Source organism: Saccharopolyspora sp. NPDC002578 (genome assembly GCF_053592695.1).
This window is the reverse complement of the sequence record NZ_JBSFWJ010000044.1, coordinates 1-54,965: the sequence shown is the minus strand read 5'-3', so window position 1 is coordinate 54,965 and position 54,965 is coordinate 1. Positions and strand designations below refer to the sequence as shown.

Sequence of the window (54,965 nt, the reverse complement as noted above, 5' to 3'; positions counted from 1 at the left end):
TGTCGGTGGGCGGAACCTCCGTCCCCCTCTGGGTGCGGTATCTTTTTCCCGAGTGGCTCCGCCACGAGGGAAAAAGCTGTCCTCGCGAGAGACCGACTGAGAACCCGCAGGTGGTCGGCTTCTTGACGTGGGCTATGTGCTTCGCACATACAGGCACGGCTTCGCCGCAAGGCAGGTTGGCTTCGCAGCCCAAGGCACGGCTTCGCCGCTAGGCACGGCCTTTCGGCCGCAGGGCAGGCTTGCTTGCTTCGCTGCCCGAAGGACGGCTTTGCCGTCTGTGGCAGGCCTTTGGTGGGTGTTGGTCTGGTTAGAGCGGGGTGACTAGGAGGGCTTGGGCTGAGCGGGCTGTTGAGCCCTGTTCGTCGTAGACGGTGCTCGCTGCTGTGCCTGCGCCGTCGGGGCCGAGGGTCGTCTCGGCGTCTACGCCGATCCATTCGCCGGTCGGTTCGCGGTGCAGGTGGACCGTGAGGTCCGTGTTCGCGAACGACCACTCCGACATGCTCGCCCGGCGGGACAGGCCGCTGGAGGAGTCGACGACCGCGAACAGCCGTTGCAGCGGGCTCGGCCGCTCCGACGCCAGCAGCGGGATCCGCTGCCGCGCCCACATCTGGGCGTGACCGGTCGTGCTCGGGCCCGCGCGCCACTCCATGGCCGCGGAATAGCCGCGGTCCCAGTCCTCGATGCCGGGCACCGCCGGCCACGACTCCGGATCGCCCAACGGCTCCCGCTGCCCACCCGCGACCGGGGAGCTGTCCCCGCGGACCATGCGCCACGCGCGAGCCGTGGCGCACACCCGCCCACCCGCCGCGAGCTCCGCCGAGATCAGCTGCACCGAGCGGCCCGGCCGCAGCACCTCGGCGCGCACGGTGAGCTCGTCCACCGGGACCGGGCCCAGCACGTCGACGCTCACCCGCCGGATCGCGGTGCCCTCGACGGGTTCGCAAAGCTCCACTTCGCGCACCAGCAGCGCGGAGACCGGACCGAGGTGCTGAGCCTTCTCCGACCACGGGCCCGCGGTGTGCGCGGTGGCGCGAAACCGGCCGTCGCCCAAGTCCTCGTAGAACGCGGCCTGCTCGTCCACGGTCTCCTCCTCTGCTCGGTGCCGAGGCACCGTCGAAACGTGCGCACCGCCGACCGCGTTCACCACGAGCGAACGCGGCGGGACGGCTCAGTCCGTGCGGTCCAGCACCGACTCCGGCCCGGGATCGGGTTCCGGCCAGCCGGGATACGGCGGAGGAGTGCCGCCGAACTCCGGGCAGTGCGCCTTGTGATCGCAGTAGTCGCACAACTTGCTCGGGTTCGGGCGGAAATCACCGGTCTTCCCGGCGCGCAGGATCGCCTGCCAGATCGCCTCCAGCGTCCGCTCGAAGCGCAGCAGCTCCGCCTCGTCCGGTGCGTACGCCAACGACTGCTTGTCCGACAAGTACATCAGCAGCAGCTGGCGGGGGATCTCGCCGCGGGTGCGCCACAGCACCAGGGCGTAGAACTTCATCTGGAACAGCGCCTTGGCCTCGCCGATCGCCCGCGGCGCCGCGCCCGTCTTGTAGTCGACCAACCGGATCTCACCGGTCGGCGCCACGTCCACCCGGTCGATGAAGCCGCGCAGCAGCAGCCCCGACTCCAGCTCGGTCTCCACCCGCAGCTCGCACGCCTCCGGCTCCAAGCGGCGCGGGTCCTCCAGCTCGAAGTACGAATCCAGCAACCGCCGCGCCGACTTCAGCCAGGTGCCCAGCTCCGGGTCCTCCGGCCCGTCGAACAACGCGCTCAGCTCGGGCTGCTCGGCCAGCAACTCCTGCCACGCCGGTTCCAACAGGTCGCGGGCGTGCTCGGCGTCGCGCTCCGCCGTCGGCAGCGCGAACATCCGCTCCAGAACCGAATGCACCACGGTCCCGCGCACCTGCGCGCGCGTCGGCGTCTCCGGGAGCCGGTCCACAGCGCGGAAGCGGTACAGCAGCGGGCACTGCTTGAAATCACCCGCGCGCGACGGTGACAACGCCGGTCGGCGCCTGCCCCCGGCGGGCAGGCTCGCTCCGTCCGAGCCGCTCGCGCCGTCGGCCACGGCGAGCTCGGAACTCGATCTGTCGCTGGTCCGGGCCGGTTCCACCATGCCCCGCACCCTAGAACAGGCCGCCGACAAGATCCGCACGCGTGGCGTATCACCGGTGGTTCACGCGGCCCGCTCTACCCTGTGGGCCATGCCCGCCAACACAGCTCGCGGCCGACCTGCTCCACCGGACAACGGCCTGCTGCTGTGCCGGGTGGCCGGCGTGCCCGTGCTGCTGTCCCCGTCGTGGTGGGTCGGGGCCGCGTTCATCGTGCTGCTCTACACCCCGTTGGTCACCCGTATCCTGCCCGACGTCAGCATCTGGACCGGCGCGTTCATCGCCGCGCTGTGCACGGTGCTGCTGGCCGCCTCGGTGCTGCTGCACGAGCTCGGGCACTGCGTCGTGGCGCTGCGGCTGGGGCTGCCGGTGCGCCGGGTGCGGTTGTTCCTGCTGGGCGGCATCTCCGAGATCAGCCGCACGCCCGCGACTCCCGCGCACGAAGGGATGATCGCCGCCGCCGGGCCCGCGGTCTCGGTGCTGCTGGCCGCGGTCACCGGGGCCGGCTGGTTCGCGCTCGAACCGGGCGGCGCGCTCTGGCTGCTCATCGCGCAGACCTGCGTGGCGAACCTCGCGGTGGCCGCGTTCAACCTGCTGCCGGGGCTGCCGCTGGACGGGGGCCGGATGCTGCGGTCGCTGCTGTGGGCCGCCACCGGGCGCAGGCACGCGGGCACCACCGCCGGCGTCGTCGGAGCGGGCCTCGTCGCCGCCGGGCTGCTCGTGTGGGCGCTGCTCGGGCTGCTGCACGACGTCGACGACCAGTGGCTGCGGCTGCTGGCCTGCGTGTTCATGGTGTGGTTCGTCATCGCGGGCGCCAGCGCCGAGCACACCGCCGAGCAGCGCCGGAGCCGTCCCGTGCGGGTCTCGCTCGCCGAGATCATGCGCCCCGTGCTGCAACTGCCCGCCGAGAGCCCCGTCGGGGACGCCCTGGTCGCCGCCGCGGGGAGGGGAGTGGTGCTGGTCCGCGCCGACGGCATCGCCGTGGGCCTGCTCGACCAGTCAGCCGCCGAACGCCTCGCCACCAGCTCGCCCCAGGACCCCGCCGAACACGCGGCCGAACCGGTCGGTCCGGACACCATCCTGCTCGAGGGCGAGCCGGGCGAGGCCGTGCTGGAACGGGTGCGTACCGTACTGGCCTGGCAGTTCCTCGTCATCGACACCGACGGCAGGCCCTGCGGGGTGCTGCGCCGGGAGGACCTGCGCAGCGCGCTCAGATCCCGCGACCGCGAACGGTGAGCACGGGCGAGGGGCCGCCGGGCCTTCTGCGACGATGGTCCGCCGTACCCGCCGAGCCGCGGTCCTGCCACGCACTCCTGTGACGTTCGGCGTGGGCGCGTCGGCGGTCCCCCTTCCGAACGCGCACATGGAGGCCTGAAGCACGTGAGCACCGTCAGCGGTGAGTTCCAGCCCGGCGACCGGGTTCAGCTGACCGATCCGAAGGGGCGGCACTACACGGTCGTCCTGGAGACCGGCGGCGAGTACCACACCCACCGGGGCGCGCTGGCGCACGACGAGCTCATCGGCCGTCCCGAGGGTTCGGTGGTGACCTCGGCGGGCGGCACCTCGTTCCTGGCGGTGCGACCGCTGCTGTCGGACTACGTGCTGTCCATGCCGCGCGGCGCGCAGGTGATCTATCCGAAGGACGCCGCGCAGATCCTCATGTGGGGCGACATCCGCCCCGGCGCGCGGGTGCTGGAGGCCGGCGCTGGCTCCGGTGCGCTGACCTGCTCGCTGCTGCGCGCGGTGGGCGACCAGGGCAGCGTCGTGTCCTACGAGGTCCGCGCCGACCACGCCGAGCACGCCGAGCGCAACGTGCGCAAGTTCTTCGGCGAGGTCCCGGAGAACTGGACGCTGCGGGTCAACGACCTCGCGGACTACGACGAGGGCCAGGTCGACCGCGTCGTGCTGGACATGCTCTCGCCGTGGGACGTGCTCGACACCGTGTTCGCGAACCTGATCCCCGGTGGCGTCCTGGTCGTCTACGTGGCGACCACGACCCAGCTCTCCAAGGTCACCGAGGCGCTGCGGGAGCAGCAGTGCTGGACCGAACCGCAGGCGTGGGAGACGTTGATCCGCCCGTGGCACGTGGTGGGCCTGGCGGTCCGCCCGGAGCACCGGATGGTCGCGCACACGGCGTTCCTGCTGGTCACCCGGCGGCTCGCCGATGGCGTGACGCCGCCGCGCCCGCAGCGCAGGCCGAGCAAGGGCTGATCGGCGCGGTGGCACCGCGATCCCCGCGGTGCCACCGGCCTCAGCGCGGCTCGCTCACTGGTCGAGCTTGCAGATCTTCCACTCGTCGTCCTCGACGGTGAGCAGGATGGTCTGGTCGACGGGCATGGTGGCGCCGCCGAGGGTGTAGGTGCCGTCGAGCTTCGCGCGGGCCTGCTCGCCCTGGGCGGTGACCTGCCCGAGCCGCACCTGGAACTCGCCGCTGGCCAGCTGCTGGAACTGCGAGTCGAGTTCACCGCGGTTGGCCGCGCACAGCTGCGGGCCGAGCGAGCCGAAGTCCCCGGCGTTGACCTTGTCGACGAGGTCCTGGGCGACCGGCCGGGGTTCGCCCGGGTCGCCGCCGCCGAACAGGAAGAGACCGCCGACCACGGCTCCGGCCAGGACCAGCACGCCGACCCCGCTGAGGATCCAGACCAGCGGAGACCGTCCCCGCGGCTCGTCCTCGAACTCGTCGGGTTCCTGGATCCACGATCCGGCGCCGAAGTCGCCGCCCCAGTTCGGCGCCGGCGGGACCTGCTGCCCGAACTGGCCGAACGGTGCCTGGCCCGGTGCGGTGGAGAAGGGCTGCTGGCCGGGCTGAGCCGGGACTCCGGTGATGGGGCCTTGCGGCCATCCCGCGTGCTGGTTGCCGTAGAACGCCGGTTGCTGCTGCGGCGGTTGGTCGCCGGGGTTCGGAGCGCCGTCCGCCGGGTTCCCGGCGGGCTGCCGGTCCCACCCGCCCGGTCCGGGCTGCTGCGGCGGATAGGTCATGGGATGTTCCTCCCCCAAGTTCTGTGCTCTGGCCGCACGAGGTGCGGTCGCCATGGTGCGGCGGCGTAAGTACACCAGAGCGTTATCTGGCGCATGTCAGGAGTAGACCTTTCCGGTCGCCCTGTGCCGACCTGCTCCGCTCGGGTGAGATGTCCGACATGAGGATCTCGTCGACGCGGGTTTCGACCGCGGAGAACCCTCGTTGTTCCAAATGATGGGAGAAGTCGGACACGCCCAGGGGTGCGGCACCGCAATGACACCCGGTTGTCAGCTCACCGACACCCGGATGCCGACATCCGGTACCGAACGCGGTGGCGCTCCGGGAAACGCGTGGTCGTACCGCCGGGTTCGGCGACGACCGCGACGGGCGGGGAACACCGAATGGACCATGATCGTGAACACACCGTGTTCACCGTCCACTCCCACCACGCCCGGGGCGGGCCATCGAGGACGTTCGAATCATGGGTATTCGCCGAATTTTGTGGCACGCTAGCGGATCCGGTGCGCAATCACGACGCCGCCATCGTCGGTGATCGCCGGTACCGTGGTGGTACGAGCACGGGAGGAGGGTGCCGATATGCAGCACGACCGTCCCGGCAGCCGGCCTGAGGAGGGCGGCGAGCAGCAGCCCGGCGGGCAAGCCGAGCTCAACGGCCAGATTCGTCTGCTCCAAGACGAAGTGGCGTTGCTGCGCCGAAAGCTCAACGAGTCCCCCCAACAGGCCCGGTTGCTGGAAAAGCGGCTGGCCGAGGCATCCGAGCGCGTGAGCCAGCTCACCGAACGGAACGCCAAACTCACCGAGACCCTGAAGGAAGCGCGCGGCCAGCTGACGGCCCTGCGCGAGGAGGTCGACCGCCTCGCCCAACCCCCGAGCGGATATGGAACCTTCCTGTGCCGCTACGAGGACGGCACGGTCGACGTGTTCACCTCCGGCCGCAAGATGCGGGTCGCCGTATCGCCCAACGTCGAGATCGAAGAGCTCAAGCTGGGCCAGTCCGTCCGGCTCAACGAGGCGCTGACCGTCGTGGAAGCGGGCGCCTTCGAGCAGATCGGCGAGGTGTGCACCTTCCGGGAGATCCTGCCCCCGAGCCTCACCGACGGCGCGGGCGCCAACCGCGCCCTGGTGCTCGGCCACACCGATGAGGAACGCGTCGTGTGGCTGACCGATCCGCTGGTGGAAGCCGGGCTGAAGTCCGGTGACTCCGTGCTGGTCGACAGCAAGGCGGGCTACGCCTACGACACGGTGCCCAAGGCCGAGGTCGAGGACCTCGTGCTCGAAGAGGTTCCGGACGTCGGGTACCTCGACATCGGTGGCCTCAGCGGGCAGATCGAGCAGATCCGCGACGCCGTGGAACTCCCGTTCCTGCACTCGGACCTCTACGTGCAGTACCAGCTGCAACCGCCGAAGGGCGTGCTGCTCTACGGGCCGCCCGGCTGCGGCAAGACGCTCATCGCGAAGGCGGTGGCGAACTCGCTGGCCAAGAAGGTCGCCGCGGCGCGCGGTGACGACGACGGGCAGGCGAAGTCCTACTTCCTCAACATCAAGGGCCCCGAGCTGCTGAACAAGTTCGTGGGCGAGACCGAGCGGCACATCCGGCTCATCTTCCAGCGCGCCAGGGAGAAGGCCTCCGAAGGCACCCCGGTGATCGTGTTCTTCGACGAGATGGACTCGATCTTCCGGACCCGCGGCAGCGGCGTGTCCTCGGACGTGGAGACCACGATCGTGCCGCAGCTGCTCTCGGAGATCGACGGTGTCGAGGGCCTGGAGAACGTCATCGTCATCGGTGCCTCCAACCGCGAGGACATGATCGACCCGGCGATCCTGCGACCAGGCAGGCTCGACGTGAAGATCAAGATCGAGCGGCCGGACGCCGAGTCGGCCAAGGACATCTTCTCCAAGTACCTCACCGACCAGCTGCCCATCCACGAGGAGGACCTCCTCGAGTTCGGCGGCGACCAGGCGGCCTGCATCGACGCGATGATCCAGACCACCGTGGAGCGGATGTACGCCGAGACCGACGAGAACCGGTTCCTGGAGGTCACCTACGCCAACGGGGACAAGGAAGTCCTGTACTTCAAGGACTTCAACTCCGGCGCGATGATCCAGAACATCGTGGACCGCTCGAAGAAGGCGGCGATCAAGTCGGTGCTCGACACCGGCCAGCCGGGCCTGCGGGTGCAGCACCTGCAGGACGCCATCATCGACGAGTTCGCCGAGAACGAAGACCTGCCCAACACGACCAACCCCGACGACTGGGCGCGGATCTCGGGCAAGAAGGGCGAACGGATCGTCTACATCCGGACCCTGGTCAGCGGCAAGAACCAGGAATCCGGCCGGGCGATCGACACGGCCACCAACACCGGCCAGTACTTGTAACGACGTGCGCGATCCGTGGCGGGTGCCGGGCTCCGGTGCCCGCCACGAATCGTGTCCGGGGTGCCCGCGAGGTCGAGTGTCGGACGTCGCGGGCAGCGATTAGGTTTTCAGGCATGATCTCCACGTCTCGTCCGGACCGGTTCGGGCTCGGGTTGGCCGCGCTCGGCCGCCCCGCCTACATCAACGTCGGCCGCACCGACGCGTTGCCCGCGCACCGCACGGCCGAGGCGATGCGCGAGCACACCGGTCGCGTCCTCGACGCCGCCTACGAGCGCGGGATCCGCTGGGTCGACGCCGCCCGCTCCTACGGCAGCGCCGAGGAATTCCTCGCCGGTTGGCTCGGCGAACGCGGCCACCAGGGCATCACCGTGTCCAGCAAGTGGGGCTACGCCTACGTCGCCGAGTGGCGCATCGAGACCGAAGTGCACGAGGTCAAGGAGCACTCGGTGGAACGCCTGCGGGAGCAGTGGAAGCAGAGCCGCGACCTGCTCGGCGACCGGGTCGACCTGTACCAGGTGCACTCGTTGACGCCGGAGAGCCCGCTGTTCGACGACCTGGCGCTGCAGCACGAACTGGCGCGGCTGCGGGACTCCGGGGTCCGGCTCGGGTTCTCCACCAGCGGGGCGGCGCAGGCCCAGGCGATCGAGCAGGCCTGGGAGCTGGAAATCGGCGGCAAGCAGCTGTTCAGCGCGGTGCAGTCGACCTGGAACTCGCTGGAGCCCTCAGCGGGCAGGGCGCTCACCGAGGTGCACCACGGCGGTTGGCAGGTGCTGGTGAAGGAATCCCTCGCCAACGGCAGGCTCGCGGTGAACCCGCCGGAACTGCTCGCCCGCGTGGCCGCGCGCCACGGCGCCACGCCCGACGCGGTGGCACTGGCGCACGTGCTCGCCCAACCGTGGGCGGACGTGGTGCTGGTGGGGCCCGCGGACGTGGCGCAGCTGGACTCGAACCTCGCCGCGGCCTCGGTCGGCCTCGACGCTACGGACCTCGGTGAACTGGCCGCCCTGACCCGCGATCCGGCCACCTACTGGGGTGAGCGCTCCGCGCTGCCCTGGCACTGAGCCGTCAGGAGCTCGCCGCGGCGTCCTGGCGGGCGAACCACTCGCGGATGAACTGCCTGCTGTCCGCGGCGAACGGCCAGTCGAGGTCCGCCACCCGCTCGCGGAGCTCCGCCGACGGCATCCACCAGCCGTCGGCGACCTCTTCCGGCTGGTGCACGACCGGGCCGTCCCAGCGCACCTCGTAGACGAACCCGTGGTGGCGGACCGAGCCCTCCTCGAACACCGAGCGGAACAGGAAGTCCAGCGGCACGCCCCGGATGCCGAGCTCTTCCGCCAGTTCCCGCTCCGCGCCGACGTCGGGGGTCTCGCCCGCGGCCACGACGCCACCCGCGAAGCAGTCGTGCGCCCCCGGGTTGACGTCCTTGTGGTCGGTGCGCCGGTGCACGTAGATCGACCGGCCGTCACCGGAGCGAACCAGGATCGACGTCGCCGCGTGCCACAGGCCGTCCCGCCGCATCCGCCAGCGCGGCGCGGACCCCGCCACGTCGCCCGCCGCGTCGTACACCGCCACCAGTTCGTCCTGAGCGCCCACGGCGGCATCCTCGCAGAACACCCCGACGGGCCCCGCCGGAGACCCGGTTCCCGCGTCGGGCGGGGCCGGTATCCGCCGCCCGGGGGCGGAACGCACCCCGCTGGAAACTCTGCTTAACGCTCCGGAACCCGTAGGCTTCCAGGTATGCGGCGGATCATGGGAACCGAAGTGGAGTACGGCATCGTCGTGCCCGGAGATTCGACGGCCAACCCGGTGCTGACCTCCACTCATATCGTGCTCGCCTACGCGGCCGCGGCGGACATCCCGCGCGCTCGCCGTGCCCGGTGGGACTACGAAGTGGAGTCGCCGTTGCGCGACGCCCGCGGCTTCGACCTGGGCGCGTCGACGCCGCAGAGCAACGGCTCCGACAGCGACGACCTCGGCGCCGCCAACGTCATCCTCACCAACGGCGCGCGGCTCTACGTCGACCACGCGCACCCCGAGTACTCCGCCCCCGAGGTCACCAACCCGCGTGACGCCGTGGTGTGGGACAAGGCGGGCGAGCGGGTCATGGAGGAAGCCGCGATCAAGGCGGCGAGCGTGCCCGGCACGCCGCAGATGCAGCTGTACAAGAACAACGTCGACGGCAAGGGCGCCAGCTACGGCACCCACGAGAACTACCTGATGGCTCGGGACACCCCGTTCACCGCGGTCATCTCCGGGCTCACCCCGTTCTTCGCGTCCCGCCAGGTGATGTGCGGCTCCGGGCGGGTCGGACTCGGGCAGGCGGGGGAGAAGCCGGGGTTCCAGCTCTCGCAGCGCTCCGACTACATCGAGGTCGAGGTCGGGCTGGAGACCACGCTCAAGCGCGGCATCATCAACACCCGCGACGAGCCGCACGCCGACGCCGACAAGTACCGCAGGCTGCACGTCATCATCGGCGACGCGAATCTGGCCGAGACCTCCACGTACCTGAAGGTCGGCACCTCCGCGCTGGTGCTGGACATGATCGAGGCCGGGGAGCACTTCGACGACCTCAAGCTGGCCGACTCGGTGCAGGCGGTGCACCTGATCAGCCACGACCCGACGTTGCGCCAGACCGTGGAGCTCGCCGACGGCCGCAAGTTCACCGGCCTCGACCTGCAGCGGGAGTACCACGAGCGGGCCGCGCGGCACGTGGCCGCCCACGGCGGCGATCAGGCGGCCAAGGACGTGCTGGCGACCTGGGGCGAGGTGCTCGACCTGCTCGGCGGCGACCCGATGGACTGCGCCGACCGGTTGGACTGGCCCGCGAAGCTGCGGCTGCTGGAGAACTACCGCACCCGCGGCAACCTCGGCTGGGCGTCGCCGAAGCTCCACATGATCGACCTGCAGTACTCCGACGTGCGGCTGGACAAGGGCCTCTACAACCGGCTCGTCGCGCGCGGCTCGATGCGCAGGCTCGTCACCGAGGACGAGGTCCGCGCGGCCGTGACCACCCCACCGGAGGACACCAGGGCCTACTTCCGGGGCCGCTGCCTGGAGCGCTACCCGGCGGCGGTCGCCGCGGCCTCCTGGGACTCGGTCATCTTCGACCTGGGCAGGGAGTCGCTGGTGCGCATCCCGACCTTGGAGCCGCTGCGGGGCACCCGCGCCCACGTGGGCGACCTGCTCGACGCCGCGGCCAGCGCCGAGGAACTGGTGGACTCGCTGACCCGGGGCTGACCGAGCGGCCTCGCTGACCAGCGGTTCAGCCGGCGCAGGCGGGACTTCGCCGATCGTGAAAGATCGCAACAATGCCCGCTTGGATGTGGGCGAACAGGGGTTCAGCTAGGTACTGTTCACCTCAGGATGCCCCGTGTTCGGCGACCGTTCGACATCCCCGGCATCCGAACGGACAACCACCGGGAGGGCGAGATGTCCCAGGAAAAGGTCCAGCGGCCCGATGGCGGCGACGGAGACGAGGAGTCGGGTCCCGAAGCAGCCGGTCAGGAACGTCGCGAGAAGCTCGGCGAAGACGTCGACGCCATCCTGGACGAGATCGACGACGTCCTGGAAGAGAACGCCGAGGACTTCGTCCGCGCCTACGTGCAGAAGGGCGGGCAGTAGGCACCGACACCGCGCGGCCGCCGGGGCGGGCTCCGGCCCGGCGGCCCCCGCCACGCGGGGCGGTGCTGACCGTCGCTCCCGCGGGCGATCTTGATTAGAGTTGCGGTACGGCCCCGATCTTGGGGCCTGCCCCGATCCCGGCCCCGCCGTCGCGGCGGTGGGGCAGTCCTTCGAAGCAGGAGACGATGTCGCCGATGGAATCCAGCGCGGCTCGGAACTTTCCGGGTCAGGCCCTGCCCGCTGCCTACCTCACCTCCGGATCCTCATCGTTCACCGACTTCCTCCAGGCCACGGCCCCGGAACTGCTGCCGGCCAACCGGGACGTCCCGGACGGCATCGTCGAGGCCCCGCACGGCACCACGATCGTCGCGCTGACCTTCCGCGGTGGTGTCCTGCTGGCCGGTGACCGCCGCGCGACCATGGGCAACCTCATCGCCCAGCGGGACATGGACAAGCTCTACGTCACCGACGCCTACTCCGCCGTCGGCGTCGCGGGCACCGCGGGCATCGCGCTGGAAATGGTGCGGTTGTACGCCATCGAGCTGGAGCACTACGAGAAGCTCGAAGGCGTCCCGCTCTCGTTGGACGGCAAGGCGAACAAGCTCGCCACGATGCTGCGCGGCAATCTGCAGGGCGCGATGGCCGGATTGGCCGTGGTGCCGCTGTTCGTCGGTTTCGACACCGCCGCCGACGACCCCGAACGGGCCGGGCGGATCATCTCCTACGACATCACCGGCGGGCGCTACGGCGAATCCGGCGGTTTCCACGCGGTGGGTTCCGGCTCGCCGTTCGCGAAGGCGGCGCTGAAGAAGCGCCACGACCCGGACGCCGACGTGGACTCCGCGGTGCGCAACGCGATCGAAGCCCTCTACGACGCGGCCGACGACGACACCGCCACCGGTGGCCCCGACGTGTCCCGGCGGATCTACCCGACCGTCGTGACGATCACGGGTGCGGAAGGCGCGGTCCGGCTCTCCGAGCAGCAGGCCGCCGAGATCGCCGAGCAGGTCGTGCAGGGACGGTCCGAGAACCCGGGCGGCTGACGCCGCGTTCCCCGCCGCCGTTCCCCCGCCTGAGCACGGTCGCCCCGCCTCCGGGCGGGGGCGCCGAACGATTCGATCCAGGAGTGCACAGCCGTGACGATGCCGTTCTACACCTCGCCCGAACAGCTGATGCGGGAGCGTTCCGAGCTGGCCCGCAAGGGCATCGCCCGCGGGCGCAGCGTGGTGGTGCTCAAGTACGCGGGGGGTGTGCTGTTCGTGGCGGAGAACCCGTCCACCACGCTGCACAAGGTCTCCGAGATCTACGACCGGCTCGGGTTCGCGGCCGTCGGCCGCTACAGCGAATTCGAGAGCCTGCGGGTGGCGGGCGTGCGCATCGCCGACTTCCGCGGCTATTCCTACGACCGGCGCGACGTGACCGGGCGGTCGCTGGCCAACACCTACGCCCAGCACCTGGGCGCGATCTTCACCGAGCAGATCAAGCCGTTCGAGGTGGAGATCTGCGTGGCGGAGGTCGGTGCGAGCGCGGAGACCGACCAGCTCTACCGCCTCACCTACGACGGGTCGATCGTGGACGAGCCGCAGTACGTGGTGATGGGCGGCCAGGCCGACGCGATCAACACGACGTTGAAGGACTCGTTCGCCGACGGGATGGAACTCGGCCCTGCCGTGGAGCTGTCGGTGAAGGCGCTGGCCTCCAGCGGGGAGAGCTCCCGCGAGCTGGGCAACAAGCAGCTCGAGGTCGCCGTCCTGGACCGGGCGCGCCCGCACCGGACGTTCCGCCGGATCGCAGGCGCGGCGCTGGAGGCGTTGCTGCCGAAGCCGGAGCCCGCCTCCGACGGGGCGGCCGACGAGTCCGCGACCGACGAGGGGTCCGAGGGCGACGGGAAGAGCACGGGCAACGGGAAGAGCTCCGGCAACGGGAAGTAGCGGTCCGGGCTTGACCTCCAGCGCGGTCGAACTCCCATCGTGGAGTCGTCCGACTGAAGGGAAAGCCCATGATCCAGCTCAACCACACCATCGTGATGGCGCACGACCAGGACCGGACCGCCCGCTTCTTCACCGAGGTCCTCGGCCTTCCCGAAGCGGGGCGGTTCGGGCCGTTCCGCACCGTTCGCCCCGACAACGACGTCACCTTGGACGTGCTCGAATCCGGCGGTGACATCGCCCCGCAGCACTACGCGTTCCTCGTCGGCGAGCAGGAGTTCGACGCGATCTTCGACCGGATCGTCGAGCGGGACATCGCCTACTGGGCGGATCCGCACCACGGCGAGCCGGGCGTGGTGAACACCAGGGACGGCGGTCGGGGCATCTACTTCGACGACCCGAACGGGCACAACCTCGAAATCCTCACCCGCGAGTACGGCAGCGGCCCGGACCGGCGCGGGTGAGTCCCGCGCTGCTCGGCGGAATGCGCGGTCGGCGGAGGGTCTACGCCCGTTCGGGGCGGTAGACGCTGAGCATGTCGGCGTGCGCGGTGAACGCGAAGCGGTTGCCGCGCGGCCCCACCTCGCCGTCGGTGGCCACCGCGACGGCGGGACCGTGCACGACGACGTCGAGGAACCGGTGGTCGCGCTCGACGTAGGTGTGGCTGCGGTGCAGCGCGCCGGTCATCGCCGCGACCACGAACCGCATCCGGGACCAGCGCGTATCGGCGCGCACGTAGCGGACGTCGAGCAGGCCGTTGTCCAGCCGCGGCCGCCACGACGGGGCGAACCCGCGCGGCGCGTAGGAACCGTTGCCCACGAACAGGATCCACACCCGTCGCCGGACGCCGTTGAGGTCCACGTCCAGCGGGCTCGACTCGTAGAGCACCCGCGCCAGCGCCGCCGCCCCCGCCGGCCACTTGCCCCAGTGCCCGGTCCACTTCTCCCGGAACCGGACCATGTCGGGGTAGCCGCCGAGGCTCGCGGTGTTGAGGAACCAGCGCGTCGGCCGGTCGTCGACGGCCACGCCGCCGAGGTCGACGCGCACCGCGCTGCCCTGGTCGACGGCCTCGGCGACCGAATCGGAGTCGTCCACGCCCGCGTCGCGCGCGAAGTGGTTGAGCGTGCCCGCGGAGAGCACCGCTAGCGGGATCTTCCGGCGGGTGGCCAGCGCCGCCACGGTGGCCACGGTGCCGTCGCCGCCTGCGACGCCCAGCGCGCGCACCGAGTCGCCCTCCCGGTCGAGCGTCGCTTCGAGCTCGGTCAGCACGTCGGCGTCCGGGTCGGTGTAGACGACCTTCGCGGCGGGCCAGCGGGTGTGCACCCAGTGCTCCGGGTCGAAGGTGCCGTCGCCGGACCCCGGGTTGATCAGCACCAGGACGCCTTCGCCGTCGTGCAGCGCTGGGACCTCCGCGGGGTGGCGGACCGCGGCGGGCGCATCCGGCCGCAGCGGCCACCAGCGGCGCGTCGCCCACGCCAGACCGGCGCCGATGGCGGTACCGCACAGCACGTCGGTGGGCCAGTGGACGCCGGTGTGCACCCGGGAGTAGCCGACGGCGGCGGCCACCGGGGCGACTGCCAGGCCCAGCGCGGGCGACTCCATCGCGACCGCGGTGGCGAACGCGGCGGCGGAGGCGGCGTGCCCGGACGGGAACGACGAGGACCGCGGCGGGTCGCTGAGCCGGCGGTGCCGGGGGACCAGGTGCGCGGCCGGTCGTCGTCGCGGGAACAACGGCTTGCCCAGCAGGTTCGTCGTCGCGCTCGCCGCGGCGATGGCCGCGAGTCCACGCAGCGCGGCCCGGCGCGGCGCACCCTTCCGGGTGCTCAATCCGCCCGCGACCGACAGCCACAACAAGCTGTGGTTCGCGGCCGTGCTCAGGGCTTTCAGCCCCGGATCGGCGACCGTCGCGGGCAGCGCCGCGCTGCGCCGCGCGAGCTCGCGGTCCGCCCCGTCGACCTTGCCGGTGATCTTCCGTAGCCACTGCTGCACATCTCGAACGCTACCGATGCCCGAACGGCGGACCGCCGATGGTCGCCGATGCGCCTACTGTGGAGGGCATGCAGCGGCGGATCTTCGGCATCGAAACCGAGTTCGGGGTCACCTGCACCTTCCACGGGCAGCGTCGGCTCTCCCCGGACGAGGTGGCCAGGTACCTGTTCCGGCGGGTCGTGTCGTGGGGACGTTCCTCGAACGTGTTCCTGCGCAACGGCGCCCGCCTCTACCTCGACGTCGGCTCGCACCCGGAGTACGCCACGGCGGAGTGCGACGACCTGACACAGCTGGTCACCCACGACAAGGCGGGGGAGCGGATCCTGGAGGACCTGCTCGTCGACGCCGAGCGCCGTTTGGCCGATGAGGGCATCGGCGGCGACATCTTCCTGTTCAAGAACAACACCGACTCGGCGGGCAACTCCTACGGCTGCCACGAGAACTACCTGGTCGGGCGGTCCGGCGAGTTCTCCCGCATCGCGGACGTGCTGCTGCCGTTCCTGGTCACCCGGCAGCTGATCTGCGGCGCCGGCAAGGTGCTGCAGACCCCGCGCGGCGCCGTGTACTGCCTGTCCCAGCGCGCCGAGCACATCTGGGAGGGCGTCTCCAGCGCCACCACCCGCTCCCGGCCGATCATCAACACCAGGGACGAGCCGCACGCGGACGCCGAGCGCTACCGCAGGCTGCACGTGATCGTGGGCGACTCGAACATGTCCGAGGTGACGACGCTGCTCAAGGTGGGCACCGCGCACCTGGTGCTGGAGATGATCGAGAGCGGCGTGCAGTTCCGCGACTTCAGCCTGGACAACCCGATCCGGGCGATCCGCGAGATCAGCCACGACCTCACCGGCAGGCGGACGGTCCGGTTGGCCGGTGGCCGGGAGGCCTCGGCGCTGGACATCCAGCGGGAGTACCACACCCGGGCGGTGGACCACGTCGCTCGCCGCGGGTCGGACCCGATGTCGGAGCGGATCCTGGACCTGTGGGGCCGGGCGTTGGACGCCGTGGAGACGCAGAACTACTCGCTGATCGACCGCGAGGTGGACTGGGCGATCAAGCTGCGGCTGCTGGAGCGCTACCGCACCAAGCACGGCCTGGAGCTGTCCAGCCCGCGGATCGCGCAGCTCGACCTCGCCTACCACGACATCCGGCGCGGCCGGGGCCTGTTCGACATGTTGCAGCGCAAGGATCTGGTCGATCGGGCCACCGAGGACGGGGAGATCGAAGCGGCCAAGGACACGCCGCCGCAGAGCACCAGGGCGAAGCTGCGCGGGGACTTCATCGCCGCCGCGCAGGCCGCCGGGCGCGACTTCACCGTGGACTGGGTGCACCTGAAGCTGAACGACCAGGCGCAGCGCACGGTGTTGTGCAAGGACCCGTTCCGCGCGGTGGACGAACGGGTGGAGCGGCTCATCGGGTCGTTGTAGCGGGCGCCGGCGCGGGCCCACTCGATGCGGTGAAGCACGACCCGAGATCCCCTTATCGAACGCAAGTTCGGATAGGGTTGGCGTCAACGCGCCGACGAAAGGATCTCCGCCATGATCACTCAGCCGAAGTTCGCAGTGCTCCACGTCGCCGACCAGGCTCGGGCTCTGGAGTTCTTCTCCGGGACGCTCGGGTTCGAAGTGTTGACCGACGCCCCGTACGGGGAGGGCGCCAGATGGATCGAGGTGCGTCCACCGGGTGCGCGAACGTACCTGGTGCTCGCGGCTCAGGACCCCGAGCTCACCGAGCAGATCCGGCTCCGCCGCGGGCCGATGAGCACGGTGTGGTTCGACTCCGACGACCTCGACGCGACCTTCGCCGAGCTCAGTGCCAAGGGCGTGTCGTTTCCGGTCGAGCCGCAGGCGGCGCCGTGGGACCCCGGTGGGTCGACGAGATGGGCGCAGTTCGCGGACCCGGAGGGCAACCTCTACGGGATCAGCGCCCAGGGCGGCTGAACCGCTCGGTCGCCGAGGGCGCGGGGTTGGTTCAGCGCAGCGGGTGCTGGCCGGTGGGGCGGATGAGCAGTTCGTTGACGTCGACGGTGTCGGGCTGGGCGAGGGCGTAGAGCACGGCACGTGCGATGTCCTCCCCGTGCAGCTTGGGGCGGTCGGCCTGCTCCGGGGTGTTCATCTCGGTCTCCACCAGGCCCGGTTGCAGCAGCGTGACCCGGACGCCGGTGCCGACGCATTCGGCTCGGATGTTCTGCGCCATGCCGGTCACGGCCCATTTGGTGGCGGAGTAGAGGTTCCCGGGGCGGATGCCGCGACCCGCCGCCGAACCCGTCAGCAGCAGGTGACCGCGGCTGCGGGCGAGCGCGGGCAGCGCCGCGCGTGCGGTGAGCGCCGTGCCGTGCACGTTGGTCAGCACCATCTCGCGCCACTGGTCCGGATCGGCGCCGCCGGTGCCCAGGAACGAGGTGGACACGCTGTGCCCGGCGTTGGCGAACACGGCGTCGAGCCTGCCGAAGTGCTCTTCGGCTCGTTCCACGGCGGAGCTGATCTCGGCCCATTCGGTGATGTCGCACGGCAGGGCCAAGGCGGTCTCGTGGCCTAGCTCTCGGGTCAGCGGATCCAGTGCTTCGGGGGTTCTGGAGACGAGGGCGAGGCGGTAGCCGGCGTCCGCTGCGGCTCGGGCGGTCGCCGCGCCGATCCCGCGGGACGCGCCGGTGATGAGCAGGACCGGGGCTGACATGTCCGCAGTCTACGAGCGGCGGGCACGCCCATGAACAACTTTGTGATTGCGAGGTTTTCAGTGTCGAATGAAAATGATCCGAGGTGCCGACGCAACGCGACCGCACCGAGGGGTCGGCGGCATCGTCAAGACGGGCCGGGGCGGGGACCGCCGGGCTCGGGACGTGCCCGAAAGACCTGATCAACTGTGATGGAGCTAGAGTTCAAAAGTGGCCACTGCGCGTGCTGAACGCTTGGTGAACCTGGTGCTGTGCCTGCTCTCGACGCGCCAGTACCTGACGGCGGAGCGAATCAGGGGAATTGTTCCGGGTTACACCGATGCGCCCAATGACGAGGCGTTCTTCCGGACCTTCGAGCGCGACAAGTCCGAACTGCGGGACTTGGGCGTGCCGTTGGAGACCGGCCGGAACTCGGCGTTCGACGCCGCCGACGGCTACCGGATAGCCAGGCGGGACTACGAACTCGGCGACATCGGGCTGGAGCCGGACGAGGCGGCGGCCGTGGCGCTGGCACTGCGGCTGTGGGACTCCCCGGAGCTCACCGGCGCGGCTCGTGGCGCGCTGCTGAAGCTCCGGGCGGCCGGGGTCGACGTCGATGATCGGGCGGCCGGCACGATCGAACCGAAGGTGCGCACCAGCGAACCCGCCTTCCCAGCGTTGCTGGCGGCGGTGCAGGCGGGACGGGTCGTGGCCTTCGACTACCGGCGGCCGAACGAGGCGCAGGCGCAGCCGCGCACCGTGGAGCCGTGGGGCGTGGTGGCGTGGCGGGGCCGCTGGTACCTGGTCGGGCACGACCGGGATCGGCGGGCGTCGCGTTGCTTCCGGCTGTCCCGCGTCGTCGGGGAGCCGCGGGCGCAGGGACGGCCCGGCGCGGTGAGCAGGCCGCCGGACGTGGACCTGCTGACGCTCGTGGCCGGTGAGCAGCGGGGTGCGCCGCCGCGCACGCCGGCGCGGGTCTGGGTCGCGCAGGGGCGCGCGCAGGGCCTGCGGCGTCGGGCGACGGTCGTGGAGCCGATGCGGCTCGGGGGCGTCGACGGCGAAGTGCTCGAGCTCGACCTGTTCTACCCGGATTCGGCGGCCTCGTGGATCGCGGGCTACGGCCCGGACGTGGCGGTGCTCGAACCGGACGTGCTGCGCAAATCGGTGCACGAAGCGCACCTGGGGGCGGCCGCGGCCGTCGGTGCGTTCGACGTGGCGGAACCGGGGGAGGTGATCGGATGACGACGGGGGCGACGGAGCGGCTGCCGCGGCTGCTGGCGCTGGTGCCGTACCTGCTCAGCAGGCCGGGGATTCCGGTGGCCGATGCGGCGGAGGACTTCGGTGTCACCGAGCAGCAGCTGCGGCGGGACCTGGAGCTGCTGTGGATGTGCGGCCTGCCCGGTTACGGGCCGGGTGACCTGATCGACCTGTCCTTCGAGGGCGAGACGATCACCGTCACCTACGACGCGGGGATGCGCCGTCCGCTGCGGATGACCGCGTCGGAGGCGACGTCGCTGCTGGTGGCGCTGCGGGCGTTGGCCGATACGCCGGGCATAGCCGACACCGAGGCGGTGCAGCGGGCGCTGTCGAAGGTCGAGGAGGCCGTCGGGCAGGCCGAGCCGACCGGGGTCGTGGTGGGCCTGGCCGGCCGGGAAGGCCCGATGGTGCCGGGTGTGCAGGAGGCGGTGCAGCGGGCCGTGACCGAGCACCGGGCGCTGGCCATGCGGTACTACACGGCCTCGCGGGACGAGATCAGCGAACGCACCGTGGATCCGATGCGGCTGGTGATCGTCGACGGGCGCAGCTACCTGGAGGCGTGGTGCCGCTCGGCGACGGCGGTCCGCCGCTTCCGGCTGGACCGCATCGACGCGGCCGAGGTGCTCGACGAGGCGGCGCAGCCACCGCGGGAGGCGGAACCGACGGACTTCTCGGCGGGCTTGTTCCGGCCGATGCCCGATCAGCCGAGCGCGGTGCTGGAGCTCGATCCGGATGCCAGGTGGGTCAGCGAGTACTACCCGGTGGACGAGCTCGCGGAGCTGGAACACGGGCGGATCCGGGTGCGGATGCGGTATTCGGATCGCTCGTGGATGGTGCGCCTGGTGCTCGGGCTGGGCGGGCAGGGGCGCGTCGTGGAACCTCGCGACCTCGCCGATGACGTGCGACGACGCGCCGAGGAGGCGCTGGCGCGGGCGCATCACGTTCCGTCCTCGTGAGCGCGCTACGGTGATCCGGTGCCCTACGTGTGGAGTCTTGTGCTGCTCGTGGCGGGAGTGCTGCTCCTGCTCGTCCTCCTGATCCGGTTCTTCACCTTGCTGCGCAGGGTGAAGGCGGTGCAACGCGAGGTCACCAACGACGTTTCGAACCGGTCCGGTCTGCTGAAAGCACGAATCGCTGGACTCCAGGTGGCGCTGGCCGAGCGTCGTAATGGAGCCGCGTGACGGCCTATCAGACCGACACCTGCCCGCGTACCATTGCGCTCGCAGGAAGCCCCAAGAAAGGTGTGCACTGATGGGTTTGCCAGGTGGGTGGGAGCTCGTACTCATCGTGGGTGTGCTGGTGTTGCTGTTCGGTGCCACCAAGCTGCCGCAGATGGCGCGTTCGCTCGGCCAGTCCGCACGGGTGTTCAAGGCTGAGGCTCGCGGGATGAAGGAAGACGAGGCCGCCGCGAAGCGCGACAAGGATTCGGCGTCCGAGCCGCAGCAGCTCACCACCGGTGAGGCCAGTGCGCCGGTGACCGCGTCCAACGCGGAAGAAGCGCAGCGCAAAGAAACCAAGAACTGATCGGGGACGGAACGCACGGTGAGTTCAAACCCGTTCCGCCGTTTGAACCCGTGGCGCGGTGACCGTCGCCGTTGGGGTCGTCGGCACAATCCCGACGGCACCATGACCTTGGTCGATCACCTCTACGAGTTGAGGTATCGGCTGGGTTGGGCGGCGTTCGGCATTCTGGTCGGCGCGATCTTCGGTTTCATCTGGTTCTCGAACCACGTGTTCGGGCTGCCGACGCTCAGCGACATCCTGATCCGGCCGTACTGCCAGTTGCCGCCGCAGGTGCGGTTCAGCCCCAACGGCGAATGCCAGCTGTTGCAGACGAAGGCCTTCGAGGTCTTCATGCTGCAGTTGAAGGTCGGCATCGCCGTCGGTGCGCTGCTGTTCAGCCCGCTGTGGCTGTACCAGCTGTGGGCGTTCATCACGCCGGGACTGCACGCGAACGAGCGCAAGTTCGCCCGTACCTTCGTGACGATCGCGAGCCTGCTGTTCGTGTTCGGCGCGGTGCTGGCGTACTTCGTCGTTCCCGAGGGCCTGGGCTTCATGACCAGCTTCGGTGGCGGCGCGTTCTTCACCGCGCTGACCGGTGGCGAGTACATCAACTTCGTGCTCCTGATGCTGCTCATGTTCGGCATCAGCTTCGAAATGCCGCTGGTGCTGGTGATGCTGAACCGGGCCGGTGTGGTCAGCTACGTGAAGCTGAAGAGCTGGTGGCGAGGCATCGTGTTCGGCCTGTTCGTGCTGGCGGCCGTCGCCACGCCGGGGCAGGACCCGTTCTCGATGTTGGCGCTGGCCGGGTGCCTGGTGATCCTGTTCTTGATCGCCATGGTCATCTGCCGGGCGCACGATCGTTCCAAGGCGAAGAAGCTCGCCGCGCAGGGCATGAACATGGACGATGTGGACCTCGACGAAGCGTCGAAGGTCGACTACCGGCCATCGTCGCTGGACACCTCCGCTTCGGAGTCACGGGTCGGCAGCGCTGACGACGCGACCTGATCCCGTTCAAGCCCCCGATGAGTTCGTCGCTCGTCCCCCGTCGCCGCGGTGACGGGGGACGAGTGCGTGAGCGGCCCGTGCCCCGTGTCGTCAGCTTCCTCGTTTCTGGAACTCGACCTCGCCCAGTTCGATGTGCTTGCCGCTGGTGACTTCGGTCGTCTCCTGGATCACGAGCCGGATCCGGCGCACATCGCTGACGCGGATCTCGAACGGTTTCGCTTCGTGGGCTTTGCCGAGTTGCAGCGGATAGGTGTGGGGGACTCCGCTCGTGTCGGTGACGATGGCCTCCATCCGGAGGGGGCGTGCCTGCGCCTCGAACGCCTTGCCCGGCGGGCCGGTGGTGACGAGCACGTGCAGCAGCCGGAACGGCGGATCGAATTCGAACTCGATCCACTCGCCGACGTCGTTGGTCCCCCACCCCTGATTGGTGTACTCGTCGACCGCGGCAACAGCGGGATGTCCGGAGATCTCGCTGCTCGCCGTGATCTTCGTGGGGCGGATGTTCGAGGATTCCATGGTCTTGTCCAGGACGTCCTGCAGCAGCCACTGGCCGAACGGGAACAGCAGGATGGAGCCGATCACGAGCGCGAGGACCAGACTGAGGATCGTCAGCCGCCGCCACAGCCAGCCGAGTCCGTTGCCGTTGGACCGCTTCTTGCGCAGCCAGCGGGTCGGTTCGGGTTCCGGTTCGACCAGCTGCGTCGCGCAGCGCACGCAGAAGCGCCGGTCCGGCGGATTGGGCGTGCCGCAGGAGCGGCACGGCGGCCCGTCCTGAGGCGTGGTGGGCACGACGGTGTGCGACTCGGGGCGGGGCGCGACGGGTTTCGCGGGCTGGACGGCGACCGGTTCGTCGGCTTCCGCGGCGGGGCCGGCATCGGGCCGAGCGTGGCGCCCTGGTGCCGCTCCGGAAGGACGGGACGGTCCCGGAGCCGCGGGCGGACCGGGTGGTGGTCCTGTAGCAGGGCCCGGACCGGGAGGTGGTGGCGGCGCGGGGGCCTGACCCGGCGGTCGCTGCGCGGCGGTGGGGCGGGACGGCGGTGGCGGCACCGGTTTCTTCACGGTGGCATCCCAGCCGAGGTAGGAACCGCAGTTGCCGCAGAAGTCGTCGGTTTCAGCTGTTTGCGCGCCGCAGACCGGGCAGGGTCGCATCATGATCGCCTCCGTTCTTGCTGAGGTGGCCCGGACATGACCTCGACGGTGCAGGTCAGGTGCACGGGGCAGGCCGAGTTGACCAGCGCGACGACCTGGTCGCGGTTCACCGCCGAGCGACCGGCCCACACCTGCACGCGTGCTTCGGTGGTGGGGGCACCGGGGAGCGGGGTCGCGGGCCGGGTGGACCAGGCCGCGCCGGGGCCGTCGAGCACGCGGGCGTGCACTCCGAGGCAGAGCCAGAGCCGGTCGACGAGGCCGCGCGCGGTGCCGCGCCAGCGGTGCAGTTCGACGGCGCGGATCACGACGGCGCGCCGCAGTTCCGGGGGCCAGCCCGGATCCAGTTCCATCGCCACCCAGCCCGCGATCCAGGCGACGAAGTCCTCCGGCGCCACCCGCGGGTCGAAGTAGTACGCCAGGTTGTCCAATGTGGACAAGATGGGTGCGAGCACGGTGTCCAGCCCAGCGGTGAACCGCTGGGCGAAGTCGTCGCCCGCGTACAGCCCGGGCAACTGCTCCCCGAGCGGGTAGCGGCTGGGCAGACCGGGCACTGCCTGTCGGGTCATCTCGGCTCCGCACCGTCCGGCGGGTTGACCACGACCTGGTGCTGGTGCGAGAAGACCAGCGCGTGCCGCGCGAGGTCGATGCGGTCGGCGGGGCTCCCGCGCCTGCCGGTGATCGGGTCGGCCGGGAACAGCCGCACCTCCTCGACCAAGCCGACGCCCGCGACGCGCTGGAGCACGGCGAAGATCTCCCCGGTCTGCACGGGATGCCCGAACGGCCAGCCGGTTCCGTCGACGCCACCGCGCAGCGGGTTGATGTAGCGGTAGAGCGCGTCGAGCGCGTCGCCGTTGATCCGGTTCACGTCGTCGCCGGTGGCGCTCATCCGGGCCACGACGGTGATCCCTTGGTAGAACGGCGGTTCCACGATGAGCCGGGCGCCGAGCAGCCGTCGTTCGTTGAGCCGGGCGGCGACGGTGGACAGCAGCTGTTCGGAGGGGATGAGCTGCTCGAAGCGGATGCGATCGCCGGTGTCGGCGACGGCGTCGGGTACGACGAGCACCCGGGCGGCACCGGGTTCGTGGTCGGCGCCCGCGGGCAGGCACCGGATGCGGGCCGCCGCGGGGGCCGCTTGGCGGGCGATCTGCTCGTGGTCGGCGGCGGTCACGGCGCGTTCCTGGAGCTGGAGTTGTTGCGGCGCGCGCACTTTCGCCTCGGACACCGTTTCGCCGTCGATGCCGCCGATGGCGGCTTCGCGGTTCTCCACGTCGGAGATGTAGGGCACGGAGCTGCGCAGCACGGAGATCGTGCCGCGCGCCACGTTGCCGGCGCGTCCGCCGCCGGTGCGGTAGCGCGCGACGCGGATCTGCGCGCCCTTGGCGGGCACCGCGCCCCAGTTGCGCAGGCTGCCGTCGGGCACCCGCACGGCGGGCGGGAAGCTGAACTGGCCGGTCGTCGCGTCGAGCGTGACGTGCCGGTCGGTGTGACCGGAGCGGCCGAAGTGGTCCACGACGGTCCAGTCCTCCCAGCCTTCACCGTCGGACACCTGCACCACGACGGGTTCGCCGTCGGTGAGCACCGGGGCCTCTTCGAGGGTGAACCGCTGTCCCGGCACGCCTGCCGATTCGCCGAGCAGCACCTCGGTGTGGGTTTCGGCGTGTTCGACGGTGGTGGTGCCGCCGACGGTGGAGACCTCGGCGACGCGGACGGTGGGGGATTCGGAGTAGAACGGCTGGCCGGCTTCGGGTTCGACGACGCGGCAGCGCAGCCAGCCGGCGCGCACTCCGGCGACGGCGGAGGGCGCGTGGCCGGGGCCGATCTGCAGGACGACTTCGCCGGGCCGGTTGAGCCCGCCGGTCGTGTCGTCGAACGCCTCGCACTCGGCCCAGCCGGTGCCGTCCCAGGCTTCCCAGACCAGCGGCGGCTGGCGCGGATCGACGCCGATGCCTTCGACCCGGCTGTCGAGTTCCACGGAGATCACGCAGCGCGGCACGGCGTTGCTGAGCCCGAACAGCATGGCGTCGCCGGGGGTGGGTTCGGCTTGGAAGCAGGGCACGTCCCGTTCGGCGCCGAGGTCGGCGGTGCGGTCCTCGATGGTGCCCGCCGCGGAGATCGTCACGAGGGTCCGCAGTTCGCACGGCACGATCGGGAGGTCGTCGACGGTGGCGAACACGACGTCCTGCTCGAGTTCGGAGTGCGCGGTGGCGACTTCGGTTCCGCGGTCGAGCAGCACGGTTTCCTGCTGCGCGGCGGAAAGCCAGAACGTGACGTCGCCGCGCGCGGCGGCCGGTGGGAACAGTCGCACGCCCATCAGGTCGAGGAACGCGAGGTAGTTCTTCTCCGGGACGCGGTTGAGCCGGTAGATCAGCTGGTCCACCATGTGCGCGAAGGTCTCGATGAGCGTGACGCCGGGGTCGGAGACGTTGTGGTCGGTCCATTCCGGGGCGCGTTGCTGCACGTAGCGCTTGGCTTCGTCGACGAGTTCCTGGAACCGGCGGTCGTCGAGGTTGGGGGAGGGGATCGCCATCAGGCCGCGCCTCCCGTCCCTGGTTCACCGGCGTCGGGGATGGTGTAGAAGGGGAACACGAGGTTGCGGCGGTCGTTGGTGGAGCGCAGCGTGTAGTGCACGTCGATGTAGAGCACGCCTTCCTCGTCGTCGGCGGCGATCACCACGTCGGTGACTTCGATCCGCGGTTCCCAGCGGTGCAGCGCGCTGCGCACCTCGTAGGCGATGCGCCCGGCGGTGGCGCCGTCGGCGGGGGCGAACACGTAGTCGTGCACGCCGCAGCCGAATTCGGGGCGCATGGGGCGTTCGCCGGGGGCGGTGCCGAGCACGAGCCGGATGGCCTCTTCGATCTCCTGCTCCCGCTCGACGAGCCCGATGCCGCCGGTGGCGCTGACGCGCAGCGGGAATCCCCAGCCGCGGCCGATGAACCGTTCGCTCACATCGGGCCTCCGATCAGCACGTTCATGGCACCGACGATGACTTGGGCCCCGCAGCTGCTCTTGTCCATCATCTTGGCCGCGGGCAGGTTGCCGATGAGCACGACGCCGCCGCGCGGCGGGCTGGGGGTCAGCACGTTGGCCGGTCCCAGCAGGGCGTGCGGCGGGATTCCGCAGACGACCGTGCTGCCGGTGACGGCGGCGGGTTTGCCGCCGATGAGCACGGTCGCGACGCGGACCGCGACGGGCGGCGGCGGTGGGCCGACGGTGCCCCCGTGACTGATGGGGTCGCCGAGCCGGGCGGCTGGAGGCATCGCGGAACTCCTTGTGCTGCGTGAAGAACGGGTCGTGCTGCGGGAAGAACGGGTCAGTTGATCCGGACGATCGGGGCGCGGAGGGCGGCGGTGGCGCCGCCGTCGACGTTGGCGGCGACCTTGCCGGACAGCGAGGCGTCGGCGTTGGCGTTGATCTTGGCGTTGAGAGTGGCGTCCACCGAGATGTTCTTGCCCTTGAGCGTGATGTCGCCGGTGGTGGCGTCGAGGGTGATGCCGCGCGAGTCCAGCGTCATCGAGCTGAGCGCGCGGCGGCCGCCGGGGGCTTTGACGGCGACCTCGATGGAGTTCTTCTGCTGGTCCAGCCGGATTTCGAGCCGTTCGTTGCCGCTGGCGATGGACACGCCGGGCGGTCCCGTCTTGGCGTCGAGCAGTTCGAGCCGATGTCCCGTGCGGGAGACCAGCGAGCGCCGGCCGACTTTCTTGCCGTCGAGCAGTTTCGTCTTGTGCTCGGAGGGTTTGTCCTTGCCGTTGTAGAGCCCGCCGAGCACGTACGGCCGGTCCAGCAGGCCTTGTTCGAAACCGACGAGCACTTCGTCGCCGACGTCGGGGCTGATCACCCCGCCGCCGCCCTTCCCGCCGAGTTGCACGGTCCGCGCCCAATCGGAGACGTATTTGGCGTCGAGCCAGGGGAACGTGAGTTTCACCCAGCCCCGCTGGCCGTTGGCGGGTTCCTTGATGTCGGTGACGATCGCGTTGGCCACGCCGGGGATGCGCGGTCCGCGGCTCGGGGCGTTGGCGCCGGTGGCAAGTCCGGCCAGCGAGCGGTCCGGGGTGGTGCTCACCAGCACGGTGGTGCGGTAGCCCTGGCCCGGTTCGATCACGTGGTGCACGGCGGTGGCGGTGTACTTCCCGGTGAACTTGCTGCCCGCGTTGCCCAGGGCCACCGGCGTGCCGGCGCGCAGCTTGGGATCGCCTTCGGCGACGGCTTCGACTTCGCCGAGTCCGGCGCTCAGCGACGTCGCCAGCGAATCCGCGACCGCGTTCGCTTCGGCCTGCGTGCCGTAGGGCGTGTCGGTGACGACCATGCTGGTCTTCTTCCCGAACTTGGCGGTCGCCTGCGCGGGGGTGAGGCCGGGAACGATCGTCTTGCTGGTGGTGACGGGTTTGGTGGCGACCACGGGTTTCTTGGTCTTCACGTCCCAGCCGCGCACTTCGACGTTGCTGACCTGGTCGGTGGAGGTGAGCACCGCTCGCAGCGCCATCAGGTTGCGGCCGTACTCCAGCACGAACGGGCTCTTCGCCGCCGACGTCGTCGGGGCGGGTGCGGAGGCGGCGGGCGCGAGCGGGGCGAAGTCGAGCGTGCCGAGCTCGTCGACCCGCACGGTGACGCCGTGCTCCTCGGCCAGGATTTGCAGGAATTCCCAGTCGGAGACGTTGGGCTGGGCCAGCTGCGTGTAGGTGATCTTCTTGGCTTCGATCTTGCCGGCTTTGAGCCCCGCGTCCTTGATGACCTTGCGCACGATGGTGTCGGCGCTCATGTTCTTGTACGCCACCACTTTCCGGCCGCGCAGCAACCGGTGCGCCTTGTTCGTGGCGCGCACCACGGTGAACGAGCCGGTGCCGTCGGAGTCCAGTTCCAGCGCCGTGACCTCACCGGCGAACAGCTTCTCCGGGACTTTGCCGCCGCCCGCGGTCGCGATCGACACCGTCAGCGGCGCGCCGATGCTGATGCCGGTGGCGGTGAGCAGTTCGTGGTTCGGGTCGCGGAAGGTCACCGTCGCCGTGTCGGGCAGCCCGACGTTCTCGTCGACGACGCAGGAGGTGAGCTGTTCCTGCCAGGCGGGCGGCAGCGGCCCGGGGATCTTGACGATCGGGTCGGCGGCGAACGACCTGCCGTCCTGTTCTGCACCGGAGCCCATCACGCACCGTCCTGTTCGAACTCGTCGAGTGCCGGTACGAGGAGTTCGCTGCCGGGCACCAGGATCATCGGATCGTCGATCTCGTTGGCGGCGGCCACGATCCGCCACGCGGTGGCGTCGCCGTATTCCTGCCAGGCGAGCTGCGGCAGGCTGTCGCCCGCGACGACCCGGTGGGTGCGGCGCGAGTTCTCCGCACCGGAGGTGGGGTTCTGGCCGGGCGTGTCGACGCTGGCTTCCTCGATGCCCAGCGAGCAGGTGGCGCGCAGCGGTTTGCCGTCCACGTCGAACAGCGAGTAGTCCACGGAGAAGCTGTTGAGCACCCCGTCGAACGAAGTGGTGCGGGCGGTGCCCCATTCGAACCGGACCCACGGGCTGGCGGGTGTTTTGGAGCTGAGGCTTCTCGGCGTCGGCACGCAGGCGGTCATCAGTTCTTCGATCTTCTGCTCCACCGAGTTGTCGTGCTTGGCGGTGGCGTCCAGGAACACTTCCAGTTGCAGCGAGCGCGGTCCGCTGCCGACGAACTCGGGCAGCGCCGATTCGCTGGCCATCCGGGCGGGTTTGCGCCGCCACTCGGTGCTCTTGGTCAGCGCGAGCTTGTTCGGGTTGAACTGGAACTGGACGCGTTTGAGCGTCGCGCCGGGTTTCGCTCCGACCTTGGCGGGCGGTTCCATGATCAGGAGTTCGGCGCGGGCGAGGTTCTTGCTCGTTGTGGCGGCCATCCGGCCCCTCCTCTCAGGATGGTTGCAGGCCTTCGTGGGCGATTTCGAGGGTTTCCACTCCGGGCTGGGAGGTGGACGGGTCGAACGACGGGCCTTGCCAGCTGACGGGCACGATGCCGATCACCTGCCAGCGCGCGATGGGTGTCAGGTTCGGCTTCAGCGCGACGATTTCGCCGTTCTTGCGCTCGGCGCGGCGCATCGTGTCCGAGAGCCATTTGGAGATCTTCGTGGTGTCCTTGGTGACCGGGCGGGTCAGCGTGATGTTGGTCCAGGTGATGCGGGTGGGCAGTTGCCAGGAGAAGGAGTTGTTGCCGCCTTCGGCGTACTGCTCCACTTCGACCTGCGCGCCGAGCCCGGAGCAGGTGTGGAAGCGGCCGAGGTCGTTGCCGCCGATGGCCAGCCGGAAGAACACGCTGCTGGCGAAGATCTCTTGGGACATCGCTGGGTCTCCTGTCAGCGCCTGCGGTCGTAGGTGCGGCCGAACCGCTCGCGGCCGTGGCGGAGTTCGGTGCGCAGCAGCCTGCCGACCGGTTCGATCAGGCGGCGGGCCAGTTCGTCGATGTCCTGGCCTCCGGCGCTGTCGGGTTCGGCCGGGTCATCGTCGGTGGCCGGTTCGTGCTCCTTCGGCACGACGGTGACCGGGACACCGGACGGGACCCCGGGGATCGGCGGCTTCGCTTCGGCGGGGTCGGTGGACGGTGCCGGGTCGGGTGGGGTTTCCCGCGGTTGCGCGGGAGGCGGTGAACTGCGCTGCACGGCGAGCGGTGGGGAAGTCGCGGGAGCCGCAGGCATGTCCACTGTGGAGTGAAGCGGCGATGCGGCGAGCCTCGGTGCGACGGGTGCGTCCGGGTGACGTTCACCGATCGGCGCTGCTGGAGCACGTTGCACCGGCGGAGGATTCGCGATCCTGGGCGGAGCGGAAGGCGACGGTGCTCGATCGTCCGGTCGGGCCCACCGCAACGGCGCCACCGCCGGTGCGGCCTCCGGTCGGTGCGACGGGGTGCGCGCCCCGGTCTGCGCGTGGCGCGTGCGCACGGGTAGCGGGCGGGTGGCGATCAGGGGCAGCACGCGCTGGACGGGTCGCCGGGATCGGGGGCGCGGAGACGCGGGTTCCGAGGTTCCGGGCAGGGGAAGCTCGCGCTGGGTTCCCGGTACCACCGGAGATCCAGCGCTCGGGGCCTGGTCCGCGGACGCAGGAACCGGTCGCGGGACGACGAGATCGTTCGGCGGTACGGCGCCCGGCGGAGCGACCGAGCGTTGGACGGGGGCCTGCTCGGCAGGACGGGCCGGCGATGGCTCCGGTGGCCCGTCGCTCGCTCGCTCCGGGCCGTGCTGGGTTCGAGAGACCGGGAGGGGAGTCGGTTCCACCACCGAACTCGTCGCCGGTGGAGCCGGAGTCGGCGCGGACGAGGCGAGGCGCTGCACGGGAGGGGAGTCGCCCACGAGCGGTGCGGTCGGCCCAGGTCGGTCGGGAACGGTTGAGCCGGAGCGGGCGTCGCCGGGATGCTGCGGAGCGCGTGGCGCGTCTCCGCCGGTGGTGGAGTGCGCGGGAGCGTTCGGTGCGGCCCGTCCCGGCGAAGGCTCGGTACGCCGCTGCACCGCCGCCGTGCCGGTGTCCGGCTCGGTCGGGGCCGGTGGATCGAGCGGCTGCGCGGGACCCGTCCGCACGAGGTGAGCGGCGGGGTCGGAACTCCGCTGCACGACGGGGGAATCGGGCGTCGTCGCCTCGGCGGGACCGGCGGTCGCACCCGCATCACTCGCGGTCGTCGGCTCCGGGCGTGCGGAATCCTCGGACGCGCGCGAGTTCCGCCGGATCCGCTGCACGGGTGGGGGCGTTCCGGGAGCCGACACCTCCGGGGCCCCGGTGCCGGGTGGGACGACGGTGGGCGGCTCCTGCTCGGAGCGTCGCGCGGCGCCACCCGTCGACGCGGTGGTCTCCCGCAGCAGGCGCTGCACCTGGGGCGTCGCGCCGAGCAGCGGCGCGGAACCCGGAGTGGAGACCGGCGCCGGGTTCACCGGGACCACGGGCGGAGTATCGCCGTCGTGCGCCGGTGGCTCATCGGGTCTCGCGGGAGCGGCGCCCGCGGGCGCGCCCGCGCGCGGGTTGTTCGGCGCGTGGGTGCCGAGCGGCGTCGCCGACTTCGGGAGTTCCGTCAGCGGTGCCCCGATGCCCTGGGCGTTCCCCGAGGCCGGCGTGGTCCGCTGGACGTTCGCGGTGGTCCGCTGCACGGGCGCCGCCGCCGGGCGCCGCCGCGACGCGGGCCGGTGCGGGCCGGTGCTCGCCGTCGAGTCGGAAGACGTGGCCTGCGGCGTCGGATCCGGTGCGGTGACCTGCGGCATCGGTTCCGGCGCGTCGGCCGGGGAGCTCGGGTCCGTCGCGGTTTCGCCGGACGCGGAGTCCCGGTGCAAGGGGACGGCGCCGGAGGGCAGGCGTTGGATCGGATCACCCAGCGCGGGCCGGTTCTCGGGCCCGCTCGGCGTCGGCCGGGGCTCGCTGCTCGGCGAGCTCGGTCGCCGGACCGCGAGGTCGTCGAGGTCCGCGTCCGGTGCGGTCGGCACCGCGGTGGCGCGAGGAGGCGCGGTGGCGCTCGGAGCCCGCTGGACGAGCGGAGGCGCCGCGTCGCCGGAAGGCTCGGCGGCGGGCACTCGGCGAGGGGGAAGACCGGTGACCGGCCGGGCCCGGGTCAGCGGTGGCGCGAGCCGCCGGGGCCGCACCGCGGAACGCTGCACCGGTGCCACGCCGAGTTCACCGGAACCCGAGGAGTCCGCGGCCGGATCGGGCGCGGCGAACGGCAAGTCCGCGGCGGCGCTCGGGCTCGGCGCGGACGGAGCCACCACGGCACGGTCCGCAACGACCGCGCGCTGCACCGGAGCCGTGGGCGCGCGCACCAGCCCGTGCATGGTTCCGGCCGGTGCGTCGGCGGCGAGCCGATGCCCGAGACCACCGTCGAGCACCCCGTGATCCCGGAACGACGCCACCGACGAGCGGAACCGCGCCGGCTGGATCACGCCGAGCCCACCGCGGCCCAGCACGCCGTCCTGGGCGGCGCTGCGCCGCCACCCGCCGTCCCACGGCGGCACGGCCGGCGCGGTGGCCGCCCGATCCTCCGGTGCGTCGTGCCGCCGCTCGCCACGTCGGCTGAAGCGGCGGAACGGGTTCCAGCGGCTCACCTGCTCACCTGCTCTCGTTCACCCGCGTGTTGATGTGGGCGATCTCCCGCACCCAGCGCCTGCGCTCCAGGTGGTCGAGATCGAGGATCTCCTCGCGCGCCCAGTGGAAGTGGTAAGCGATGTACGCGACCTCTTCGTGCAGCCTGTCGGCCGCGTACGTCACCATTCCCCCAGGCCGTCACCCGCCAAATCGATCTCGAACGCCGTCTGGCAGGACGGGCAGGTGACCCCGGCGCGGGTGTGGCCCTCGCTGTTGATGCGGCGGTAGAAGTCCTGCAGGAAAGCGATGTCGGTGGCGTACATGTTCTCCACCAGGCCCGAATGCACGTCGGTGATGTCGCCGAGCCGGGTGATGACCTGGCTCAGCAGCACCACGCTCAGGTACGCCGGGTTCTCCTTGACGCGCAGGTCGATCTGCGGGCGCAGCTCGTCGCGCGCCGTCGCCAGCCGCATCCGCCCGTGCCGGTGCAACGTGCCGTCGGTGTGCAGGTAGCCGCGCGGCAGCTCGAACTCGAACTCGTCGTGCGGTGCCTGCGGCGCCGGTCGCTCCGCGGTGTCCGTCGACGCGCCCGCCTTCTTGCTCCCGAGCTGGTCGAGGTCGCCGAGCGAATTGATGCGCCGCCTCATTCGACCTCGATCCGCTCGAAGGTGACGGTGGCCTTCTCGGTGGCGGCGTTGGACTCACCCGCGTTGAGGTCCGGGCCCTCCCACTTGCTGATCCACGCGTCGTAGAGCTGGATGCGGCGCACCGTGGACCCGTTGGGCTCCATCACCTCGATGGTCAGGTTCTCCCGCGCGTCCTCGACCTCGCCGTCGTTGATCGTCTTCTTGATCCACTCGGTGAACTCGGAGCTCTTGTCCATGCCCCGGGTGATCGTCACCTCGCCGCCCTTGTGCCCGCCGGGCTGCTTCTTGTTCATCATCTTGCCGGTGTCGGTGACCTGCTGGGTCTCGACCACGTCCTGCTCGACGACGAGCCCGCTGATCTCCTTGATGGACTCGACCGTCACCCCGCCCAGCTGCACACCGAACCGATGAACGGAAAGACTGTCGCCTTCTGCCATGACGTCCTCTCAGAGTGGTCTGCGTGTGTGTCCGGGTGGCGGAACCTCAGCGGTTTCCTCGCTGCGGGATCTTTTTCCCAAGTGGCTCCGCCACGAGGGAAAAAGCCGTCCTCGCGAGGAAACCGCTGAGAACCCGCCGGTGGTCGGCTTGCTCTGGTGGTCACTGCTCAGCGGCTCCGCCGCTGACAGGACAGAGATCAGAATTCTTGCTGTGGAAGGCTCTTTCGGCGTGCGCCGGTCATTCGCTCAGCAGGCTGGAGCTGTCGGAGTACTGGGAGAGGCGGAAGATGACGAACTCCGCGGGTTTCACCGGTGCCACGCCGATTTCGCAGACGACCTGGCCGAGGTCGATGGATTCCTGCGGGTTGTTGTCCCGGTCGCACTTCACGTAGAAGGCCTCGGCGGGGGTGCGGCCGAACAAGGCGCCGTCGCGCCAGGTCTGAGTGAGGAACGCGCCGATGTTGCGGCGGATGCTGGACCACAGCCGATCGTCGTTCGGCTCGAACACGACCCACTGGGTGCCGAGCAGGATCGACTCCTCCAGGTAGTTGAACAGCCGCCGCACGTTCAGGTAGCGCCACGCCGGGTCGGAGGACAGGGTGCGCGCACCCCAGATCCGGATGCCGCGCCCCGCGAAGGCCCGCACGCAGTTCACGCCGATCGGGTTGAGCAGGTCCTGCTCGCCCTTGCTCAGCGACGTCTCCAGGTCCACCGCGCCCCGGATCACCTCGTTCGCCGGCGCCTTGTGCACGCCGCGTTCGGTGTCGCTGCGCGCCCACACCCCGGCGACGTGCCCGCTCGGCGGGACCAGCTTGTTGCGCCCCGAAGCGGGGTCGAACACCTTGATCCACGGGTAGTAGAGCGTCGCGTAGTTCGAGTCGTAGCCCGCCTCGTCCATCCGCCAGGTCCGCACCTGCTGCGCGTTGAGCCCAGGAGGCGCGTCCAGCAGCGCGACCCGGTCGCCGAGCTGCTCGCAGTGCGAGATCGCCGCCAGCTGCACCGTTTTCACGCCCTCGGCGTCGATGAGGCCGCGCTGGTGGGCGCTCATCAGGTCCGGGACGGCGACGATGGTGATCTCGTCGATGGTCTCCAGCCCGCCGAAACCGGTGCGGGCGGCCAGATCGCCCACGTACTCCTGGGCGTTGACCTTCGCCGGGGTCGTCGCGCTCGGCGGAGTCGCGGGCACGGTGACGGTCTGGTTGTCCGGGCGGGCGAGGGTGCCGCCGGACTGCTCGGTGACCTCGATCAGCTTCGAGCGGTCCCGCACCTGCGTCACCACGTAGGTCTTGACGTTCTTGCGGGTGGAGACGTCGAAGGTCTCGGCGACCTTGCCGCCCTGGTGCACCAGCAGCTTGAACCGGTCCTCCGGCGGGTTCTCCCCGTCGGCGTCGGCGACCTCCACGGTCACGTCGGCGGTCCCGGCACCCAGTGCGGAGATCCGCAGCCCGCCCAGCTCCACCGGTGTCGCGGCGGGCCGCGCGGGCGCGGCGGCCTCGGACGGACCGCCGATGCGCACCACGTAGGCGGACCCGCCGCCGTTGGCGAAGTACCCGTACACGGCGTGCGCAAGGTAGCCGTCGTCGAACCCGCCGAAGTGCTGCACGTACTGGTTCCAGTTCGTCACCAGCGTCGGCTCGTGGAACGGGCCCTGCGGCGCGAAGCCGACGAAGGCGGCCACCGCGGTCCCGACCCCTTCGATCGGCCTGGCCCCGCTCTGGACTTCCTCCACGTACACGCCAGGGGACAGGTACGACGGCATGTTCGCTCCTTCGTCTGCGGCGTTCGTGCCCCCAGAGCTTTCGCGATCGCGGGCCCGCACGACCATGTCCGCCCGGCCTGCGCCGAGGGCAGCACGAGTGCCTTCCCGGGCAACCCCGCGTTGCCTCGGCAGGCAGGCGGTGGAGGTTGCCCCGCCCTCTGCCCTTCCGGACATTCCCGGTGCGCGGCCGGGGCCGGTAGGAGTGGTGCCGTTGCCGGGTCAGGAGGAGGGCCATGCGGGAGCACGAACAGCACGAGGCGGCGAAGTCCGCGGCGAAACCCGAACGCACCACCCGAGCACCCGAGCACTCCGGCACCGCCGAGGAGCTGCTGCACCTGCAGCGCACCCTCGGCAACGCGGCCGTGACCCGGCTGATCCAGCGGCGGATGGCGCCCCCGGAGCCCGCTCCGGAACCCGCCTGGTCCGGCGAGGACGTGCTGAAGTCGTCCGGGAAACCGATGGACGCGCCGGTGCGCCAGGAGATGGAGTCCCGCCTGGGGGCGAACTTCTCCGACGTGCGGCTGCACACCGGAGCCACCGCGCAGCGGTCCGCCTCCGAGATCGGGGCGCGCGCCTACACCTCCGGCAACAACGTGGTGCTCGGTTCCGGCGCCTCCGACAAGCACACCCTCGCCCACGAGCTCACCCACGTCGTGCAGCAGCGCTCCGGCCCCGTCGCGGGCACCGACAACGGCAACGGACTCAAGATCTCCGACCCCTCGGACCACTTCGAACGGGCGGCCGAGGCCAACGCGCACCGCGTGATGCGCGGGCCGGTGGAGGAGCCGGAGGACTGATCAGCCGAGCGGTTCGGCCAGCGCCACGATCACCCCTCCTGGGCCGCGCACGTAGCAGAGCCGGTAGGCGTCCTCGTACTGCGCGATCTCGCGTCACCCCTGGGCCATAGGCGTGCCCTTCGAAGTGCTCATGCCACTACAGAACTTCGGCCAACGTGCCCTGTCATCGCGTCCTCAACCACCCCAAGGCAGAGCTGACCGATGGCGCGCAGCGTCCTGGAGTTAGCAGATGGAAATCGCCTCGCGGCTTCGGCGGCGAGCTAGGCAGCGGTGACCGCGCAGGCTCGGATGGAGCCTCCGGCGAGTCCGAAGCGGTCGGCGCAGAAGTCAGGTCGAGGTCGTCGGCGCGGGGGAGAGCGGCGCCGAGGGTTCGGTCCCACAACGCTCGGCGTTGGGCCGCTTCGGTCATCGGATCCGGCCTGGCTGAAGACGAACCGCCCCGTTTCATCCCGGAGCGGGGCGGTTCTCTATCGGTGACTATCCAGCTCGCATGATCGACTGGGCTTTTCTTGGTGCGCGGAACAGTCGAGCCGCAGTCGGTCGGCGAGTTCCGTTACTCCCACCAGTTCTTGATCTCCGTTTGGTTCGCTGGCGGATAGTCTGTGGCGAAGTAGATCGGAACGTCGTACCCCGCCGCCCTGGCCGTGATCGCGGGACCGATCGTCTGCCCCATGCAGCTCCCCTTGCCTCCCTCGCAGGGTTTTCGGTCGCTGAACAGCGCTACCGGCCGGTAATCCATCTTGCTGAGCTGCCAGAAGATTACCTCTTCCGAATGGAGCGAGTAGTTGCCGAGGTTGAAGGAGTCCAGGTACTTGTGCTGGCCGGCATCGTCGTTGTCGACGTACTCGAGTACGGCGAAATTGCTCTGCCAGCGTTTGCCTCTGTCTGCCCGTTGTGCGTACACGTACGCCAAGAAGTCGTTGCTGGCGTGGTCCCCGGCAGTACTCTGTTTCATGGTCCACGTGCCGAAGGCGCGCTGTGTCATCCTCTGCACGCTGTGATAGGACGATTCGCCGTGCCGCTCGATACCGGGTCTTGACTCCTGCGTCGTCCGAGCCGTCCTCCGCGCGGTGTGATCTTCCAGTTCCTTCGCCACCGCGGCGTTGCCTACGGCACGCTGCAATGCCAAGACGCTGCCGGCGGTCACCGGGCTGTAGACGAGGCGCTGGGTCGTCTCGTGCTTCTCGGCGTCAATGACACGTCCAGCATGAGAAGGGATCTCGTCTTCGATTCTGGCATGTTCGCGCATCGTGACTCCAGTGCTGCTGGTCTTCAGGGAATGGCAGGCGATTCACCATGGCACCTCGTGCTTTCAGCCCGACAGAGCCGTCGAAGTAGACAATGTGAAATCTTCGTGCCCGAATCCCTCTTGACCGGCCGACGCCAGGATGTATTGGTGCACGCGTGGTTCGAATGCCTTGAAGCCATGTCGTTTCAGAGCTTCCTGAGCCTGCGCGGCACGAGTTCGTCGAAGGGCCCAGCGCAGGTGGATCGGGGTGGAATGTGACTCGTCGTCTCAGATGCGTTCTCAGGTGCGGGGATTGTTCTTGGCCCAGGTGTGGGCTTTTCGGGCGACGTCGTGGTCGTTCACCCAGGGCTGCGCGACGGGAACGGTGTCGATGAGGGCGTGGTCGCCGCGTTCTCCGCGCCGGTCACCGGAGTGCACCGTGAAGACCGGATCGGGGCGGCCCCAGCGCACGGTGATGTCGCGGCCCGGCTCGTAGTGCCAGGCGCAGGGAAGCCCGTAGGCCCTGGGAATCATGCGGCGTCCTGGGGGAGTGGCCGTCCGGGCCTCGGCTCGGGCGGAAGAGGAAGTTCGGGCAGCGCGCGGGAATGCGGGAATCCGGCCGCACGACCGGGGGAGGGAAAGTCGTGCGGCCGGACGTTCCGGGCCGCGCTCGGGGAGGACGCGGTCCGGCCCGGGACCGGCACCGGTCGAGGGGCGTCGTCAGGTGCCGGTCCACCCCGGCGGGACGTCGGTGGGCATCCCGCCGGGGAACCGGTGGATCAGTGGAACCCCGCCGACCACCCGAGTTTCGGGGGCACGGCGGCCGACGGGGCGCGATCACCCACCGGAGCATCGGCACAGCGGGCGACCGGGACCGCTATCTGTGCGGTAGTGATTTCAGTACTGCCGGGGCGGGCTTGTGGTACGTGATCCCGTTGGGAGGAAAAGACTTTCGCAGCAGGCGGAGCGGTGCGGAGCCAGGGTTCATGTCGTCTCCTTCGTTTCGCCGAGTGCGTTGCGAGGCGGGGTCAGGGGGCCGGAAACGACTCGTCGTGTCGACGTCTAGTTCGGGTAACCTGGTTCGCAACCTTAAAAGTGACTAAGTCGGTTTGGCTAGATCCACGAACGGGTCAACCTGGAGTTAGCCCCGCGAAGTCGCCGGAGGCGAGTCGGGCAGACTGAGTCGGATTGGCGCCGGAGGAGGGGTTGCGGATGACGAGCGGCACCGGATCGATGGTGAGCCGTCGTCGGCTCGGGATCGAGCTGCGTCTGCTGCGCGAGCAAGCGGGCATGAGCGCGACGGACGCGGCCGAACGTCTCGACGACTTGTCGCAGACGAAGATTTCCCGCCTGGAGCGAGGAAAAGTCCAGCGTCCTCGCATCGGTGACATCCGCGCGCTCTTGGAGCTGTACGGCGTCAGCGGGAATGACGCAGAGGGGCTGCTCGACCTGACTCGTGGCTCACGCGGGCGCGGCTGGTGGAACTCCTACTCCGACTTGCTGCCGACCTGGTTCCACGGCTACGTCGGTCTCGAAGCCGAAGCGGCCGAGGTCATCAACTTCGAACCGCAGCTGATCCCCGGCCTCTTGCAGACGGAGGCGTACGTTCGAGCTCTTGCCCGGACAGTGCCGGGGATCAGTTCGGAACGTGTGGAGCGGCAGGTCAAGGTTCGGATGCTGCGTCAGCAAGTTCTGCAACGGGAAGATCCGCTCAAGCTGTGGGCGATCTTGGACGAGGCCGTGCTCCGACGACCGTTCGGCGGGCCGGAGGTCATGCGGGAGCAGCTCGATCACCTCGTAGAAGTATCGACGTGGGCGAACATCGTTCTGCAGGTTCTGCCCTTCAGCGCAGGAAGTCATCCGGCCATCTCGGGTGGGTTCGCGGTTCTGGGATTTCCGGACACAGGTGACACCGATGTTGCTTATCTCGATGCCCACGGAGGCTTGTACCTGGACGGTGCAGCCGACGTAGTCTGGTATCGAGAACTGTTCGACCACCTGCGCGCACGAGCGGCTGATCCCGACCGAACGGGCGAGCTGGTCAAGAAGATTTCCAAGGAGTCGACGTGACTCGACCCAGCGGGTCTGCCTCGAACCATGTCGGTCTGGCAAACATGTCTTGGCGCAAGAGTTCGCGCAGCACTCCGAACGGTCAGTGCGTCGAGGTCGCGGCAATTCCAGGTGTGACAGCCGTTCGGGACAGCAAGCTCGGTCAGATGAGCCCCGTGCTGCCCTTCGCGCCCGCGAGTTGGTCGACCTTCCTGGCAGAGCTCAAGAACGGCACCTTCGACGTAGGGCGGCCCGGCTGACTGTTAATGCGGTGAGGAGCGGAGGCGACGGCATGACGGTGCGGCAGGGGATTCCCAGCGGCTGGCGGAAGTCGAGCCGGAGCAGCCAGACCGACAGCTGCGTCGAGGTCGGTCGGGTGACCGACGGTGCCGCGGTCCGGGATACGAAGGATCGGGACGCTGGTCACTTCACGGCGACCAGCGCGCAGTGGTCGGCGTTCGTGGGTGCGATCAGGCACGGTCGCTTCGACGCGTGAGTCGCGAAGACGAGCCCAGGCAGGAATCCTCCTGGGCTCGTCCTCGGCCGTACCGCGCCACTCGGCGTTCGTCAGCGTGGTTCGAGTTTCAGGTCTCCCGCGGTGGCCTGGCGGATGTGGTCGCCGGCGAGCATGTCGTGCGGTAGGCCGAGTTCGATCGCGCTGGCCGCGTCGAGGCGGGACAGCGGGGGTTCGGTGAGGTCGACGTCCAGGGCGCCGAGGTTGTCCTCCAGCTGCGCGGGCGTGCGGGCGCCGATGACCGGTGCCGTCACGGCCGGGTTGTGCAGGGTCCAGGCCAGCGCGACCTGAGCGGGGGTGCGGCCGAGTTCGGCGGCGACCTCCCGCACGGTCTCGGCGACGGCGAGGTTGCGTTCGGTGACGGTGCCGAGGGCGTGGTTGAAGCTCTTGCGGTTGCTGTCCGCGGAGGCGGTGCCGTCCCCGGTGAGGTCCGCGCGGGTGTACTTGCCGGTGAGGACACCGCCCGCCAGCGGCGAGTACGGGACCACGCCCAGCCCCATCTCGCGCGCCATCGGGATCAGGTCACGCTCGCCGCCGCGCTGGGCCAGGTTGTACTCGATCTCCAGCGCGACCAGCGGGGACCAGCCGCGCAGGTCGGCGATGGCCTGCATCCGGGACACCTGCCAGGCCGGGGCGTTGGAGATGGCCACGTACAGCACCTTGCCGCCGCGCACCAGGTCGTCGAGCCCGCGCAGGATCTCCTCGACGGGTGTCGTGAAGTCCCACACGTGCAGGTAGAGCAGGTCGATGTAGTCGGTGTTCAGCTGCCGCAGGCTGGATTCCACGGACCCGAACAGGCTCTTGCGGTTCGCGCCGCCGGAGTTCGGGTCGCCGGGTCGGCGCAGCGTCGTGTACTTCGTCGCGAGCACCAGGCTTTCCCGGTCGCTGCGGGTGAAGTCGCCGAGCAGTCGTTCGGAGCTGCCGTCGGTGTAGGTGCTGGCGGTGTCGATGAAGTTGCCGCCGCGCTCGACGTAGGTGTCGAACAACTTGCGGGCCTCGTCCTGCTCGGCGCCCCAGCCCCACTCGGTGCCGAAGGTCGCCGCGCCCAGCGCCAGCGGCGAGACCCGCAGCCCGGAACGGCCCAGCAGGCGGTAGGTGTCCAGGGTGAGTTGCACTGCGTCCTCCTGAGTTCGTCCTCGTTCGCCGCCGAGCCTGCGCCGATCGCGGAGGGCGGGTAAGGGAAGGAACTTCCTGGGAACACCGGTCCTACCCCGGCTGTTGAACCACGCATGACGATCGGTGTGGTGGATCCGACGCAGGAGCTCGCCGCGTTCCTGCGGACCAGGCGCGAACGCCTGGACCCGGACGACTTCGACCTGCCGCGCCGGCGGTCCCGGCGCACGCCGGGGTTGCGCCGCGAGGAGGTCGCCGAGCTGGCCGGGATCAGCATCGACTACGTCGTGCGGCTGGAACAGGCGCGCGGGCTGCGGCCGTCGGCGGACGTGGTGGAGGCGCTGGCGGCGGCGTTGCGCCTGGGCGCCGACGAACGCACCTACCTCTTCGACCTCACCGGGCAGCGCCCCCGCGACCCCGACGGGCCCACCACCGTCGCGGCGCCGCCGCTGGCCCGGCTGGTGGCCGACCTGGCGCCGCTGCCCGCGATGGTGATGAACCACCGCTTCGACGTGCTCGCCTGGAACGAGGAGATGGCGGGGCTGCTGGTGGGCTTCGACGCGCTCCCGCCGTCGCGGCGCAACGCGATGTGGCTGTGCCTGCTGCACCCGGAGATCAGCGAGTTCTACGTCGACCGCGACCGCGTCCGGCGCGAGGGCGTCGCCCACCTGCGCACCGCGTGGGCCGCCCACCCGCAGGACCCGGCGCTGACCGGCCTCATCACCGAAGCCATCGCGCACGACGCGGAATTCGCGCGGCTGTGGGAGGAACGGGACGTCAAGCTCAACGGCCGCGGCAGCAAGGCGATGCGCCACCCCGAGATCGGCGCGGTCGACGTGCACTTCGAAGTCCTCGTGCCGCTGCAGGACTCCGACCAGCGCCTGATGATCTGCCGTGGCGCCGACGAACCCAGCCGGACGGCCCTGGAACGCCTGCGCACGCGGTGACGCGGGACGCGGCGAGTGCGCACCGGGCCGGTCGTCGTGCTGGTCGTCGATCGTGATCGGTTCGCGTCAACCGGAACGTCCGGCCACCGCCTGGACGTGCAGGTCGAGAACCACCGGTGCGGTACACGCGGGAAAACGCCTTCGCGCCGCTCGCAGCGGAGCACGTGGCGCGGTGCTGAGGACCTACCCCGCGCGTTCGTGATCGATGAACGCGATCAACGCGTCCACGACCGCGTCGGGCTGCTCGTCGGGGATGAAGTGTCCGGCCTGCGGGATGACGACGCCTGTCACGTTGTCCGCCCAAGGGCTGATGGAAGCGGCCATGTCGGGGATCGAGCCGTGGGAGCTGGAGATTCCCAAGAGCGGGACGGTCAAGTGCCCTCGGCCCAGGGCGTCGTGATTCTTGCGCGCCGATTCCGCGGCATCGCGGTAGTAGGCGAGGGACGCTCGCAGACCACCCTCGGCCGCGATGGAGGCCGCGTAGTGGTCGATATCGGCACCGTCGAACGTGTCCGGGGACAGAGCTTTGACCTTCAAGAACCAGCCGACGTAGTCGCGCTCATGACCGGTGAGCAGCGTCTCGGGAAGTTCGGGCACCAGGTGGAACGCGAAGTGCCAGGTCTTCCATGCCTGCTCGGGATTCGTGGGGACCGCGTCCGGGAGGGTGATCCCGGGGATTCCGGCGTCGAGCAGAGCGACACCGCGCAGGCGCTCTTCGTGCATCAGGGCCAGCGAGAAGGCGACCCAGGCCCCGATGTCGTGGGCGACGAGCCAGTACTTCGACACGCCGAGTGCGGTGACAGCGGCCTGGACGCGCGAAGCAACGGTGTGCGTGTCGTAGCTGTCGTGAGGGCGGTCGGAATGGCCTTGTCCCGGCAGGTCGATGGCGATCACGCGGAATCGCTCGGCGAGGCGCGGCATCGCTTTGCGCCAAGCCCACCAGGTCTGCGGGAACCCGGCGAGCAGGACGACGGCAGGACCGGTCGGCGGACCGCTGTCCACGGCATGGAGCCGGATGCCGTCCGCGTCGACCCAGCGGTGGGTGAATCCCGCGAGGTCGTGCAGCGGCAACCCGGAGATCGAGTTCTGGCCGCGAGAGCGGTTCGCGGCGGTTTCAGCGTCAGTCATGTCTCAAGGCTAATGCATCTTGAACTGTCTGGTTCAAGATACGATGGCAGCGGCACGGCGGCCGGGTTCGAGAACGAGGTGCATGCGTGATGGCCGGGAAGAAGCAGTTCGACGTGGACCTCGTGCTCGACGCGGCGATGGTCCAGTTCTGGCGAGCCGGGTACGCCGCGACCTCCCTCGACGACCTCTCCAGGGCGACCGGGTTGAACCGCAGTTCCATCTACTCCTCGCTCGGCGACAAGGACTCGCTCTACCTGCGCTGCCTGGACCGCTACGCCACGCGCTACGGGGGCCGGTACGACCAGGCCCTGTCGAGCGCGCCCGACGAGCCGCTGCGGGCGATCCGGGATTTCTTCGGAGTCACGCTGGAGCGCATCGCCGACCCCGACCTGCCGGACGGATGCCTGGTCGCCCAGACCGCGATGGCGATACCCGTGCTGAGCCCCGACATCGCCGCGCGCGCGATCGAAGCCCTGAGCTTCCAGCGTGCGCGGCTGCGGGCCGCCTTGACCGCCGCGAAGTTGGCCGACGCCGACGACTTCGCCGTGCACATCGCGGCGGTCAACCAGTCGGTGGCCGTGATGAGCAGGGCCGGGACGAGCCCGGAGCAGCTCCGCGCGGTGATCGACATCAGCATGAGCGCGCTCTCGCAGGCGTTGCGCGCCCGGAGCTAGGTCCTGAGTTCGTCGGCGGTCCGGCGGGTGCGGATGTCGCCCCTTCTGCCGACCGGCGAACGCGGTCGCGTCGTCTTGCGGCCGCGCGCACCGGCGCTGCGGTCGCGGATCGCGTCGGCCTGCGCGGAGAACGCTGCCGATGGGCAAGGCGCAAGGAACGCCCTGCAGGTCGTGCGCGCCGCGCTTATCGCTCGGCGGGGGCCTGGATGATCCAGGGCATGTTGTCCGGTTCCCGGCGGCCGGGGAGGTGGGCGTTGAGCAGCGGGGGGAGCCAGGTCGTGGCCGGGACGCCGAGCTCGTAGGACAGCAGGTCCAGCAGCATGGCCTGGTCCTCGTCGGGGCGGATGCGGACCTGCACCGGGCCGGAGCCCAGGTAGTGCACCTCGTCCCGGGCGTGCGGCGACTGGAGCCGCGCCCGCGCGTCGCGCACCACGTCCGGCAACCGGTCGCGCAGCGCCTCGATCGCCTCGAACACGACCGCGGTGGGTGTGCCGTCGTCGCCGCAGTAGGTGTCCAGGCGCGCCTGCAACGAGTCCGATACGAACACCGTCCAGGCCGAGTCCTCTTCGCGCGCTGCCATACCTGATGTCTACCAAATCGCCGTGACGCCCTGGGCCTGGCCTGCGGATACGGGTCGGCCGGCAGGCGTTACCACCGTCCCGGCACCGGGGTCGGCGTTCAGCTGGGAAGTGGCTCTTGGTCCGCGGCGCCCCGATCATGGCCGGCGTCGCAGGTGAAAGGCCGGGAAGTCGTCCTGGCGAGATGCGAGAAGCCCCGGCGTGGTTCCGGGGTCCGCAGGCGTGGCGAAAGTCGGTGGACGTCCTCGTAGCGCGCGATCTCGCATTCCCCGTTCGGTCTGCGCAGCAGGTTCCGCGCGGTCGACGCAGTGCGAGAACGTCGTCGATTCCAGGCTTGAAATCGGTTTTGCCGGACCATTTCGAATACTTTATGGACTGCCGGGCACGTGATGATCCGGCCGCCGTGATCAGGCTGCGGGAATCGCCCGGTTTCGCGGCGCGCGAACTATGAGGGAAACCCCTCCGGCCGTTCGCATCATCGCCCTTTGATGGGGCGTTCCCGCCTAATCTTGTTCGTGTAAGGGCGTTGGTCGCCTTCCTGATTCACAAAGGTGGTTCGAATGTTGATTCGTAAGACTATGGCCGCGCTCGCGCTGTGCGCCGCAGGGGTCGCGACGGCCGGTGTGGGTGCCGCTTCGGCTGAGGCTCCCAGCTCGGCGGACGTCCAGCCGGCGGAGGTCGTCGGTTCGTACCCGACGAAGAAGGAGTGCAACAAGGTCGGTCAAAGCTACGTGGACTCCGGAAAAGCGAGCGGGTGGAGCTGCACTTCGTGGAACGGCGGACGGTACGAACTGCGGATTTTCTGATACATCGGTCGCCGGCGTGACCGGTGGGTGACCCGCGAGCCCGAACGGGTCGCGGCATGGGGAGTGCTTTGCCTGTCGTCATCGTGATCGTGACGCAGGTGCCCGAGGACGGATCGACCTCATTCCGAAAAGAGCGCTCGATCCGTTCTGCTGATCGAACTCCGGTGGCCGTCGGTGAACGGGTGAGATGTGTTTCTTGCTCGAATTCGTCGACGGTCACCGGGGTGCATGCAAGGAAATCGATCGGCCGTGCGGCGACGGTAATGATTTGACGTTGAGTCTCGAACATTCCCTCTTCTGATCTGCACCTGTATTTGCCTGAAAAGTCGCGGGCATTTCCAATTTTACTAGCCGAACTCCGCGTCCAAAGCGAGGCGCCCCAGCTTGGCGTATTCCTGGCGGATGGCGTTGAGGAGTTGGTTCATGGTGACCTCGCCGCCGGCTTCGGCGGCGAGGTAGGCGGCGGTGACGGCGCAGGATCGGATGGAGCCGCCCGCGAGTTCGAAGCGCTCGGCGCAGCGGTCCAGGTCGAGGTCGTCGGCTCGGGGGACGGCGTCGCCGAGGGTGCGGTCCCACAGGGCTCGGCGTTGGTCCGGTTCGGGCATGGGGAAGTCGGCGATGACGTCGAGGCGGCGGGTGAAGGCCTCGTCGAGGTTCGCGCGGAGGTTCGTGGTGAGCACCGCGATGCCGTCGAAGGACTCCATGCGCTGCAGCAGGTAGGCCGATTCGACGTTGGCGTAGCGGTCGTGGGCGTCCTTGACCTGGGAGCGCTTGCCGAAGATCGCGTCGGCCTCGTCGAACAGCAGCACGCCGTTCACGCCGGCGGCTTCGGTGAAGATGCGCTCCAGGTTCTTCTCCGTCTCGCCCACGTACTTGTCGACCACGGTGGACAGGTCGACCACGTAGAGCTCCATGCCCAGGTCGGCGGCGACGACCTCCGCGGACATGGTCTTGCCGGTGCCGGACTCCCCGGCGAACAGGGCCACCACGCCGCGACCGCGACCGCCGCCGGGGCGCATCCGCCAGTCGCCGAGCACCCGATCGCGGTGGCGGGCGCGCACCGACAGCTCCGCCAGCGCACGCCGCGTCTGCTCGGGCAGCACCAGGTCGTCCCAGTTCACGCCGGGGGTGATGCGGCGGGCGAGGCGGGCCAGGCCGGCGCCGTTCTGCGCTCGCACGCCGGAGCGGAGGTGTTCGGGGGTGAGCGGGTGGCCTTCCAAGCGGGCGAGCCTCGTCGCCACCGAGGCGGCCCGGCGCACCTGGTCCGCGTCGAGGCGGTACGCGCTCAACGCCTCCGCGTCGACCTCGTCGGACGCGCCCGCCTCCGCGAGCGCCCGGTGCCACTGCGCGGCGCGCGCGGTGCGGTCCGGTTCCGGCAGCGCGATCGTGAGCGGAGCCTGCCGCGCCCACGCCGGGTCCCAGCCGCCGGAACCGTGCAGCAGCAGCGGAATCCGCTCCGCCGCGTCGAGCAGCCGCCGCAGGGTGCGCGCCGATTCGGGGCCCGCCAAGGCTTCCACCGGCCCGAGCACCAGGCCGGACCTGCTCAGCCGCGCCTCCCGCACCAGTTCCGCCACCGGTGGTTCCGCTTCGGCGGCCAGCGCCGCCACGTCCACGACGAGCGCGGCGCGACCGCTCACCGCGAGCGCGTCCACCGCGTGCTGCTCGGCGCCCGACGAGCCGCGCAGGTGCACCGGGCCGATGCCCGCGTCGAGGCCGGTGGCCAGGCGTTTCACCAGCTCCGCCGGTTCGGTGACCGGCTCGTCGACCGCCCGCGCCAGCCCGCGCACCGCCGGATCCAGCGCGTCGCCGCCGATCAGGTGCGCGACCACCCGGTCCGGCACCCGCACCGTTCGGGTCAGCAGCGGCCGGTCGGGTTCCTGCACCTCCAGCAGCCCGCCCGCGATCAGCGGCCCGCCGGGGGCGAAGCGGAACCGGTCCGCGCCCGCCGTGGGCATCCCGCACAGCTCCAGCACCATGCCCGCCGTCGCGCGCCGCCGCGTCACGTCGTCGTTGAGGTAGCCGTAGAGCCGCTCGAACCGGGCGTCGAGCTCGGGGGCGAGCGCGATCAGCAGGAACTCCACTTCCCAGGCGTCCAAGCCGAAATCCGCCGCGAGCCGCGCCAGCCGGGACTCCGGCTCCGCGACCTCGACGGGCTCGGCCGACCACGCCGCCGACGGGGTCTCCAGGGCCTGCCGCACCAGTTCCTCGGTCAGGTACAGGCCGCGGTACGGATCGTCGCGGCCCGGATCGTCGCGGGCGTCCAGCGCCACCCGGACCCGCTGCTCCACGGCCCGCAACCGGTCCCACAGCTCGCCGCTCACAACGGCCCCCGCATGCGCCGCCTGCCGCCCGGCCGGGGCCGGTGCGAGGAGAAGTCGTCGCCTTCGGCGCCGGTGTCCTCGTAGCGCAGGTGGCGCCGCTCGTCGACTTCGCCCTCCGACACCGCGGCGCGCGTGTTGAGGGAGACGCCTTCGGTCACCGGCGGGCCCACGAGCCGCAGGTCCCCGGCCAGCGGTGCGGTCGCCCGCAGCGTGATCGAGGGCTTGAGCTCCCCGCCCAGGGCCGACCACACGTCGGTGGGCGAACGGCCTTCGGCGAGCTCCCCGCCGGTCTCCAACGACACCGACAATCCCAGCTCCGCGAGCGTTCCGGTACGCCACTGCGGATCCAGCGCCTCATGCCGGGCCAGGCCGCGCAAGACCTGCGCGAGCAGCCGGTGCTCGTCCTGCGGGCGGTTCGTCCACGCCGTGACCAGGTAGGCCAGCTGGAACCAGCGCGGCGGGTCGAACCGGCCGATGACGGTGCCCGCCTCGTCGAGCTTCTCGATCGAACCGCGCTGGCGTTGCGCCGAGTACTCCCGGATGTCGTAGAGGAACACGTTCACCGTCGGCGCGTTGCGCTTCGCCGCCCAGTCCGTGGTGGGCGGGTCGAAGGCGAGCTCCACGCCGGAACCGGGCACGCCCTCCTCGGCCAGCAGCAGCCGCAGGCCCTCGTCCACTTCGTGGATCATCGCGGGCACCTCCGGATCATCGGCGCCCCATCAGCGGCGGCGGGACGGTCGGGGCCACGACCAGGAACGGCCTGGGCGCGTCCACCGGGCTGAAACCCGGCCCCTCGGCGGTGATGGTGCGCGGGCCGAGCAGGTCCTTCGGCAGGACCAGCAGCTGCGCGGCGAACCGGCCGTCGGTGCCGGGGAACGTGGGCGCGGCGGCCGCCGTGATGCCCGGCGTCCAGCGCAGCCGCACCGGCGCGCCCGGTGGGAAGTCGAAGCCGCGCACCGACGTCACGAAGCCCGGCTCACCGACCTCCGGGACCGCGACGATGCGCGGTTGCAGCACCCGGTACGGCGTGCGCGCCACGTTGTCGGCCAGAGTCGTGTCGGTGCCGGTGGTGCGCAGCGTGCCGGTGATCGTCGTGTCCAGCGCGGCGTTCGGGGCGAGCCCGATGACCACCGGCCGTTCCGCGCCGGGCGGGAGGTCCGGCAGCAGGCACTGGGTGGCGCTGCACCCCGGCGGCAGCGCCGTCACCGGGATTCCCGGCGGGAGCGCCATGTCCAGCGTCAAGCCCGTCGCCGGGGACTCGCCGGTGTTGCGCACGGTGAACCGCACGTCGGTGCGGCCTCCCACGTAGGACGGGTTCGGGTCGGCCCGCACCGCCACGCCCGGCCCGGCCGGAGGTGGCGGCGGAGGTGGCGGCGGCGGTGGTTCCGGGCCGCGCACCGGGACGACGGTGGTGGCGGTGTTGTCGGCGGGCCTGCTGTCCCGCATCCGGCCGTGCGCCTCCCAGCTCAGCCGCCGGTCGCCGCCCTGCACTCCGACGACGGTCGCGGTGACCCGCACGGTCTGATCCGGTTGCAGCGTCCCGAGCGAGCAGCGCCCGCCGGAGCAGTCCCCGGTGCTGGAGTCCATCCCGGTCAACCGCACCCCGTCCGGCACGGTCAGCTCCACCTCCGCGCCGGGCGCGGCGGCGGGACCGTTGTTGGTGACCTGCGCGGTCACCCGTACCGAGTCGCCCTCGTCGATCTCGTTCGTGCGTTCCGGCGCGGTCACGCTCATGTCGACCGTGGCCTGCCAGGTGGCTTCCTTCTGGCGTCCCGGGAATCCTTGCGTCAGCGGGGTGATCCCACCCGTCTCCATGTCCACTATGGACAGATGTTCGGCGGCGTTCTCGTCCGCGCGCTCCGAGAACACCGCCTTGCTGCCGTCCGGCGACCAGCTGAGGTCGCGCGGCTGGTAGTGCTCCGGTGGTTCCTGGCCCTCCTCGACCTTGCCGGGGGTGTCGCGGCAGGTGTCCTCGTCGGCGGGCAGGACCACCTCGCACGATGCGCTGACGTCCTGCTCGGCGAGGTCGAGGCGGTAGAGGCCGTGCGGTTCCCGGTTGAACGCCATGCTCTGCCCGTCCGGTGAGAACGCGGCGCTGTCGTCGACCACCATCTCCGGGCACTGGCAGAGCGCCTCGGTGATGTTGCGCTGGTCACCGAGGCTCTGGGCGTCGGCGAACCAGATGTGGTTGTAGCGCTCGCCGGGCTCCTTGATCAGCTCGCCCCGGCTGAACGCGAGGGTCCCGCCGTCCGGAGAGAACAACGGCTGGGTGTCGTCCTGGGCGGGGTTCTGCGGAGCCAGTCGGCCGGTGACCTCGCCGGTCGCGACGTTCACGACCACGATGCGGCTCTTGCCCCGGCTCTGATCGGTGGGCAGGCCGCCCGGCGAACGCCGTGCCACGGCGATCTCGCGCCCGTCCGGGGACCACGCCGCGTCGGTTTCCCAATCTCCGGGCTGACGATCGGCGATGTTCAGCAGCCGCCGGTTCGTCCCGTCCGAGTTCATCAGCTCGATCCGCTGCACCCGGTCGCCCGCGGGCCCGCTGAACACGCTCACCGCGATCGTCCCGCCGTCCGGGGAGTACGACTGCCGCTGGGTCCACGGGTCGTAGTCCGCACCCGGCTCGAACAGCTTGCTGGAGTCCTCCACCGCGAGCGGATCCTCGTGCAGCACGTCCACCCCGAGGCTGCGCGGATCGCTGCCGTCGGGCCGGATGTCCTGCAGCACCGCCACGTTCTCGCCCGCCGTCGGGCGCTCCACCAGCACCTCGCCGTCGGGCAGCTGCGCGGGCGAGGAGACGTCCCCGGGCTCGTCGATCAGCAGCACCGGCGTGCTCGTCGTCGGCGCGGTGGGGGCGTCGACCCGGTAGACCCAGGTGGTCTCCGACACGCCCACGCCGATCCGGTACCTGCTCAGGAACAGCAACGAATTCCCGTCCGGCCGCCACACCGGCCAACTGCTCGGCCACCCCGCCTGATCCCCGCCCAGCAGCGGGACGCCGACCGTCGGATGCGGCGGATGGTGGTGGTGGGAGGGAGCCGACAGCACCCGCACCTGCTGGTCCTCGGTGCCGTCGAGGTTCCCGTCCGCGTCCCACGTGTAGGCGATTCGGTCCTCGTCGACCGGGTTCCACGCGGGCTGCACCGCGCCCCCGGTCGGTTCCTCGGTGCGCAGGTGCGCGAACTTCCCGAACACGTGCCGTGTGTAGATCTGCCAGCTCTTGGTGGCATTGCTCGCGAACGCGAGCTTCCCGCCGTCCGGGGAGAACGTCGGCCACGTCTCGTCGACCGGCGAGAAGGTGAGCCGCAGCATCTTCTTCCCGTCGATCCGCACCATCCACAGCTCCCGCTGCGGCCCCTTCTTCCCGTGCTCGGCGGAATCGAACACGACCCACCGCAGATCGGGCGACAACTTCGGATGTGCGGCATCGCGGCCGTGGGTGAGCCGGCGCACCGCCCCCGAAGCGTCCCGCAGGTACACCTGCGGCTTGGTCTCGTCGCGCAGGCTCGTGAACACCACCAGCCCGCCGCGCGCGTCCGGCTGCTGCGCGTAGTGGCCGTCGTCGAGGTACGGCTCGGACGGACGCTGCCCGTCGCCGGGCGCGGTGGCGAGACTGCGGTGCCCCGTACCGGAGAACGCGATCCGTCCCTCGTCCGCCGGCGGCGCGGGTTCCTGCTGCGCGGTCGCCGTCGGGACCCCGATCAACCCGCACAGCACCACGAGCACCCCGGCCAACGCGACCCCGGACCGTGTCGACCGGACCACCCTCATCCACGACCTCCCCGCTCGCTCCCGGCCTGATCCTCGCGAGTGCGCGCGGTCGCGCAGAGGGCACGGCAGGCACCAACGCGGGAAACACCCCGGGGACTTTCGGGCAACGTCGGTCGGCTCGTTCTGCTCTGGGGTCGGGTGGCGGAACCTCAGTCGGTCTCTCGCTGCGGGGATCTTTTTCCCGAGTGGCTCCGCCACGAGGGAAAAAGCCGTCCTCGCGAGAGACCGACTGAGAACCCGCGGCGGTGCCGGTTTCCGAGGTGGTCGCTGCTCAGCGGCTTGCCGCTGACAGGACGAATACCGAGGGCGGTGTTCGCCTGGATCAACGCTGATCAGGGTGGGTTCTCAGCTGTATGTCGCTGGTGCGCGAATCGTGAGCGGCCCGCGGGGTTTCGGGAGGGGGCGTCAGATCAGTCCTTGGCGCATCACGTGGCCGACGGCGTGCGCTCGGTTGCGCAGTTGGAGGCGGGTGGTGACCTCGTGCAGGATGTTCTTCACCGTGCGCTCCGAGTAGGACATCTTCACCGCGATCTCCCCGGTGTCGAAGCCCTCCGAGATCAGCCGCAGCACCTCCACCTCCCGCGCGGTCAGCGTCGAGAGGTTGAACCCCTGCGCGTCGGCGGAATTGCGCTGCAACCTGCCCACGTGGTCGAGCAACCTGCTGAGCATGTCGCCCGGCAACATGCCCTCGCCGCGCACCAGCGCCGTGATGAGACCGAGGACCCGGTCCTGATCGGCCTCGGAACGCCGCAGCACCGCCGCCACCCCGCACTCGATGGTGACGCGCAGCGCGTTCTGGCCGAACTCGCCGACGATGAGCCCGGTGCGGGTCGTCGACACCCGCTGCAACCGGCGCAGCAGCAGCACCGCTTCCTCGTCGACCCGGTCCACCACGACCAGCGAGACCTGCGCCCGCTCCTGCTCGTCCGGTTTGAGCACGTCCACCTCCGGACGCGGGCGCAGCTGCGCGATGACCCCGGCCTGCAGCAGGGGATCGCCCGCATGCACCGAGACGGGCACTCTCGTCGTCATCTCCGCACTCCTCACCTCGTAAGACTCCTGCGTAGCGGTTCGGGTGGCGCGACCTCGGCGGCTTCCTCGCCGACCGGGCGTAGGCCGAAGATCATCTGAACGGCGATACCGCGGGACGGGCGGTTCGGGGAAGCGCCGCGGCGTCGGCGGGGGCAGCCGCCTTGCCCGTCCGCTGCCCCCGAGTCCCTGCCGTCTGCCGCGCGGGGCACCTAGCTTTCCTCTGGTGAGCACTTCAGCGGAGTTGGAGAACACGACGGTCGTGGTCACCCCGGGCGGGGAAGCCACCACGACCCTGACCGTTCGCAACGGCACCGACATCGTGGAGGCCTACGAGTTCGAGGTCGTCGGAGACTGCGCACCGTGGACGACGGTGGAACCCGCGAGGCTCTCGCTGTACCCGGGCACCCAGGGGACCGTGACGGTCGTGCTGCGCCCGCCGCGGTCGGCGACCACGTACGCGGGGGAGACGCCGCTGGCGGTGCGGGTCCGTCCGGTGGAGCGCCCCGACCTGGTCGCGGTGCCCGAGATGACGGTGCGCATCGAACCGTTCCAGCAGCTGCGCGCCTGGCTCGCGCCGCAGCGTCGCCGCGCGTGGCGCTCCGGGCGCTTCCACGTCGTGCTGCACAACCAGGGCAACGCGCCGATCGCGGTACCGCTGACCGCGAGCGACCCCGCCGAGGAACTGCGCTTCCGGGTGGAATCGGACCGGCCCGCGCTCGAACCGGACGACCAGGTCGAGATCCGGTTGCGGGCGCGGGTGTCGAAGCTGATCTGGTTCGGCAGGCCGACCCCGAAACCGTTCCTGGTCACCGCTTCCCCGGTGAGCACCTTCGTCGTGGAACCGGTGCACGCGGGCGCCCCGACCGAGACGCTGGAACTCGACGAACGCCCCGAGCAGCTCGACGGCGAACTGCTCCAGCTCCCGATCCTGCCGCGGTGGCTGCTCGCCCTGCTGGCGTTGCTGCTGGCGCTGCTGCTGTGGTGGTACTTCCTGGTCCTGCCGAGCGTGGAGAGCGCCGCGAAGGAGGCGGCGGCGAATCGGGCGCGGCAGATGGCGGCCAACGGTGAGCTCGTGCCACCGCCGGCGCCGCAACCCGAACCTCCGGCGGCGCAACCGCCCGCCCCACCACCGGAGAAACAGCCTGGCGAAGATGCCGGTCCCGGGCTGAACACGGCTCCGAATGGCGGACAGTTCTCGCAGACCATTCGGGTAGTCACGAATGGCGGAGGCAGTGCATCGGACGTGTATCGGGTGCCGGAAGGCAAGGTGCTGTTCATCACCGACCTGGTGCTGTCGAACTTCCAGGGCGATGAAGGCGTGCTCACCATTTACTTCGGAGAAAGCCAGTTGACCACGATCGCGTTGGAGACCTTCCGCAACCAGGACTACCACTGGGTCACGCCCATCGCGGTTCCGGCCGAAGCGCGGGTGAGCGGCGTCGTGAACTGCGCACGACCCGGAACGCCGCCTTCGGGGCAGCAGGCGGCCCGATGCGTGGAGGTGCTCAACGTCAGCGGTGTGCTGCGTGATGCACCGCGTTGACCTGCGTCTCCGGTGCCGCGCGGGAGGTGGCGATCCGAGTGCGCGTGATCGTCGTCCGCCCGCGTTCCGGTGACCCGCCATGCGCGTTCTCCCCGATTCTTCCCGCTCGCCGCCCGACCCGGCGCCCCACCGCCAGCGAATCACGGAAAGGCGAACCCGGCCAGGAAGATCCGCAGGAAGAAAGGGCACTCTTTTCTGCCGGTCCTCGTCGAGTGGATCGGCTGAAAGAGTGGTGTTCCTCTGCCATTCGGGTGCATCCATTCCTGCTCGCGGAATGGCTGCTCGTGCACTGCCGGTGCCGATGAAACAGTATCTTCGTCCGAGCTGCGGGAGCCGCCATTGTGCCGGGTCGCGCGGCGCCGGATAATGGCCCCGGCATTGTCGAGGATCAGGGGGAACATCGGTACCGCAGCGCAGCGGCCGACATTCCGGGCGCGGCACGTCGGCGCGAGCGGATCGTTCCGCCGCTGCGGAAGAGTGGTGGGCACATGGCGAAGGTCGAACCCGGCGGTTCACCTCCGCACCTCGGCTTCGGCTCCGTGCTCCGGCGCCGCAGGGCGAGAGCCGGGCTGACCCAGGAGGAACTCGCCCGGCGCACCGGCATCAGCACTCGCGCCATCGGCGACATGGAACGCGGCCGGGTGACCCGTCCGCAGACCCGCACGTTGCGCGCGCTCGCCGCCGCGCTCGCCACCGACGAGGCGGAACTGCGGAACCCGTTGCCGGGCAACGGGAACGACCCCGACCGAGCGGAGACCGGGTGGTGGGGCGGGCTGCTGTGCGAACCGCCGCCGGAGATCGCCGACCTCGCCGGTCGGGAGCAGGAGACCGCCACGCTGCTGGCGGTGCTCGACGACCAGCGCAGCGCGCGCAGCGCCCCCGTCGTCGCCGTGACCGGCGCCCCAGGAGTGGGAAAGTCGACCTTCCTGGTGCACTCCGGGCACCGGCTCGCCGGACGCTTCCCCGACGGCTGCTTCTTCCTGTCGATGCGCCGCGACGGGCGGCGGTCACCGGGGCACGCGCTGGGCACCGTGCTGCGCGCGCTGGGCGTCGCCGCCGATCGGCTCCCGGCCGGCGCGGACGCGCGGTCCAGCCTGTACCGGTCGTTGCTGCGCGACCGGAAGGTGCTGCTGCTGCTCGACGACGTCGTCGACGAGGCCCAAGTGCGCCCGCTGCTGCCCAGCAATCCCGACTGCCTGGTGCTGCTCGCGGGCACCCGCGGGCTGGCCGGACTGGAGTCCGTCTTCCGGATTCCGCTGGACGTCCTCACCCCGGCGCACTCGGTTCGGCTGCTGGCCGGGATCGTCGGCACCGAGCGAATCCGCCGCGAACCGTCGGCGAGCCTGGCGCTCGCCGACCTCTGCGGACATCTGCCGCTGGCACTGCGCATCGCGGGCAACCGGCTCGCCGGGCGACCCCGCTGGCGAGTCGCGGACCTGCTTCGGCTGCTGGGGGACGGGAGGCGCCGGCTCACCGCGCTCACCGCGGGCGACCTCGCGGTGCGGACCGCGTTCGAGGCGTCCTACCGGGAGTGCGGGGAGCTCGCCCGAGCCCTGTTCCGGCGGCTGGCGCTGGCCGAGGAACCGGACATCACGGTGCGCCGGGCGGCGGTGCTGGCCGAGGTCGACGTGGACTCCGCCGAACGTGGCCTGGAGGAACTGGTGGACGTCGGGCTGCTGGAGAGCGCGGCGGGCACCGGTCGCTACGTGCTGCGCGAACTGCTGCGGTTGTACGCCGAGGAACGGCTCGGCGCGGAGGAACCCGGCGGGGAACCCGCGTGCACCGCCCGCCCCCGCTCGCTCCCCGCGCTCCGCACGCCGCGCCCGCCGCAGCCCGTCCAATGCCCGGCCACCGAACCCCCGGTACTGAACACCCTCGACACCGACGAAAGCGTCTTCTCGGAATAGACCCGTCGTCGCGGTCTGCATAGGGGGCGGGTGGCGGAACCTCAGTTGCTTCCTCGCTGCGGGATCTTTTTCCCGAGTGGCTCCGCCACGAGGGCGTCGAGGAGATCGACGGGTCGAGGATCTGGGTGCCCGCGGCCTGCTGGG

Annotated in this window: 54 protein-coding genes; 25 read left to right on the top strand and 29 right to left on the bottom strand. The window is 70.4% G+C overall.

Translation table 11 applies throughout. The annotated features are described in order from the left end of the window. Window positions 1-307: 307 nt before the first annotated feature. A complete protein-coding gene (locus tag ACWD38_RS20470; RefSeq protein ID WP_450124691.1) occupies window positions 308-1,081 on the bottom strand; it encodes a thioesterase family protein in 774 nt (257 codons plus the stop codon). Between the two features lie 87 nt (window positions 1,082-1,168). Continuing rightward, the gene (locus ACWD38_RS20465; RefSeq protein ID WP_184478274.1) at window positions 1,169-2,107 is read right to left on the bottom strand and encodes a RecB family exonuclease; all 939 of its coding nucleotides are present in this window, start codon (window positions 2,105-2,107) and stop codon (window positions 1,169-1,171) included. A gap of 88 nt (window positions 2,108-2,195) precedes the next feature. Between ACWD38_RS20465 and ACWD38_RS20460 the strand changes: the two genes are divergently transcribed. Both ACWD38_RS20460 and ACWD38_RS20455 read left to right on the top strand, forming a co-directional pair. Beyond that, window positions 2,196-3,338, top strand: coding sequence for a site-2 protease family protein (locus tag ACWD38_RS20460; RefSeq protein ID WP_184478275.1), 1,143 nt, complete (start codon window positions 2,196-2,198; stop codon window positions 3,336-3,338). A gap of 144 nt (window positions 3,339-3,482) precedes the next feature. Then, a complete protein-coding gene (locus ACWD38_RS20455; protein WP_184478276.1) occupies window positions 3,483-4,313 on the top strand; it encodes a tRNA (adenine-N1)-methyltransferase in 831 nt (276 codons plus the stop codon). A 54-nt stretch (window positions 4,314-4,367) separates the two neighbouring features. Here ACWD38_RS20455 and ACWD38_RS20450 read toward each other — a convergent pair whose 3' ends face one another. Further along, a complete protein-coding gene (locus ACWD38_RS20450; RefSeq protein WP_450124690.1) occupies window positions 4,368-5,081 on the bottom strand; it encodes an Rv0361 family membrane protein in 714 nt (237 codons plus the stop codon). Between the two features lie 577 nt (window positions 5,082-5,658). Between ACWD38_RS20450 and arc the strand changes: the two genes are divergently transcribed. Together arc and ACWD38_RS20440 are read left to right on the top strand one after the other, a co-directional pair. Continuing rightward, window positions 5,659-7,458, top strand: a complete 1,800-nt coding sequence (gene arc / locus ACWD38_RS20445) for a proteasome ATPase (RefSeq protein ID WP_184478278.1) — start codon at window positions 5,659-5,661, stop codon at window positions 7,456-7,458. Between the two features lie 113 nt (window positions 7,459-7,571). Next, complete coding sequence (locus tag ACWD38_RS20440; RefSeq protein ID WP_184478279.1) at window positions 7,572-8,519, top strand: aldo/keto reductase; 948 nt, start codon at window positions 7,572-7,574, stop codon at window positions 8,517-8,519. A 4-nt stretch (window positions 8,520-8,523) separates the two neighbouring features. Here ACWD38_RS20440 and ACWD38_RS20435 read toward each other — a convergent pair whose 3' ends face one another. Next, window positions 8,524-9,051 (bottom strand): NUDIX hydrolase, encoded by a 528-nt coding sequence (locus ACWD38_RS20435; RefSeq protein WP_343071305.1) that lies wholly within the window; start codon window positions 9,049-9,051, stop codon window positions 8,524-8,526. A 144-nt stretch (window positions 9,052-9,195) separates the two neighbouring features. On the opposite strand from ACWD38_RS20435, the gene dop reads away from it, so the two are divergent. The 5 genes from dop to ACWD38_RS20410 all read left to right on the top strand — a co-directional run bounded on the left by dop (window position 9,196) and on the right by ACWD38_RS20410 (window position 13,471). Then, entirely contained in the window at window positions 9,196-10,695 is a 1,500-nt protein-coding gene (gene dop, locus ACWD38_RS20430; RefSeq protein ID WP_450124689.1) for a depupylase/deamidase Dop, read from the top strand. A gap of 192 nt (window positions 10,696-10,887) precedes the next feature. Beyond that, window positions 10,888-11,079, top strand: a complete 192-nt coding sequence (locus tag ACWD38_RS20425; protein WP_184478281.1) for a ubiquitin-like protein Pup — start codon at window positions 10,888-10,890, stop codon at window positions 11,077-11,079. A gap of 194 nt (window positions 11,080-11,273) precedes the next feature. Then, window positions 11,274-12,122, top strand: coding sequence for a proteasome subunit beta (prcB, locus tag ACWD38_RS20420; RefSeq protein WP_184478282.1), 849 nt, complete (start codon window positions 11,274-11,276; stop codon window positions 12,120-12,122). Window positions 12,123-12,215: 93 nt separating this feature from the next. Then, window positions 12,216-13,010: a proteasome subunit alpha gene (gene prcA / locus ACWD38_RS20415; RefSeq protein ID WP_184478283.1), complete on the top strand. Its 795-nt coding sequence runs from the start codon at window positions 12,216-12,218 to the stop codon at window positions 13,008-13,010. 68 nt (window positions 13,011-13,078) lie between these two features. Then, the gene (locus ACWD38_RS20410) at window positions 13,079-13,471 is read left to right on the top strand and encodes a VOC family protein (protein WP_184478284.1); all 393 of its coding nucleotides are present in this window, start codon (window positions 13,079-13,081) and stop codon (window positions 13,469-13,471) included. Window positions 13,472-13,511: 40 nt separating this feature from the next. Here the strand turns inward: ACWD38_RS20410 and ACWD38_RS20405 are convergent, their stop codons facing one another. After that, a complete protein-coding gene (locus ACWD38_RS20405; RefSeq protein WP_184478285.1) occupies window positions 13,512-14,996 on the bottom strand; it encodes a phosphatase PAP2 family protein in 1,485 nt (494 codons plus the stop codon). Window positions 14,997-15,064: 68 nt separating this feature from the next. Here ACWD38_RS20405 and pafA point away from each other — a divergent pair, with 68 nt between their 5' ends. Together pafA and ACWD38_RS20395 are read left to right on the top strand one after the other, a co-directional pair. Further along, window positions 15,065-16,423 carry a Pup--protein ligase gene (gene pafA / locus ACWD38_RS20400; protein WP_184478286.1) on the top strand — a complete coding sequence of 453 codons (1,359 nt, stop codon included), beginning with the start codon at window positions 15,065-15,067 and terminating at the stop codon, window positions 16,421-16,423. A gap of 111 nt (window positions 16,424-16,534) precedes the next feature. After that, window positions 16,535-16,936, top strand: a complete 402-nt coding sequence (locus ACWD38_RS20395) for a VOC family protein (protein WP_184478287.1) — start codon at window positions 16,535-16,537, stop codon at window positions 16,934-16,936. Between the two features lie 31 nt (window positions 16,937-16,967). Here ACWD38_RS20395 and ACWD38_RS20390 read toward each other — a convergent pair whose 3' ends face one another. Continuing rightward, window positions 16,968-17,672, bottom strand: coding sequence for an SDR family oxidoreductase (locus ACWD38_RS20390; RefSeq protein WP_184478288.1), 705 nt, complete (start codon window positions 17,670-17,672; stop codon window positions 16,968-16,970). A 208-nt stretch (window positions 17,673-17,880) separates the two neighbouring features. Here ACWD38_RS20390 and ACWD38_RS20385 point away from each other — a divergent pair, with 208 nt between their 5' ends. The 5 genes from ACWD38_RS20385 (at window position 17,881) to tatC (ending at window position 21,414) form a co-directional block, all read left to right on the top strand. After that, on the top strand, window positions 17,881-18,891 hold the full coding sequence (locus ACWD38_RS20385) for a WYL domain-containing protein (protein WP_184478289.1): 1,011 nt from the start codon (window positions 17,881-17,883) through the stop codon (window positions 18,889-18,891). Further along, a complete protein-coding gene (locus ACWD38_RS20380; protein ID WP_184478290.1) occupies window positions 18,888-19,862 on the top strand; it encodes a helix-turn-helix transcriptional regulator in 975 nt (324 codons plus the stop codon). The genes ACWD38_RS20385 and ACWD38_RS20380 overlap by 4 nt, the downstream gene beginning before the upstream one ends. Window positions 19,863-19,880: 18 nt before the next feature. Continuing rightward, window positions 19,881-20,087: a bacteriophage holin gene (locus tag ACWD38_RS20375; protein WP_184478291.1), complete on the top strand. Its 207-nt coding sequence runs from the start codon at window positions 19,881-19,883 to the stop codon at window positions 20,085-20,087. Between the two features lie 70 nt (window positions 20,088-20,157). Then, a complete protein-coding gene (tatA, locus tag ACWD38_RS20370; protein WP_184478292.1) occupies window positions 20,158-20,430 on the top strand; it encodes a Sec-independent protein translocase subunit TatA in 273 nt (90 codons plus the stop codon). Window positions 20,431-20,532: 102 nt separating this feature from the next. Next, window positions 20,533-21,414, top strand: a complete 882-nt coding sequence (tatC, locus tag ACWD38_RS20365) for a twin-arginine translocase subunit TatC (protein WP_184478293.1) — start codon at window positions 20,533-20,535, stop codon at window positions 21,412-21,414. 90 nt (window positions 21,415-21,504) lie between these two features. Here tatC and ACWD38_RS20360 read toward each other — a convergent pair whose 3' ends face one another. The 9 genes from ACWD38_RS20360 to ACWD38_RS20320 all read right to left on the bottom strand — a co-directional run bounded on the left by ACWD38_RS20360 (window position 21,505) and on the right by ACWD38_RS20320 (window position 29,211). Next, a complete protein-coding gene (locus ACWD38_RS20360) occupies window positions 21,505-22,203 on the bottom strand; it encodes a hypothetical protein (RefSeq protein WP_450124688.1) in 699 nt (232 codons plus the stop codon). Between the two features lie 359 nt (window positions 22,204-22,562). Continuing rightward, window positions 22,563-23,129: a phage tail protein gene (locus ACWD38_RS20355; protein WP_184478295.1), complete on the bottom strand. Its 567-nt coding sequence runs from the start codon at window positions 23,127-23,129 to the stop codon at window positions 22,563-22,565. Then, on the bottom strand, window positions 23,126-25,090 hold the full coding sequence (locus ACWD38_RS20350; protein WP_450124687.1) for a putative baseplate assembly protein: 1,965 nt from the start codon (window positions 25,088-25,090) through the stop codon (window positions 23,126-23,128). Before ACWD38_RS20350 ends, ACWD38_RS20355 begins: the two co-directional genes overlap by 4 nt. Continuing rightward, complete coding sequence (locus ACWD38_RS20345) at window positions 25,090-25,509, bottom strand: GPW/gp25 family protein (protein ID WP_450124686.1); 420 nt, start codon at window positions 25,507-25,509, stop codon at window positions 25,090-25,092. The genes ACWD38_RS20350 and ACWD38_RS20345 overlap by 1 nt, the downstream gene beginning before the upstream one ends. After that, window positions 25,506-25,820, bottom strand: coding sequence for a PAAR domain-containing protein (locus tag ACWD38_RS20340; protein ID WP_184478298.1), 315 nt, complete (start codon window positions 25,818-25,820; stop codon window positions 25,506-25,508). Before ACWD38_RS20340 ends, ACWD38_RS20345 begins: the two co-directional genes overlap by 4 nt. A gap of 53 nt (window positions 25,821-25,873) precedes the next feature. Then, window positions 25,874-27,700 (bottom strand): VgrG-related protein, encoded by a 1,827-nt coding sequence (locus tag ACWD38_RS20335; protein ID WP_184478299.1) that lies wholly within the window; start codon window positions 27,698-27,700, stop codon window positions 25,874-25,876. Continuing rightward, window positions 27,700-28,419, bottom strand: a complete 720-nt coding sequence (locus tag ACWD38_RS20330; RefSeq protein ID WP_184478300.1) for a CIS tube protein — start codon at window positions 28,417-28,419, stop codon at window positions 27,700-27,702. Before ACWD38_RS20330 ends, ACWD38_RS20335 begins: the two co-directional genes overlap by 1 nt. A gap of 13 nt (window positions 28,420-28,432) precedes the next feature. Continuing rightward, window positions 28,433-28,858 (bottom strand): phage tail protein, encoded by a 426-nt coding sequence (locus ACWD38_RS20325; RefSeq protein WP_184478301.1) that lies wholly within the window; start codon window positions 28,856-28,858, stop codon window positions 28,433-28,435. A 14-nt stretch (window positions 28,859-28,872) separates the two neighbouring features. Beyond that, complete coding sequence (locus ACWD38_RS20320; protein ID WP_450124685.1) at window positions 28,873-29,211, bottom strand: hypothetical protein; 339 nt, start codon at window positions 29,209-29,211, stop codon at window positions 28,873-28,875. Between the two features lie 1,090 nt (window positions 29,212-30,301). Here ACWD38_RS20320 and ACWD38_RS20315 point away from each other — a divergent pair. Next, window positions 30,302-31,381: a hypothetical protein gene (locus tag ACWD38_RS20315; RefSeq protein WP_184478303.1), complete on the top strand. Its 1,080-nt coding sequence runs from the start codon at window positions 30,302-30,304 to the stop codon at window positions 31,379-31,381. 213 nt (window positions 31,382-31,594) lie between these two features. Here the strand turns inward: ACWD38_RS20315 and ACWD38_RS20310 are convergent, their stop codons facing one another. The 4 genes from ACWD38_RS20310 to ACWD38_RS20295 form a co-directional block, all read right to left on the bottom strand. Beyond that, window positions 31,595-31,753 carry a DUF6760 family protein gene (locus tag ACWD38_RS20310; RefSeq protein ID WP_323055165.1) on the bottom strand — a complete coding sequence of 53 codons (159 nt, stop codon included), beginning with the start codon at window positions 31,751-31,753 and terminating at the stop codon, window positions 31,595-31,597. Further along, window positions 31,750-32,217 (bottom strand): hypothetical protein, encoded by a 468-nt coding sequence (locus ACWD38_RS20305; protein ID WP_184478304.1) that lies wholly within the window; start codon window positions 32,215-32,217, stop codon window positions 31,750-31,752. Before ACWD38_RS20305 ends, ACWD38_RS20310 begins: the two co-directional genes overlap by 4 nt. Then, window positions 32,214-32,654 carry a phage tail protein gene (locus ACWD38_RS20300; protein WP_184478305.1) on the bottom strand — a complete coding sequence of 147 codons (441 nt, stop codon included), beginning with the start codon at window positions 32,652-32,654 and terminating at the stop codon, window positions 32,214-32,216. The genes ACWD38_RS20305 and ACWD38_RS20300 overlap by 4 nt, the downstream gene beginning before the upstream one ends. A 238-nt stretch (window positions 32,655-32,892) precedes the next feature. Continuing rightward, window positions 32,893-34,413 (bottom strand): phage tail sheath family protein, encoded by a 1,521-nt coding sequence (locus ACWD38_RS20295; protein WP_184478306.1) that lies wholly within the window; start codon window positions 34,411-34,413, stop codon window positions 32,893-32,895. A gap of 233 nt (window positions 34,414-34,646) precedes the next feature. Here ACWD38_RS20295 and ACWD38_RS20290 point away from each other — a divergent pair, with 233 nt between their 5' ends. Beyond that, window positions 34,647-35,210, top strand: a complete 564-nt coding sequence (locus ACWD38_RS20290) for an eCIS core domain-containing protein (RefSeq protein ID WP_450124684.1) — start codon at window positions 34,647-34,649, stop codon at window positions 35,208-35,210. A 553-nt stretch (window positions 35,211-35,763) separates the two neighbouring features. Here the strand turns inward: ACWD38_RS20290 and ACWD38_RS20285 are convergent. After that, on the bottom strand, window positions 35,764-36,459 hold the full coding sequence (locus ACWD38_RS20285; protein WP_450124683.1) for a hypothetical protein: 696 nt from the start codon (window positions 36,457-36,459) through the stop codon (window positions 35,764-35,766). Between the two features lie 279 nt (window positions 36,460-36,738). Then, window positions 36,739-36,972, bottom strand: coding sequence for a hypothetical protein (locus ACWD38_RS20280; protein WP_450124682.1), 234 nt, complete (start codon window positions 36,970-36,972; stop codon window positions 36,739-36,741). Between the two features lie 678 nt (window positions 36,973-37,650). Between ACWD38_RS20280 and ACWD38_RS20275 the strand changes: the two genes are divergently transcribed. From ACWD38_RS20275 to ACWD38_RS20265, 3 genes are read left to right on the top strand one after another with little or no spacing between them, the layout of a single operon-like run. Beyond that, entirely contained in the window at window positions 37,651-38,508 is an 858-nt protein-coding gene (locus ACWD38_RS20275) for a helix-turn-helix domain-containing protein (RefSeq protein ID WP_450124681.1), read from the top strand. 44 nt (window positions 38,509-38,552) lie between these two features. Beyond that, window positions 38,553-38,747, top strand: a complete 195-nt coding sequence (locus tag ACWD38_RS20270; RefSeq protein WP_184485026.1) for a DUF397 domain-containing protein — start codon at window positions 38,553-38,555, stop codon at window positions 38,745-38,747. Between the two features lie 32 nt (window positions 38,748-38,779). Continuing rightward, on the top strand, window positions 38,780-38,983 hold the full coding sequence (locus ACWD38_RS20265; RefSeq protein WP_450124680.1) for a DUF397 domain-containing protein: 204 nt from the start codon (window positions 38,780-38,782) through the stop codon (window positions 38,981-38,983). A gap of 71 nt (window positions 38,984-39,054) precedes the next feature. Here the strand turns inward: ACWD38_RS20265 and ACWD38_RS20260 are convergent, their stop codons facing one another. Further along, on the bottom strand, window positions 39,055-40,116 hold the full coding sequence (locus ACWD38_RS20260) for an aldo/keto reductase (protein WP_184478310.1): 1,062 nt from the start codon (window positions 40,114-40,116) through the stop codon (window positions 39,055-39,057). Window positions 40,117-40,230: 114 nt separating this feature from the next. On the opposite strand from ACWD38_RS20260, the gene ACWD38_RS20255 reads away from it, so the two are divergent. After that, window positions 40,231-41,061 carry a helix-turn-helix transcriptional regulator gene (locus ACWD38_RS20255; RefSeq protein WP_184478311.1) on the top strand — a complete coding sequence of 277 codons (831 nt, stop codon included), beginning with the start codon at window positions 40,231-40,233 and terminating at the stop codon, window positions 41,059-41,061. A 183-nt stretch (window positions 41,062-41,244) separates the two neighbouring features. Here ACWD38_RS20255 and ACWD38_RS20250 read toward each other — a convergent pair whose 3' ends face one another. Further along, window positions 41,245-42,189 (bottom strand): alpha/beta fold hydrolase, encoded by a 945-nt coding sequence (locus ACWD38_RS20250; protein ID WP_450124679.1) that lies wholly within the window; start codon window positions 42,187-42,189, stop codon window positions 41,245-41,247. 89 nt (window positions 42,190-42,278) lie between these two features. Here ACWD38_RS20250 and ACWD38_RS20245 point away from each other — a divergent pair, with 89 nt between their 5' ends. Further along, window positions 42,279-42,863: a TetR/AcrR family transcriptional regulator gene (locus tag ACWD38_RS20245; protein WP_450124678.1), complete on the top strand. Its 585-nt coding sequence runs from the start codon at window positions 42,279-42,281 to the stop codon at window positions 42,861-42,863. Window positions 42,864-43,047: 184 nt separating this feature from the next. On the opposite strand, the gene ACWD38_RS20240 is transcribed toward ACWD38_RS20245, so the two are convergent. The 5 genes from ACWD38_RS20240 to ACWD38_RS20220 all read right to left on the bottom strand — a co-directional run bounded on the left by ACWD38_RS20240 (window position 43,048) and on the right by ACWD38_RS20220 (window position 51,371). Next, window positions 43,048-43,443, bottom strand: coding sequence for a hypothetical protein (locus tag ACWD38_RS20240; RefSeq protein WP_184478314.1), 396 nt, complete (start codon window positions 43,441-43,443; stop codon window positions 43,048-43,050). Window positions 43,444-44,594: 1,151 nt separating this feature from the next. Beyond that, window positions 44,595-46,568 carry an ATP-binding protein gene (locus tag ACWD38_RS20235; RefSeq protein WP_450124677.1) on the bottom strand — a complete coding sequence of 658 codons (1,974 nt, stop codon included), beginning with the start codon at window positions 46,566-46,568 and terminating at the stop codon, window positions 44,595-44,597. Beyond that, window positions 46,565-47,257, bottom strand: a complete 693-nt coding sequence (locus ACWD38_RS20230) for a DUF4255 domain-containing protein (RefSeq protein ID WP_450124676.1) — start codon at window positions 47,255-47,257, stop codon at window positions 46,565-46,567. Before ACWD38_RS20230 ends, ACWD38_RS20235 begins: the two co-directional genes overlap by 4 nt. Before the next feature lie 16 nt (window positions 47,258-47,273). Further along, a complete protein-coding gene (locus tag ACWD38_RS20225; RefSeq protein WP_450124675.1) occupies window positions 47,274-50,339 on the bottom strand; it encodes a hypothetical protein in 3,066 nt (1,021 codons plus the stop codon). 405 nt (window positions 50,340-50,744) lie between these two features. Then, window positions 50,745-51,371, bottom strand: coding sequence for a helix-turn-helix transcriptional regulator (locus ACWD38_RS20220; RefSeq protein ID WP_184478318.1), 627 nt, complete (start codon window positions 51,369-51,371; stop codon window positions 50,745-50,747). 223 nt (window positions 51,372-51,594) lie between these two features. Here ACWD38_RS20220 and ACWD38_RS20215 point away from each other — a divergent pair, with 223 nt between their 5' ends. Next, complete coding sequence (locus ACWD38_RS20215; RefSeq protein WP_184478319.1) at window positions 51,595-52,914, top strand: hydrolytic protein; 1,320 nt, start codon at window positions 51,595-51,597, stop codon at window positions 52,912-52,914. Window positions 52,915-53,054: 140 nt separating this feature from the next. On the opposite strand, the gene ACWD38_RS20210 is transcribed toward ACWD38_RS20215, so the two are convergent. Further along, window positions 53,055-53,402, bottom strand: coding sequence for a hypothetical protein (locus ACWD38_RS20210; protein WP_221315751.1), 348 nt, complete (start codon window positions 53,400-53,402; stop codon window positions 53,055-53,057). On the opposite strand from ACWD38_RS20210, the gene ACWD38_RS20205 reads away from it, so the two are divergent. Further along, window positions 53,403-54,821 (top strand): helix-turn-helix domain-containing protein, encoded by a 1,419-nt coding sequence (locus ACWD38_RS20205; RefSeq protein WP_184478321.1) that lies wholly within the window; start codon window positions 53,403-53,405, stop codon window positions 54,819-54,821. Window positions 54,822-54,965 lie beyond the last annotated feature (144 nt).

Bases quoted from the DNA above. Each gene is read 5' to 3' on its own strand.
- tatA (WP_184478292.1), top strand. From the start codon at position 20,158: ATGGGTTTGCCAGGTGGGTGGGAGCTCGTACTCATCGTGGGTGTGCTG.
- ACWD38_RS20335 (WP_184478299.1), bottom strand. From the start codon at position 27,700: ATGGGCTCCGGTGCAGAACAGGACGGCAGGTCGTTCGCCGCCGACCCG.
- ACWD38_RS20320 (WP_450124685.1), bottom strand. From the start codon at position 29,211: ATGCCTGCGGCTCCCGCGACTTCCCCACCGCTCGCCGTGCAGCGCAGT.
- ACWD38_RS20380 (WP_184478290.1), top strand. From the start codon at position 18,888: ATGACGACGGGGGCGACGGAGCGGCTGCCGCGGCTGCTGGCGCTGGTG.
- prcB (WP_184478282.1), top strand. From the start codon at position 11,274: ATGGAATCCAGCGCGGCTCGGAACTTTCCGGGTCAGGCCCTGCCCGCT.
- ACWD38_RS20230 (WP_450124676.1), bottom strand. From the start codon at position 47,257: ATGATCCACGAAGTGGACGAGGGCCTGCGGCTGCTGCTGGCCGAGGAG.
- ACWD38_RS20465 (WP_184478274.1), bottom strand. From the start codon at position 2,107: ATGGTGGAACCGGCCCGGACCAGCGACAGATCGAGTTCCGAGCTCGCC.
- ACWD38_RS20270 (WP_184485026.1), top strand. From the start codon at position 38,553: ATGTCTTGGCGCAAGAGTTCGCGCAGCACTCCGAACGGTCAGTGCGTC.
- pafA (WP_184478286.1), top strand. From the start codon at position 15,065: ATGCAGCGGCGGATCTTCGGCATCGAAACCGAGTTCGGGGTCACCTGC.
- ACWD38_RS20290 (WP_450124684.1), top strand. From the start codon at position 34,647: ATGCGGGAGCACGAACAGCACGAGGCGGCGAAGTCCGCGGCGAAACCC.
- ACWD38_RS20460 (WP_184478275.1), top strand. From the start codon at position 2,196: ATGCCCGCCAACACAGCTCGCGGCCGACCTGCTCCACCGGACAACGGC.
- ACWD38_RS20410 (WP_184478284.1), top strand. From the start codon at position 13,079: ATGATCCAGCTCAACCACACCATCGTGATGGCGCACGACCAGGACCGG.
- ACWD38_RS20240 (WP_184478314.1), bottom strand. From the start codon at position 43,443: ATGGCAGCGCGCGAAGAGGACTCGGCCTGGACGGTGTTCGTATCGGAC.
- ACWD38_RS20305 (WP_184478304.1), bottom strand. From the start codon at position 32,217: ATGAGGCGGCGCATCAATTCGCTCGGCGACCTCGACCAGCTCGGGAGC.
- arc (WP_184478278.1), top strand. From the start codon at position 5,659: ATGCAGCACGACCGTCCCGGCAGCCGGCCTGAGGAGGGCGGCGAGCAG.
- ACWD38_RS20220 (WP_184478318.1), bottom strand. From the start codon at position 51,371: ATGACGACGAGAGTGCCCGTCTCGGTGCATGCGGGCGATCCCCTGCTG.
- ACWD38_RS20295 (WP_184478306.1), bottom strand. From the start codon at position 34,413: ATGCCGTCGTACCTGTCCCCTGGCGTGTACGTGGAGGAAGTCCAGAGC.
- ACWD38_RS20225 (WP_450124675.1), bottom strand. From the start codon at position 50,339: ATGAGGGTGGTCCGGTCGACACGGTCCGGGGTCGCGTTGGCCGGGGTG.
- ACWD38_RS20245 (WP_450124678.1), top strand. From the start codon at position 42,279: ATGGCCGGGAAGAAGCAGTTCGACGTGGACCTCGTGCTCGACGCGGCG.
- ACWD38_RS20280 (WP_450124682.1), bottom strand. From the start codon at position 36,972: ATGATTCCCAGGGCCTACGGGCTTCCCTGCGCCTGGCACTACGAGCCG.
- ACWD38_RS20330 (WP_184478300.1), bottom strand. From the start codon at position 28,419: ATGGCCGCCACAACGAGCAAGAACCTCGCCCGCGCCGAACTCCTGATC.
- ACWD38_RS20450 (WP_450124690.1), bottom strand. From the start codon at position 5,081: ATGACCTATCCGCCGCAGCAGCCCGGACCGGGCGGGTGGGACCGGCAG.
- ACWD38_RS20440 (WP_184478279.1), top strand. From the start codon at position 7,572: ATGATCTCCACGTCTCGTCCGGACCGGTTCGGGCTCGGGTTGGCCGCG.
- ACWD38_RS20285 (WP_450124683.1), bottom strand. From the start codon at position 36,459: ATGCGCGAACATGCCAGAATCGAAGACGAGATCCCTTCTCATGCTGGA.
- ACWD38_RS20340 (WP_184478298.1), bottom strand. From the start codon at position 25,820: ATGCCTCCAGCCGCCCGGCTCGGCGACCCCATCAGTCACGGGGGCACC.
- ACWD38_RS20300 (WP_184478305.1), bottom strand. From the start codon at position 32,654: ATGGCAGAAGGCGACAGTCTTTCCGTTCATCGGTTCGGTGTGCAGCTG.
- tatC (WP_184478293.1), top strand. From the start codon at position 20,533: ATGACCTTGGTCGATCACCTCTACGAGTTGAGGTATCGGCTGGGTTGG.
- ACWD38_RS20395 (WP_184478287.1), top strand. From the start codon at position 16,535: ATGATCACTCAGCCGAAGTTCGCAGTGCTCCACGTCGCCGACCAGGCT.
- ACWD38_RS20255 (WP_184478311.1), top strand. From the start codon at position 40,231: ATGACGATCGGTGTGGTGGATCCGACGCAGGAGCTCGCCGCGTTCCTG.
- ACWD38_RS20275 (WP_450124681.1), top strand. From the start codon at position 37,651: ATGACGAGCGGCACCGGATCGATGGTGAGCCGTCGTCGGCTCGGGATC.
- ACWD38_RS20355 (WP_184478295.1), bottom strand. From the start codon at position 23,129: ATGACCCGACAGGCAGTGCCCGGTCTGCCCAGCCGCTACCCGCTCGGG.
- dop (WP_450124689.1), top strand. From the start codon at position 9,196: ATGCGGCGGATCATGGGAACCGAAGTGGAGTACGGCATCGTCGTGCCC.
- ACWD38_RS20325 (WP_184478301.1), bottom strand. From the start codon at position 28,858: ATGTCCCAAGAGATCTTCGCCAGCAGCGTGTTCTTCCGGCTGGCCATC.
- ACWD38_RS20250 (WP_450124679.1), bottom strand. From the start codon at position 42,189: ATGACTGACGCTGAAACCGCCGCGAACCGCTCTCGCGGCCAGAACTCG.
- ACWD38_RS20350 (WP_450124687.1), bottom strand. From the start codon at position 25,090: ATGGCGATCCCCTCCCCCAACCTCGACGACCGCCGGTTCCAGGAACTC.
- ACWD38_RS20265 (WP_450124680.1), top strand. From the start codon at position 38,780: ATGACGGTGCGGCAGGGGATTCCCAGCGGCTGGCGGAAGTCGAGCCGG.
- ACWD38_RS20390 (WP_184478288.1), bottom strand. From the start codon at position 17,672: ATGTCAGCCCCGGTCCTGCTCATCACCGGCGCGTCCCGCGGGATCGGC.
- ACWD38_RS20425 (WP_184478281.1), top strand. From the start codon at position 10,888: ATGTCCCAGGAAAAGGTCCAGCGGCCCGATGGCGGCGACGGAGACGAG.
- ACWD38_RS20205 (WP_184478321.1), top strand. From the start codon at position 53,403: ATGGCGAAGGTCGAACCCGGCGGTTCACCTCCGCACCTCGGCTTCGGC.